A 57,671-nucleotide genomic window follows, 5' to 3' on the forward strand; every position below is an offset into this window, starting at 1 on the left:
TCGATTCATGTATCGAAAATATCGAGGAAGGAGACATCGAATAGCTTATTGTCAATTCTCAGGACTCCCCTGCAGTTGTGGGAAGTCGCAGCTCCTATTTCACATAAATATTTTACGTCTTTCCATTCCATTCCTGAACCGGCAGAATTATCGCTTTGGGGTTCGATATACCTTAGTTCACCATCCGCAAACCGTTGCAGGATTGTAGCATGCCCGCCCCCGCTTTTCCAGCCGATGCACAATTCATATACGCCTTCTTCCTTACATACCTCATTGAAATACTCCATGTACCTTTTAGGGGTCATTTTCAGGTATCCTTTGTGCGCAAGCCAGCTGTTTATACTTATATGTTGCGCCGGAGTACCGTCGGTGTTTTTCCAGACTTCAAAAGCACGTCCATTACTCAGATATTCAAGTTTAGACCCTGCGACATTGCCTTTGGCGGTAATATCCCATCCACGTAATCGTAAAGCGTATGCCGGTGCGCAAGTCTGGCAGTTGATACTGTATGGAGTATCCCGTTTTTTATCGTAATCGCTGTTCTTCCGGTATCTGTTTCCCCTTTTATCGCGGTATATTCCTTTGGAATCCAAAATATACTCTTCCACATGTTTGGGATTTGCATTCTGTTTGTCCGCCTTATCCACATCCATAGGTTTTCCTTTTTTGATTTTAAGAGCCTTTTCCATTTCGAGGTTGTTCCGGGCAATGGCCATTTTTTCCTCCCCGGTAAGGTAGTCCGGCATTTCCGCAATCATCTCGTCAATACGGGCCATAAGTTTATCCACCGCTTTTTGGGCACCCTTGTGGGCTTCTGCCTGATATGGATGATTGTCGGAAAACAGTTTGCCGTCCGTTCCCGGATTGTTATCCAGTCCGGGCTGGGGCTTGTTCTTGTCGTCTTCGTCCGGAAGTGGTGTCGGCTCCTCGTCGGTGGCAGTGAGGTCGCACTTGCAGTTCCACCGGTCGCCCGGTCGGTGGATGTTCCAGAACGTGTCATCAATCGGCCGGATGGTATTCCAGAACGGGCGGTGGTCAGCCCCCGGATGAATGGAGGTGGACGGTAGCCATTTGAGGTTGGGCAGAATATCGCGTTCGCGCAGGAACTGTTGCCAGTCAGCCGCCTGATGCGCCCGGATGACCGCCGTATCATACTCCGTCCGCAGCCAGTGACGAACCTGATGGGAAGCAATGGGCAAGACTTCCTGTACCCATTTGTCGAACGGTTTTAAAATGCCGTTTGAATCCAATAAAAGTCGTGCCATGTCATTCTGCATACGATGTACCTTGAATGCCGAGAATACGGCATTGTTCCGGAGTATGGCATTTCTGAAATCCTCGTCCGGAGTAATGGCCTTGGATTTGCTGAACCCTTCCTTTGCCGCCTTGTCCATCTTTGCCCATATTTCATTGAACAGGTTGATTTCGATTTCGGTTGCCGGATGAAAGTCCCTGCTGTATATGTTCAGCAAGGCACGCCGCAGCACCTCTTCGGAGAAGTCAAACTCCATGGAGATGCTGCCATTATCAGCCGCATACAGTCTGTCGACTACCAGTCTAAAGCTGCCCCGTCTGCCGGGGCTTTCACGAAAAAAACTTTGAGCCAGTTCCGGAAGTTTCTTTTCTGTTTCGGTGTCGGTTCATCATCCCGTCCCTTATTCGCTGGCTCCGGCTCCTTCTTCGGGCTTGGAATCTGGTCGGCTTGTTCAGCCGTCTTTTGTTCCGCCTTCAGCTGCTCGTAATTGGCCGGTTTGTCGATACCGAATTCCTCATAGAGATAGTCGTCGTCGATGGGGATGTTGAAGTTCTTCTTCAGCTGCGTGAGGATGGATATTTTGGTACCGGCATCCGTTTCCTTCGGTTCGGGGAAACAGAACGTACCCCCTTCGGTGTTGATGCCCATGCGCAGCAGAATGTCCGTCATGTCGTAATTCAGCACGTTGAGCACGTACTTCCGGTCGGCCTCCAGTACCTTGTCCTCTACTTTCTTATGAACCGTACCCAAAGCCTGCGTGCCTTTTTCGGACGATTCGGTGGTCAGCGTATTGCCCAGTATCAGTTTGGAAATTTCGTTGTTGCACCGCTCGCAGAGGCGTTCATAGACATCGGCAGACCCTGTTTTGTTTCCGGCTTCCGTGAGTTTGAGTTCCGTGTCCTTGGCATGGAAGAACTGCGCCAGACTTCCGGCATTGGCCGCATCCTCCATGGCCCGCTGGCGTGACTCGTCGTCGTCGGAATCATAGATATATTCCTGGATAGGCATGCCGAATACCTCGGAGAACTGTGCCCAGTCGCCCGTAGTGTTACGTTTGTAGATGACCCAAGGTGCAGCCTTGGCCAACAGCCCCAAATCGGACGGTGAACCCACAAACAGCAGGTCGGTATATTCATTCCAGGAATGGCCGGTAATGTCCGTCTGGTGGCGCAGGATGAGTTCCCTGACCGGATCCACATGCTTGCGTGGTACCAGGTCATAATCCACCCACTCCTGCAGCTTGTAGAACTGGCAGAGCGAGAAGCCCCAGAATTTCGCATCAAGGATGTCACCCACCAGCCGGTTGAACCAGGGCGACTGTATCTGTTCGTTGATTTTATCGTCGGGCTTCCCGTCCACCCGGAATTCCATGTTGGAGCACAGCACGGCATTCTTTCGCTTTTCGAGCACACAGGAAAGGTGGGTATCCATCAGAATGTCCTCGTAGAGGTCATAAAGTTTGTAACGTCGCGAGAAATCGACATTCTCGGCCACCCTTACGGCTGCCATGTAGTCGGAAATGTCCAGCCCGAAGCGTTTGGGCTGTGTGAGCACAATCACATTCGGTCTCTTTTGTCCCGGCAACGTGAAGTTTCCCCCTACGGTGATGATGCCGGCTTTGTTGTTTTTTCTGTTTTTCTTTTTCATGATGCTTGCTTTTTACCAGTGGTTCGTTCGTTTGCGGTTGCTTTGAATGCGGAAATCCGACCTGCCCGCCCTTTGTTCCTCGGGCAGCAGCGGAGCCCCTTCGATTGAAATGTCCTCGTCGGCCACCGCCTTCATCCATTCCACCGCCCGTTCGTAACGATCCTTGCGTACCTGGGAAAGTTTCTGCGGGTTGTGGATGCAGAAGATGTGATAGACCGCCATGTCGATGACCATCATCAGCACGAGCTGGTTACGGTTCTCGCCGGTGGCTGCAAAAATCTTGTTGCAGTCGTAGCGTTTGCCCAGATAACACCGCATTTCGGCAATGGCCCTGTCCTCGCAAACCTCAATGACCGTTTCGTCTTCGCGAACCAGTGCGTCGAGGATGTCTCGGTGGATGCTCGCATCGTAATCGGTAAGTTCAACAAATTTGCTCATAGTCCTATTGTTTTAGAGTTGTCATAATCTTTTCTTATTCCGTTTTCTTACATCCTTCCGTGATCGGAATACGGGCGGTTCAATGCGCCTGATCAGTTCGTCAATGATACGGTTCGCCCCTTCGACCGCATCCGGTCCGTCGGCCGGATAGCGCATGGTCAGGGTGAACAACTTGAACTGATCCTCCAGTTCCTTCATGTGCGGATTGTCCCGTTCAGCCTCGTTGAGGATGAGGTTCCCCTCGCGGTTGAGCGGTTCAAGGTTGGCCTCGATGCGCGTAGCCTTGTCCGTCTTCTTCTCCTCGTCGCCCCGGATGAACAGCGCAATCTTCTGTTCGCGGCGTACTTTTGCCACCAGCGGTTTGAACACCTGTTGGAAGAAAGGGTCCTGCAGCTTGTTGTTCTCCATGTAGCAATAGACATTGGTCTTGCCCCCGACAAATTCAAGCATCCGGACATACCAGTCAATGAACTCCGCATTGAGCGCCTGTGCCAGGAAAGTCTTGATGACGTAAAGCCTGCCACCCAATTTGCCACAGAGCGAAACCGTCTTGAAGGATTTGCCTTTCTTACCCTTGCTTTCGCCCGGTGCCGGGTCGCCATACACCACGAGGAACTTGAATTTGGAGAGTGCCGGAACCTTGCCGTATGCAATGTTTTCGAATACCTCTCCCACGGAAATCGGGTTGTTGAAATATTCTCCCTGTGCCGCCTTTTTGGATATTTTGGACAGTGTGCGGTCGATGTCCTCTTCCGAGTTCTTTTCCGGCCATGTGGAAAAACCGTTTTTGTCGCGGATGTTCACGATGTCCCAGGAGTCGGCCATTTCGCCCGCCCTCACCACGCAGCAGTCCTTGGCGATGATGTTTCCGCAGAAGATGACCAGTGTAGGTTCGGAAATGGACCTTGTGGGATACAGCGCATTTTCCCACCAGTCCCAGCGCTTCTGGATGATGTCCGGGTTCTTGGTATCCTCGTCCGTATCAAAGTCATCGACCAGCAGTACGTCGGGACGTATGGCCTCGTTTCGCGAACCACGCGGAGATTGTCCGGCACCCAGTGCGCGGAAAGAGACCTTCCCTTTGGTGGTGAATTCATCCTCGGTCCATGAGCCCGGCAGTTCCTGTTTGCCGTAGTATGCCATGATGCGTCCGTTGGCTTCGAGATTGGCCCGGTAGGGATCGAGCAGGCGCACCGCATTGTCCTTGCTGTTGGAGGTCAGAATCACATTCTTTTTGCGTCCGGTAAGCGTGAGATTCATGACGATGAACATGGTGACGGTGGATTTGGCCAGCTCACGGCTCCAAGAAAGCACCTCAAACCATTCATCGTGTGCAATGATCCGCCGGATAGCCTTTTTCTGGAAGTCGGCAAATTCATATTTGACATAATTCGGAAAAAAGAACTTGATCCATTCTATGGGATGTTTCTCAAGATATTCCCGGTGTTTTTCCCGTTCGGCTGCCGTCATGTTCCTATCGACCGGTGTAGCCCTTGCGATGTCTTCTTTGTACTTCTCCCAATCGAGGAGAGCGAGTCTGTCAGTCTGTTTCATTGTCTATCCCTTTATAATTTGTCTTTAATGTACGCATCGGCCAGGCGTGTAATTTCCTTTGCCTTTTCGAGGTCGGCCGCCCGTACCCAGTCGATGAGCCCGGTGAGGACACTGATGATGTCGGCAATGCCCACTTCCTGCTCCATGTTGCGTATGGCCGCCGACAGTTTCCCGAGGATGTCAGCCTCCTTGGATGAGGGGAACCGTTCCCCTTCGGGCCGTTCGGCGATGGCCTTGTTTATTTCGGCCACCTGCCGGTAGAGGTTAGCCACCTGTTCCTGCCTTGTGAGCGTAAGCCCCACCTTCTGTTCCTCCCACTTCCCGGCCCGTACCCAGTTGGACACGGACACCCGTGACACGCCCACCCGGTCGGCGATTTCCTGCTGTGTGAGGTTTTCCTTGAGGTACAAAGTTTTTGCCCATTCCTTTTTCTGGGCATTCGTCAAATCTGCCATAAATCGTCCTTTTTAGTTGTAAATCACGTTACAAAATTGCATGAAAAAGCGGGGTTTGTAAAAGCGCGTACGCATGATGACGGGTTACAGCGTTATGATAACGCCAGAAAACGTTATGATGCGGACGCGGTTTCTTGGTGCCATGGGAATGTTCTATTTTCGCACCATCGAAAGGCGGGGAAACCGCTGGTAAAGACATGACGATGAGCAGATTTTTCAATATTACAACGAGTGACGACGGCACCAGTACGATATTCCTGTACGGGGACATCGGAGACTATACGGAGGTGCAAAGCGGGCGCATAGCCCAGGAACTGATGGAAGCCGAACGCGTGAGCCGACGCATCCATGTGCGTATCAACAGCAACGGCGGGGAAGTGTACAGCGGCATTGCGATATTCAACGCCCTGCGCCATAGCCAGGCCGACATCCGCATTTATGTGGATGGCATAGCCGCCAGCATGGCCAGTGTGATAGCCCTTTGCGGCAAGCCCGTAGAAATGAGCAAATATGCCCGTCTGATGCTGCACAGTGTGAGCGGCGGGTGTTACGGCAACAAGCAGGACCTGCAGCGTTGCATGGAAGAGATAGAAAGCCTGGAAGGCAGCTTGAGTGAAATCTATGCCGAGCGGCTGGGCATGAGCAAGGAAGAAGTGAAACAGACCTATTTTGACGGCGAGGACCATTGGCTGACCGCCAAGGAAGCCCTGGACCTTGGTTTCATAGACGACATCTATGATGCAGACCCCGTGCCGGCAGACAGTACACCGGCGCAGATATATACTTTATTCAATAACCGGCTCGTTGAGCCACAAAAAAACAGAGAAGACATGAATCTGGAAGACGTAAAGAAACGCCCGCGCTTCAAGGACTGCGCGAGTGATGCGGATGTGTTCCGCCTGATGGACCAACTGGAGGAAGAGGCAGGCAAGGTACCTATCCTTACGAAAGAGAACACCGACCTGAAGGCCAAGGTGAAGACCTACGAAGACAAGGCTGAAGCCGAAGACCTTGCCGCCCGCAAGCAGCTGCTTGACGCAGCCGAGCAGGACGGTCGCATTGATGCGACTACCCGCCCCATCTACGAAAACCTTTTGGCCAATGACCGCGAGAACGGCGAAAAGGCCCTGGCCCAACTGCCGGTAAAGCGCCGTGTGATGGAAGACCTGCATCTGGAACCGAATGGTGAAGAAAGCCCCTGGAACAGGCGTATGCGAGAAATTAAGGACAAACGTAAAAAGTGATTGAACTATGGCAATAATTGTAAGAAACACGAATTACAGCGGCGAGGTACTGGAACAGTTGCTGACGCTTGCCGCTACGAGCAATGAGATTGTGGAAAAGGGGCTGATCATGGTGATTCCCGGTGTGGAGAAGAAAATCAGCCTGCCGCGCCTGAAGACCGGCAAGATGCTCCAGAAGCGCAAGGAGAACCCCGGCGTGGAGGATTCGAAGGGCAACTTCAACTACGACGAAAAGAGTCTTGACCCGGTGGACTTCATGGCCTTTACGGTGTTTAACCCCCGCACGTTCGAGAACATCTGGCGCAAATGGCAGCCGAAGGGCAACCTGGTATTCTCGGAACTTCCGCCCGAAGCGCAGAACGCCCTGCTTGCCGAGTTGGCCAAGCGGGTACAGTTTGAACTGGGTGACCACTATGTGAACGGTGAATATGGGGATGATGACGACCACTTGTTTAACGGCATCCTGACCCAGATGGCCAAGGATACTGAGGTGATTGTGGTGGACAGCGCAGAATCGACCATGCTGGGCAGACTGAAAGCCATGCGTGCGAAGATTCCCGTGGCCATCCGCAACAACCCGGACCTCCGCATTCTGATGAGCGTGAACGACTTTGACAAGTATGATGACGAGCTGACCCAGCGCGAGTCCAAGAACACGAGCGAAACCGATGTGAATGCCCGTCGCTACAAGGGCATTACCATTGAGACGCTTGCGGCCTGGCCCGATGATCTGATTGTGTGCACCCTCTGTTCGCCCGATGCCGGCGGCAACCTGTTTGCGGCTGTGAACCTGCAGGACGATGAAGACGTGATTCAGATTGACAAGATCTCGAACGCGAGCGAACTGTACTTCTTCAAGATGCTGATGAAGGCTGACACGAACATTGCCTTCGGTGAAGAAGTGGTGGTGCTGGACAAGCGAAGCAACCCCGTGTTCAAGGCGAGCGAGAAGAAGATTTCAGTTGACCCTGCCAGTGTGACCCTTGAGGCAACCGGTGGCAGTGAAGAAGTGACCGTGACCGCCAGCGGAGAATATGAGATAGGCAGTGCCCCTGCCGGCTTCAAGGTGGAAGCGACGGATAAAGGCGTGAAGATTTCGGCCGGTGCAAACAGTGGCAGTCAGAAAACCGGTACACTGACCCTTACGCTCAATGCCGACCGCAGCAAGACGGCCAAGATTACCATTACCCAAAACCAGAAAGGATAAGATGGTATGGCAAAATTGAAGTATCTGGTAATTCACTGTACGGCAACCCCGGAGGGGCGTGAGGTATCATCGGCGGACATCCGGAAGTGGCACACTTCGCCCGTAAGCCAGGGTGGCAGAGGTTGGAAACAGGTGGGCTACACCGACCTGTTCCACCTGCAGGGCGGTGTGGAACGCTTGGTGAACAACAACGAGGATGCGCAGGTGGATCCCTGGGAAGTGACCAACGGAGCCAAGGGGTACAACAGCGTGAGCCGCCACATTGTGTATGCCGGCGGTGTGGCCAAGGACGGCAAGACCCCGAAGGACACCCGCACCGGCTGCCAGAAAAAGGCACTGGAGAAGTATGTGAAGGACTTCCATCGCAGATTCCCGGATGTGCGCATTGTGGGACACAACGAGCTGGCGGCCAAAGCCTGCCCCAGTTTCGATGTACAGAAATGGCTGAAAGAAATAGGTATTAACCAATAATAAAAGAAGCAATCAATGAAACGAATTATGCTGTTTATGATGCTGATGCTGGGAACAGTATCGGCTGTGATGGCCCAAGGGGCCGATGTTCCGGCAACGGACTATGACGCAATGATTGGCACCTTTGCCGGTTTCGTCGGCGGTGTGGTGGTGCTTACTGAAGGGTTGAAAGGTTTGTTCCCCAACATGAAAGGCTGGGTGACGCAGCTGGTGAGCTGGTGTGTGGGCTTGGTGTGCGCGATGCTACTGTGGTGGCTTGATGCCGGATTTGTGAGTGATGTGAGCTGGGACATTGCCTTGCTCTATGGTTTTGGTGCCTCACTTGTAGCCAATGGGGTAGCCGACACGGGACTGGTGCAATGGGTTATCGGACTATTCCGAAAGAAACGCGAGGAAGCAGAATAAAAGGTTGACTGACTAAAAAACGGGTGGTATGGACTTTAGCGAGATCATGAACATTATTCTTAGCGGCGGCCTTGTGGGCACTGCAGCAGCCATCGGTTCCCTGCGTGCTACGGTGAGGAAAGCGAAAGCGGAAGCGATGAAAGCCGAAGCCGACGCAGAGGGTGTGCGTGTGGATAACGCAGAACATGCCACCCGCGTTTTGGTGAGCAATATTGTGGTACCCTTAAAAGAAGAACTGAATGCAACAAGAAAAGACCTGCAGGCCAACAAGCGCGAAATGGCGCGACTGCGCAAGGCCATTGACACTGCCAACAGTTGCCGCCATCATGATGACTGTCCTGTGCTTGGCGGGCTGCGCAAGCAGCAGGAAGAGCACGACGGTGGAGAAGATACAGACGGAATCGGCAAGCACCGACAGCGCGAGCGGAAGCCGACGGGCGGGACTGGTGATGGCGGGTATACCGGCGAGTTCGGTGAAGCTGTCTATACCTGCGGACAGCCTCCGTAAACTTCCTGAAGGTGCCGTGTACCGTGGCAAGAGCGGACAGGCGAATCTGACCGTAGGCAGCGACGACAGCGGGAACATCGTGGCCGAAGCCTCGTGTGACAGTCTGCAGCAGCTGGTGCTATGGTATGAAGAAGAGCTGGCGCGCATCCGTAGCGAAACCAAGAGCGAAATTTCAAATGACGTTCAAACAGTAGAAAAACGCCCTCCGAACCGGATGCGGACGTTTATCACAGGTGTATTGGCCGGCTTATTGGCCGGTGTGTTATTAACCATCAAACTTTATAAACGATGAACAAGAATTTCATGTACGGCATAGGAGCCGTAAAGTATAAGGATTTCACAATCGGGTATATTGAAAAGAACTCGTTTGACCTGGGCGGCAAGAAACCCGAGGCCGCGAAGATCGAGGCCGAACAGGTGCAGGGTGCCCCGGTGCTGGTCATCCCACAGAGTAACGGCGGCATCGCCCCGACGTTCAATGTGATCCAGATGAACTATTCGAACCTGCACAAACTGCTTGGCGGCAGCCTGCATTATAAGAAAGAAGACTCGGAAAAGAAAACTCCGATCGGCTGGACAGCCCCGTCGGAGGTGCTTGTCATGCAGGGACCATGGGAACTCTCCCTCGTGTCCGGACAGAGCGTACTGATTCCCAACGCCACGCTGCTTTCCAATCCTGCAGGCAAGCTGACCCTTACAGAAACCTCCAAGATAGAGGTTACGCTCGAAGTGGCGATGCCGGAGGACGGTTCGCAGCCTTACGGCGTGTTCGATACGGAAGCAATACCGGACGAGTGGGGGCAGTACAAGCTGCCGCCGGCGGAAGCCGCGGCTGCAGCATCGCTCCAAAGTGAGGAGGGCTAACGTATGGCTGACCGTTTGGAACAACTGATAGAGATGGAGTGTGCGGACGCGCTGCTTGACAGCGGCGTGTCCGTACCTCTTAAAAGGTGGAAGCTTCCGTGGCTGAAACGCCCGGTGGAGGTGCGTGTGACGATGAAGCGTCCGAGGCTGCGGGGTCAGATTCTGCTGGCGCGGGAATACCTGAAGACGGGTGTCAAACCCGATTGGCAACCGAAGGACAAGACCGAGGAACTGGCCTTTGTGGCGGAGCATGGTAAGGCTGTGAGCCGCCTGCTGGCCTATACGGTATGCCGGGGATACGTGTCGCGGCACGTGGGCATCGGGGTGACAGCGTGGGTACTGCGGAACTTTGTGGAGTGGCGTTATCTGACGGCCATGTTCCGAACATTCGAGCGTCTGATGGGCACGAAGGATTTTATGCGTATTATCAGCTCGACAGCGCGGGCGAACCCGATGACTCCGAGACTGAGCCAGGCAAGGAAGGGGAGTTAAGAACCCGGTATGAAGGTTCCCATAGCCCTTTCGGCTTCGTGTGGCAGATTGCATCGGCGACCGGCTGGAGCGTGGATTACATCCTTGATGGGGTGAATTACCAGACGCTGATCATGATGCTGAGCGACGCGCCGCGGTATGTGCGGAAAAAGCAAGGCGGCGGAAACGGTGCTCCCAGACCGGAACACAGCGCCGAGGATGAAGCGAACGATATAGTAGGATTTTTTCAAAGCAAACTGGAATGAGCAAACCTGTAGAAGTTGAATTTTTGATGAAGGACAAACTCACGCCCGGCATGAACAAGGCCGAACGTGAGGCGCTGGAACTGCGTAATACCGTCAGGCTGCTGGAGGCTGAACTGGAAAGGCTGCGCCTTGCCGGGGAGACGGCTGCCCCCAATCTGGACCAGAGTGCCAATATCGCGCAGATCCATGCACTGGAGAAGCAGCTTGAGGAATTGCGCGGCAAACTGAAACTGCTGCAGGAGGAATCGGAATCCGTGCAGGTCACCCCTGCAGACATGCCCAATGCACAGCGCCAGTTCAACGGGCTTCACAACAGCATCCAGCAGATGGCCCGTGAAATGCCTTCTTTGGCCATGGGACCGCAGATGTTCTTTCTGGCCATATCCAACAACCTGCCGATTTTTACGGACGAACTGGCCCGTGCCCGTAAGGAATATGATGAGCTGCAGAAGTCAGGCAAGAAAGGCACACCGGTATGGAAACAGGTCCTGTCCTCGCTCTTTTCCTGGCAGACGGCCATGACCACCGGCATCATGCTGCTGGTAATGTACGGTGATGAAATCTGGGATTGGACGAAAAACCTGTTCAGTGCCAAAAAAGGCGTGGATGAATTCAACGTATCAGTCAAGGAAATGACCGAGATAGAGAAGGACGGCCGTGCCCAGATGGTGCGTACCCGCTTCGAACTGAAATCGGTCATCGATGAAATAAAGAACTTCACCGGCAGCAAGGAACAGGAAAAGGCGAAGGTAGAGGAACTGAACCGCAAGTACGGGGAATCTTTCGGGTATTATAAAACACTTTCCGAATGGTATGATACCCTTATCCAAAAGAGCGAGGACTATGTACAGGTCCTGCTGCACCAGGCCAATGTCCAGAACCTTGTAAAAAAAGCTGCAGAAGCCGATGAAGAGGTGAATAAAATCAAGGCGCAGAAACCGGAAGAGGCGGAAAGCGCCATGGGTTTTTTCGGGAAATGGGGACAATATATCATGCAGTCAAGCATGGCAGAATCCGGGCAGTTCTATGATGCACAGGCTGCCATTAAGAAACATGATCAGGAAGCTTATGACATACTGTTGAAAAATGCCGAAAACAAACGCGACGGTTATCTGAAAAAAGCGGAAGAAGAGGTAAAAAAAGCCGCAGAAGCAGCCAAGAAAGGAAATATCGGCGGGCATATCGACCCCAAACAGCCCGGAAAGAATCCGGAAGCGGAAGCCAGGCAACGACTTGCCACAGAGCGCAGGCTGGCGCAGGATCTTGCCGCCCTGCAGGCCGAGAACCGGAAGGAAGAGATAGACCGTATGCAAGCCGGTACCGAAAAGAAACTGGCACAAATCGAATATGACTATAACGCCCGGAAAGAAGAGATAAACCGGCAGGAAACCGACTGGAAGCGTGAGAACAAGGAAGCCGGCCTTTCCACCGGAGATAACGGACTTACCCGGGAGCAACAGGATGAACTTGAAAAAGCCCGTGCCTCAAACACCGCGTCCCGGAAAAAAGCGGAGACGGACGTGTACAGGGAAGAGGCGGAAGCCATGCGTGACTATCTGAAGGAATACGGGACCTTCCAGCAGCAGAAACTGGCCATCGCTGAAGAATATGCCGAGAAAATCCGCAAGGCACAGTCCCAGGGCGAAAGGCTGACTTTGGAGAAGCAGCGTGATGCGGCTGTGCACAAAGTGGACATGGAAGCCCTTACCCAGAAGATAGACTGGGGAGCAGCGTTCGGGGATTTGACCGGTCTGCTTGCAGACCAGATGAAGAACCTGCTTGGCGAACTTAAACAGTATGTCAAGACGGATGAGTTCAAAAAAACGGGAGCCGCAGACCAGCAGGTCGTTTACGATGCCATTGAACGTATTCAAAGCATGCTCCCCGGTGGCAACGGGACATTGGATTTTGCCCGGCTGCAAACGCAGATGCACGCTTTGGGGGATGCCGTAACACGCGTGCAAAATGCGGAACTGCAGCAGGAAGCGGCATTCGCCCGGTTAAAAGCGGCGCAGACCGATTACAACAAGGCTCTTGAAAGCGGTAACCAGGCAGAAATAGAACGTACCAAAATCGCTCTTCAAACGGCCCAATCGTCCAGCGTTTCAGCTGACGAAGAATACCTGAACGCCACCTCTGAAATGAAGGCGCTTGCCGGGGAGGTGAAAAGTGCCTCCCGGGACACGGTTGACGGGTTGAACATGGTATCCGACGGGTTGCACGGCTTTGCGAGCGGAACCTTGCAGGGATCATTTGAAGGAATCCAGAGCATGCTTACCGGTCTTTCAAAACTGAATATCGGAGGCAAGGTCGGTGATGCCATCAGTCAGATGTCCGAGACCCTGTCAAGTGCCGGAGTCATCGGGCAGATTATATCGGCCATTCTCTCCATACTGGATTTGCTGAAAGACGGTATCGGCCCGATTATCTCATCATTGATAGACACCATTTTCAATGCGATAACCGGAATACTCGACAATATCCTCAGCGGAGACCTGTTCAAACAGATAGGCGGTTCCCTTGTGAAAGGTATCGGAGGACTGCTGAACACGGTGTCTTTCGGAGGTTTCAACAAACTGTTTGGCATCGGCGGAAACGCCAAGGAAGTGCAGGCTGCTATTGACCGTCTTACAGATCGGAACGAGAAACTGCAGACTTCCATCGAAGACCTGACCGATACCATCAAGGCAAGCAAGGGGACAAAATCGGTGGAAGCTTACCGGGATGCTTACAAATACCAGAAAGAGACGAATGCAAACTATCTGCAGATAGCGCAGGAACAGGCACGCTACAGCGGTAGCCACCACAGCTGGAACTACTACTGGGGCGGTTTCAACCAGGCACAGATAGACAAACTGAGCGGACAGATCGGCCGCCAGTGGGACGGGAACCTGTGGAGCCTGAGCCCGGAGGAAATGAAGGCACTGCGCAGCAACGTGGATATGTGGACGCAAATCCAGAATACCGGTAAGGGAGGCTATGGCGGGCGACTGACCGAGAAACTGGATGACTACATAGACCAGGCCGGCAAGCTGGAGGAACTGACCGACCAGCTGTATGAAGGGCTGACGGGCATTTCGTTCGACGGTATGTACAGCAGCTTCATCGACAACCTGATGAACATGAAGTACGGTGCCAAGGATGCGGCGGAGGATATATCCGAGTACTTCATGCGGGCGATGCTGAGCAACAAGATCGGTGAGATGTACAGCGACAAACTGAAAGGCTGGTGGGAGAAGTTCGGCAAGGCCATGGAGGACAACGAACTGACCGAGGCGGAACGGAACGCGCTGATGGAAGAGTACATGCAGTATATGGATGAAGCCCTTGCCCTGCGTGACAACCTGGCGGCAGCCACCGGTTATGACAAGACGCAGCAGGGCGGTACGAGCCAAAGTGCGAAAGCGGGCGGCTTTACGGCCATGACGCAGGACCAGGGCACGAAGCTGGAGGGCATGTTCACCGGCGGGCTGCAGCACTGGAGCAGCATGGACGACCGGCTGGAAAGCGTGGTGGAGAAGATGGACACGGCTGAAGGGCATCTGGCCCGGATAGCCGAGAACACCGGTGTGAGCGCCGGACACCTGGGCGAACTGAAGGAAGTGATAAAGAAAATGATACGTGACGGACTAAAAGTGAAGTGATATGGGCAATATACTGAGCGGACTGGTGCTGGTGAACGGCACGGACATCTGGACGGAATACGGCGTGTTCCTGGTGGAAGACCGGCGCGGGGGCATGGAGAACCTGACGGCCATCCTGACCCCGAGCAAGGCCAAGAAGGATACGGCTGTGGACATACGGGAAGAGCACGGGGAAAAATACAGCCCCGTGCTGACCCCACGGAATGAAGCGCGTGACGTGACGCTGCATTTTGCGCTTTACAACAAGACCCAGGCAGGCTGGATGAAGCAGTACTTTGCCTTTGTGAATTTCCTGAAGCAAGGGAAGGACGGCTGGCTGGAGATCCGTTTCCCCCAGCTGGATCTGCAGCTGCGGGTGAAGTATGCCGACTGTACGAAGTTCACCCCGCTGACCTATCTGTGGACGGAAGGTGTGCATGCCGGAAAGTTCCGGGTAAAGTTCCGGGAACCGAAACCGATTATATAACCATTCAAACGCTATTAGAATATGCTTCTAACGATATATGATAAAGCCGGAACCAAGCGTGCGGATGTGGCCGTGAACGACAGCTCGACGCAAAGCAAGGAGGTTCAGGGAGACAATGTGCTTTCCCTGTCGTTCAGCTATTATGCCTTCCTGCCCCTGGACGTGAACGACTACACGGACTATCTGGGCGAACGGTACTGGCTGACAGAACGCTACACGCCGAAGCAGGTGAGCGATGGTGAATGGGAGTATAACCTGAAGCTGTACGGTATCGAGAGCCTGATCAAGCGGTTCCTGGTGCTGGAGACGACGGACGGGGACACCAACCCCCTGTTTACCCTGACGGCCACGCCCCGCGAGCATGTGGCGATGGTGGTGAAGGCTATCAATAACGGCATGGGCCACATTACTGACTGGAAGACGGGTACGGTGGAAGGTACGGAGCTGATCACGATAGACTACGAGGGGATGTACTGCGACGAAGCGCTGAAAGCCATCGCGGAAAAGGCAGGCGGCAAGGTGGAATGGTGGGTTGAGGGGCAGACTGTGAACGTGTGCCGCTGCGAACACGGGGAAGAAATCACCCTTGGCTATGGCAAGGGGCTGACCTCCCTGGAAAGAGATACGAGCAACACGGCCAAATTCTATACGCGCCTGTTCCCGGTAGGCTCGACCCGCAACATCGATGCGGAGAAATACGGCAGCCCGCGTCTGATGCTTCCCGGCGGCAGGAAGTACATCGAGCAGGGCGTGGAGGAATATGGCATCTATGACCATTACGAGCAGGATGCTTTCAGCGGCATCTTCCCCCGTCGGGTCGGTACGGTGAGCTCGGTTCGCAGCGAGGAGGTGGCAGACGATGAAGGAAACAAATTCACCGTCTATTATTTCCGGGACGGGGAACTGGACTTTGACCCCAACCTGTACGAGCTGGCGGGTGAGACAAAACGTGTGTCGTTCCAGACAGGCGACCTGGCCGGACTCGGGGAGAGTGACGACCACTATTTTGAGGTGAACTACGACAGCGCGGCACGTGAATTCGAACTGATCACCATCTGGCCCTACGATGACGACACCCAGCTGCCGGGCGGCAAGCTGGTGCCCCGAGCAGGCGACACCTATATCCTGTGGAATATCCGGATGCCGGATGAGTATTACCGGCTGGCCGAAGAGGAGTTTGCGGTTGCGGTGGACGAGTACAACCGGGACCACTGGCTGGACATTGCCGCCTACAAAGCCCCGACAGACCCGGTATACATCGAGGAGCACGGCATAGACCTGTTTGTGGGCAGACGGGTGAAGCTGGAGAGCCGGAAGTATTTCCCGGAAAAAGGCTACCGTCAGAGCCGTATCACCAAGATCAGCCGCAAGGTGAACGAACCCGGGCAGATGGACATCGAGATAAGCGATGCGCTGCAGGTGGGCAAGTTCGACAAGGTGACGGACAGCATCGGTGCGCTGAAAAGCTATACGAAATCAAAGACGGAAGGCGCTGCCCTTCCGGACATCATACGAAGCTGGGACAAGACGCTGCCCACGGACAACAACCTGTTTTCCGCCCGGCGCAGCCAGAAAGAGTTCCTGAGCAAGAACCAGCCGGACACAGCCAAAGAGTCCATCCGCTTCCTGAAGGGTGTGAGCTTTGGCGAGGCTGCTGGCGGCAAGCCCTGCGGCATCGTGGATGGTGAGGGCAATGCCGAATACTTGACTGCCGTGATCCGCGAACTGCTGCGCAGCACGGAGTTTGTGGACGGGCTGACCGGTGAGGGCTGGCAGCTGTGGATTGACCAGCTGACCGGACTGACAAACCTGACGGTGGACAAAGTGACTGCCCGGCAAAGCCTGGTGGCGCTGGAACTGCTGATCGAGAAGGTGCGCAGCGTGTGCGGCCAGCTGGTGGTGTCCGCTGCCAACGGCAAGATCAAGGACGTGGTGAAGCAGGGCGACAACTACCGCATCGTGTTTGAGCAGGAATCGGGCTTTGTGGCCCATGACCTGATGCGCTGTGCGGTTACGGGTGGTAAGAAACTAAAAGCATACTGGGTGGAGGTGGCTTCGGTGATAGCCGGCGGTGTGCTGGTCCCGGTAAGCGAGTTTGGCGGGGTGAAGCCGGAGGCAGGCGATGAGTGCGTGCTGATGGGCAACACCGAAAACCCGCTCCGGCAGAACCTTATATCCATTGCGGCCACGGAGGACGGGCAGCCCCGTATCGACATTCTGGACGGTGTGAAGGCCAAGAACTTCAACGGCTGCCTTCGTTGCCGGCTGGGTAAGCTGGACGGCATCAGGAGCAGCGCTTTCCCGGCAGACAAACAGCCGAAAGGAAACGGCCTGTATGCCGACAACGTGTGGCTGAAGGGTACGTTCGTGTTGATGACGGGCGAGGACATCCTGACGCGGTTTGAGATAACCGAGGGGAAAATCCATTCAGCCGTGGAAAGCTTGCGCAAGGAAATACGCGAAGAACAGAGTTATCTGGACAACAGCAGTTTTGCCGACGGCATGGACAAATGGAAGACGGGCAGCAAGGCTACGCTGTTCACCCTGGGCGGACGCTGGATCTGGGCGAACGGCGGTCCTTACGGTACGAAGCCGGACGGCCATGCCGAGATACGGACCGAAGGCAAGGTGCCTTATGCCTATATCCGGAACAGCTATATCATGCAGAAACTGGAGGACTTCCGGCTGGTACCGGAGTACCGGCAGACGAACAGCCAGGGCGAACGGGTGCCCGGCGTGGTGTATCTGTCGTTCAGCTACCGGGTTATCAAGGCCGGAAGGTTGAAAATAGAATTTGTGAACGCTGATAAGACCGGGTTTGAGAACTTCAACATGTTCGGCCATGAAGAGGACCTGCCCGTTGGCGGTGAGAAGATGTTCACGTTGGACGGACTTTGGAACGGCACTGGCGACTTCAAGCTGTCGTTTACGGGCGTGATTTACATTTCGCTGCTGGTGTTCAGCACCAACAAGGCGGACGCACTGGCCTATAAGTACCGTACACTGTTCGAACAGAGCGACCGGCTGGTAAAGATTTCAGCGGCGGTCTTCGACAAGGACGGTAATGCGCTGAAAGAGACCGGGCTTGTCATAAAGCCTGAAGGTTCCGGTCTGTATGCGCAGGACAATACAGGAAAGATTGCCCTTATCGGGGTGAGCGTGGAGGAAGAGGACGAGTACGGAAATACCGTGAGCAAAATCAAGCTGACAGCCGACCATATACAGCTGGAGGGACTGGTAACGGCCAACGGCAACTTCAAGATACTGGAAGACGGCAGCATTGAAACGACCAACGGTAAGTTTACCGGAGAGATAGACAGCAGCAAAGGGAAAATCGGCGGCTTTGAGATAGGGAACGGCCGTATCGGTTCTGTGGCCGACTCTCACGGGAGCGGTGGCGGTCTTGCCATTTATGATGATTTTTTCCGTGTCGGCGGCAGCAAAGGATATGTGATGTTCGGTGATGATGTGATACCGTCTTCTGCAGGAGGAGCTTTTACCGCTGTCGGTCGTATCGTGAACTCAGCCCCCAATATATACGGGAATTACGGCTTCGACCAAGCGAACTATGGATTGTTTATAGATGTTACCGGCGGTACGAAGAACTACGGTATCAGCAGCAATGCGGCATTACTTGCCCCGGCGTTTATCAATACGAAAGCCAAGCTGCTTACCTTCGGAAGTGGAAACTACACGGTGGATTTCTCACAACACAATATCATTTTGATGTATTACAATGAACCCAACTACAGTAAGGTAGAGGTTACGCTGCCGTCGGAAAGTTCTGTGGCATACAAGTTCGGCATGAGTTACTTGCCTACCGATTTTGCAGCCATTGTCACGTTCAGGGTCAGACCCGGTTCAAAGAATATCATACTAAAAGGTATCTATAACCACAATGAAGATTTGCAAAACTACGAGATGGCATCCGGGGACTCCGTAACGGTACTTATTACAAAAGCGGACGGATTCCGTTACCAGATATTGAATCATTCATCCTAAAAAACAGATATATATGAAAAAGTTAGATTTCAGGAATTTCAGCGTTCCCACCGGAATAACCCGTCAGACGAGGGAGGTTTTCGATGCACGTGAGCAGATAGCCGATTTGCTGTATACGCGTGTCAGTGGCATCAAGGCCCATCGGCTTGCGTTCAAGATTTTCGAGAGTACCGGCGAGACCGAGTTCAGCGAAGAGGAAACCGGGATGATACACATGGCGGTGGAACGCTATTGTCTTCCCAATGTGATAGATGCCCTGAACGAAATCCTGGGCGGGTCAGAAACCGATAAAAACGAATGAGTATGGCAGAAATGACACAAGAAGAACTGGTTCAGGAAGTGCTGGACCGTGTACTCCAGAGTTCTACCGGCGTGGAGGACTTGGAGACCGTCACCTCGCTGAGCGGTGTGAAATCACTGCCCGGGGAGAAGGACGGCAAGATGGTGAACGTCCCCCTGGAACTGATAGGGAAGCCTGCGAGCGATGCCGCCGCCCGTGCCGAGGCTGCCGCCAAGAAAGCGGAAGGAGCCGTAGCCGGACTGGAGGAAAAGACCCAGGCCGCCACGGAAGCGGCCACCAAGGCCAACGAAGCGGCAGCCAAGGCAGAAAACGCCGCTGCCAAGGTGGAACAGACTACGGCAGCAGCCATCGGCGGGGCTACCGCACGCTTTTCCTCATGGATGGAAACAGGCAACGTTTTACCTGACAAGAGTACCAAACCGGGCGGCAGCGTAGTGTATGTAGCGGATGCCGGGAAGTTCGCCTACCACATGGACTCCACCCTGTACGGGGACTGGGATGTGGCGGGTGTGCCTCCTGCCGGCATATTCATGAATGCGGACCGGACAGCCATCCTGCCGGACAAGCTCTACCTGCTGGGTGATGCCGTATATACCGGAACAGGCGGCAGCCTGAGACTGCTGGCCTACCGGCATGAGGTGATGAGCGGGGAAGCTTACGAGGCGCTGCAGGACAAGGATGCGAATACGCTGTATCTGATTTATGAGGAGGATTGACGATGATAACCATAGGCGGTAAGGAAATAACGGCTGCGTATGTGGGGAAACGTGCCCTGTCGGCAGTCTATGCCGGGGCAAGACTGGTGTGGTCTGCGATAAGCAGCTGTTTCGGACTTGGATACTGGAAAGGCGACGAGCCGTGGAACGGATCGGACGCATGGAACGGTAGCAGTAAAACTGATAAATGAATGATTATTATAAAAGGACAGTATTATGGCAAAAAGGAAAATAAGCGGAATCATCAACGCGACCGAGCATCCGATGAATCTTGAAACACCATGGAATCAGAAACAGCCGGACGGCACCTATCATGCCTATGCAGGCGATGACATCGAAGCGTTCCTGAAGAAGGAACTGTCAAACCGTACCCCTACCGAGGAACTGGTGAGCGGCGAGACGAAACCTCCTACATCCGGAACGGTGTTCGATGCGATGGTGGGTACGGTGACGGACGTGGATGTGCAGGACAGCGAGGACGGCACCCAGTACGTGATGACCGTCAAGCAGAAGGACGACCAGGGCGGCGAGAGCTCGAAGGAAGTGCGCTTTTCCAAGTACACGGACGATGACAAGGTGGTGGTGAACATCGACCTGACGGACAGCGGCGGTGCGGGACTTCCCGCCTCGCAGTATCTGGCACTGGGCAGCGGCTTTGTGGTGAAATACTCCGTAGGTGTGGGCACTGCCGGTGGCGGTACGGTGGACGGCTACAGCGACCTGAAAGCCCGTGTAATCGTGAAACGCGGTTCGACCGTCATCAGTGAGTTCCGGGATGCGGAGTTTGTGGGCGTTACAGCCGGACAGAGCTATACCTTTGACGCTTCGCCCTATCTGAAGGATGCCACTGCCTATACCGTACAGGTGGAAGCGCAGGCAACTTACCAGGACGGCACGCTGATGAAGACGGCCACGGCCAAGGTGACCATGGTGGCCATGGAGCTGGAGACCACCTACTCGGCGGGCAACGGGCTGGCCGACGGGGGATATAAAAATGACGTGAACATCCCCTTTACTGCCAAGGGCACGAGCGGTGAGAAGAACATCTACTACCGCGTGAACGGCGGACAGGCCTTTACCCTCGGTCTTTCGGCCGGCAGCGGTGTGCAGCAGAAGAACGTGACCATCCCCCTGACACAGATGCAGGAGGGTACGAACGTGGTGGAAGCCTACGCGCAGCATGAGAACTCCGGTGTGGTGAGCCGGGTGCATTACATTACGCTGCTGAAGGCAGGCGGAGGTGTGACAGCGTATGCCGGCCTGATGTTCAGCCACCGGGCAGCGGGGTTCCAGCGTGACTGGAAACACCCGGTGCTGGAGGCAGAGCAGTTCACGGCATGGAACTTCACGTATGCCGGCTATGACCGCGATGCGTACACGGCCCGTGTGAAAGTGACCGACCGGGGCAGCGTGGTGAAGGAAGACCTGCTGCAACGCGGTGAGACCGGCAGCTACGGACGGACGAACGTGAACGTGGAACCGTTGGACTACCGTGTGTCATGCGGCGATGCCGTGCTTGAGGTGCAGGTGAACACCACATCGCACCCGGACATTGAAGCCACGCTGGCACCGGATGCCGTGTGTACGTTTGACGCCTTCGGGCGAAGCAACACGGAAAACAACCCGGCAAGCTGGGTGAGCGGTGACAAGCGTATGGAGTTCCGGGACGTGCTGTGGAGCGTGAACGAATATGGTGCCGGTAGCGGCTGGCACAAGGACCGCCTGCTGCTGGCCGGTGGTGCAGGTATGACCCTGACCGCTGACGGCGGTTACCGCCCCTTCAACGAGGCGGACAAGCCCGAGGGATTTGCCATCCGTGACGTGGGCATGACGCTGGAGATAGAATACAGCACGGCCAACGTGACGGATACGGATGCCGAGCTGATCACCTGCCTGGGGCAGCTGGACAACGGCAACCGGTACGGGCTGATTGTGACTCCGGAAGAGGCCAAGTTCCTGACCGGTGTGGTGACCGAGGCGATGGATGCCGGACAGGTGCTGCGCTATGAAGACTCGGTGGGTACCAAGTTCCAGCCGGGTACGAATATCCGCATTACCTACGTGTTCTATCCGAACGTGCAGACCAACGAACAGCGCACGCTGATCGGTTTCTATGTGAACGGTGAAGAGTCGGCTGCTTCCAAGTGGCTCGACAAGGTGAATTTTGACATTCAGAGCCAGTTGGAATTTAAGTCGGCGGGTGCCGACCTGAACGTGAAGAGCGTGCGTATCTATAACAAGGCGCTGACCTCGGACGAGGTGCTGAACAACTACATCGTGGACCGCAACCACCTGGAGGATGCCGACGGGGAACCGGGCGTGCGCTCACTGGATGAGGACAACCGCGTGCTGAATGAAGGAGATACGGTGAGCATGGAGAAGCTGATGGGGCTGATGAAGAAGCGCCGGAACTCGATCCTGGTACTGATAGGCACGGGCAGCGTGGGCAGTGAGGTTCCGAGCGACAGCGACACGCTGAACGTGGTGGATGCACTGGCCCAGCTGAACGACAAGAAGGCCAACAAACTGGTAAGGGAGGTCCGTTTCTATAACGGAGAGGACAGGACGCTTGACTTTATCCTTACCAACGTATATGTCCGTATTCAGGGTACTTCTTCCGTGAACTATGCCAGAAAGAACTTCCGTTTCTACTTCCAGAAGACGGCAAGCGGCTGGACGGTTACATTGAGCTACGGGGAGATTGACGGAAACGGCAGGCAGAAGAATCCGGTGGTAACTACCGGCAAAAAAAATCTCTTCAAGTTACGCAGGAACTCGGTAGGCGCGAAGCTGGCATGTTCCAAATGCGACTTCTCGGACTCGTCCATGACCACCAATACCGGAGGTGCGAAGCTTATCAATGACGGACTGAAAGAGATGGGGCTGCTTACGCCTGCCCAGCGTTACGCCAAAGACCATGGGCTGAAGGACGATTACCGTTCGGCCATCGACGGCCTGCCGTGCGACCTGTTCGTAGCGAAGAGTGCCGACGAAGACCTGACCTATTACGGCCAGTACAACATGAACAACGAGAAGAGCGACAGCTACCCCATCTTCGGGCAGGATGAGACCATCGGCGGCGAGAAATGGGGCGAGGGCGACACGCTGAACTACCTGGAAGCCGACGAGGAAGGACACAAGCAGTACCTGCCCGTCTGCTTCGAGACGCTGAACAACTCCAATCCGCTGTGCCTGTTCCACTGGTTGCCGAGTACCGAACCGGAGCATAAGGATTTCATGGACTACAACTTTGACGGAGGACTGGAATTTAATCATCCGAAAGATACCTTCTGGTCGGACGGAGGCGGTGACGCGGAGGAAGAACCGAACCTGAAAGACCACCTCGGTACCGGTGACAAGTACGACAAGATGTACAAGGCCACCGACCGCATGATGAGTTTCGTCTACCGGTGCGTAAAGGAAACGCCTGCGGGCAGGAACATGGTTTACAGCACGGAATCCCATTCGTTCGAGGGGGTGGACTATGAGGACGACGGCGACAAGTTCCCTACCGCCAAGTGGCAGAGCGATACGTTCAGGAAAGAGGCATCGAAGTATTTCGACCTTCCCCACCTGATTGCCTACTATCTGTACGTGCAGTTCAACCTCGGCGTGGACCAGCTTGCGAAGAACATGCTTATCCGCACATGGGACGGTGTGAAATGGTTGATTGACTATTATGACGGCGACTGCCAGCTCGGTTCTGACAACAAGTCGTTCCTGACCGGGAAGTATGACGACAACCGCCAGACGAAGCGCGACGGGGCTTATGTGATGCAGGGTCATAACTCGTGGCTGTGGAACCTCATCGTGGCCAATTGCTGGGACATGATTGTGGAGATTATGGTGAGCGGATGGAACGGGGGCGCAAGCTTCATGAGTGCTTTCAGTATCCAGAAAGCCATTGACCATTTCGATACCGAACAGATGAAGAAGTGGTGCTCGCGCCTCTATAACAAGTCCGGCATCTTCAAATACATCTATCCGTTCCTGAACGAAATGCCGGTGGGTGCGGACGGAGCCAAACAGACCTATCCGCAAATCTACGGTCTGAAGGGTTCGTTGAAAGCACACCGAAACTACTTCATCCAACGCCGGTATGACCTGAAGCAGGTGGAGTACGGCTATGTATCCACGCTGGGTGCCCAGTTCTACCAGAGTACGGCATCGCTGGACAAGGCCTACACGCTGAAACCGATGCAGTACCGTCTGACCATTCCGTACCGTGTGCAGCTTTCCACCAGCAACGGCGTGCAGGCCGACAGCGGCGTGGTGGATGCGGACGTGCTCCACTCGTTGCAGCTGACCCGTGCCTTCGGTGAAAATGACCCGTTGAAGATCATCGGTGCGGCGAAAGTCAAGGAACTGGTTTGGCATGAGGATGCGTTCGCAATCGGCTTCAACTTCGGTCTGCTGACCTCACTGGTAAAACTCGACATGAGCGTGGAGAAAGCCAGCGGTTACCGGAATGGCTCGTTCATGGCTTCGACGAACGGCATGCTGCTTCTGGAAGAAGTGAACATGCGGAACAACCGGCTGGCCCGGAACGGGGACAACGGCAATGTGGCTACTTTGGACTTGAGCTGGCAGGGCCGCCTGAAGAAACTGGACGTGAGGGGTACGGGGCTGACCCGTGTGAAACTGGCCACCGGTGCGCCCGTTGTGCAGTTATGCCTGCCGGACACGATTGAGGAACTGTTCCTGGAATATCTGACCAAGCTGTCCGACAGTGGCCTGATACTGGAAGGCATCAATAATGTGCGGGGCTACCGCTACACCAACTGCCCCGGCATCGACGGGTTCGCTATGCTGGAACGCCTTCACCAGGCCAGACTGAACGGCAGCGGCAAGCTGGAACGCTTCGTGCTGGAGATAGACCGGGAAGACGACGGAACCCTGCTGAAGAAGTATTACGACTACGGAACGTATACGCAGACGGGTGCCGTGGATGACCGGCATTCGGGACTGAGGGGCAAGCTGACCCTGACGAAGTATCTGGCTGATGAGGAACTGGAGAAGTATGCCGCCCGTTATCCGGAACTGACCATCAAGCAGCCGCCCTATACGATGATTGAGTTTGACGACAGTGTGGCCGACGATGCCAATGTTTCGAACCTGGACAACAAGACGGGGTACAAATTCGGCAATACGTACAAAATGAGCGGGCATGTGAATGCCATCCTGTCCAAGCGCCACCGCGTATTGGCCAAGGTGACCAGGATGCCCACGAGCCGGAAGGTGGAGATAGCCGGGCAGCAGGTGGAAGTGAACAACCCGGACGGGGAGATGACCTATTTCCCCCTGCATGACGAAAGCTCGAACTTCTATGCCGATGCGGAGGATATGAACGATTGCACGGTGGCGAAGCTGGACGGCAGCGAGGGAGACTGGATGATGTATGAGCCGTTTTACTGGAGCAAAGGCATCAACGATTATTTGAACAACAAGAAGTACGCCTGCTACAGCAGTTATCCGGAGGACGAAATGCCCCCGATTCCAGATGCGACAGTACTGACACTGGATGCCATCAAGGAGACACAGGGCGGCTGGTTGGGTGAGCGGAAGATCATGAGCGGCAAGCCCACGCTGATGGAATCCTATACGACGGACAAGGCTTATTCCGTGTGCAAAGTGGACGTGTCGGGTTACAGACGTGTCCGCTTCCCGAGCGTTCCAGGAACAGGGCTTATCGGCAGTGTGTTTGCTGATGCGGAGGGAAACATCCTGAAGAGTATTGTGGTGCCGACCATCGGCTTGAAATTTGAAGCCGGCATGTATCTGATAGCAGACGTTCCGGAACGTGCTACAGCCCTGCATTTCTCCATTCTGAACACGGCAGAGTTTGACTGCGTGGTGCTGAGCAACAGCGACAAGATAGAGGACATGGAACCGGATTGGGTGGCCAATGAGGAACATCTGTGTGCCGTTGTGGGCAGTTCTGTAGTGGGCAGCAAGTTGCGTGCCTGCATAACCGGAGCTTCGACCACGGCAAGCATGACCTGGACGGACTTCCACTATTACAGCCAGCAGCGTGGCATGCAGCAGATAGATGCCCTGATGCACAGCCGCATCGCGAACCTGAGCTATGCAAAGTACGGGCGTAGGGACATGCAGGAACAATGCGGTGCCGGTCAGCATAACAATAACCGGACAACGGGTGGAACGGCCGACCATGGAATGACAGACACCATCGGCTATGACGAAGCGTATGTCATCAACAACAAAATCACGAATTCGCTGATTGACGGCTTGGTGCATCAGTATGCCTGGTATAAGAGCCGGGACGAATACGGACAGGCGACCGTGGTGCAGGTGAACAATATCTGCTGCCTGGGCTACGAGGACATCTACGGCAACAAGTATGACATGATGGACGGCGTGGATCTGCCGAATGACAGCGGCAACCAGGGCAAATGGCGCATCTGGATGCCTGACGGCAGTATCCGTATGGTACAGGGCAAGAAGGACAGCGGTCAGTGGATTACAGGCGTGGCGCACGGCAAGTATATGGACATGGTTCCGGTAGGTAATTTGAACGGATCATCTTCCACCTACTATACCGACATGTACTGGATAAGCACCGCTACAGTCCGTGTGGTCTATCGCGGGTGCAGCCATGCGAGTGCGAATGGCGGTGTGTCGGATGCGTTTGCGAGTTACGATGCTTCGAGTACGAGTGCGAATGTCGGCTCGCGTCTGGCCTTCCGCGGCAAAATCGTCCGGGCGCAAAGCGTGGCAGCGTACAAGGCGATACGCGAGGTGGCGTAAGCGCAAAGCGCCAAAGCGTGGAGCGAAGCGACTAAAACGAAAGAACGGGATTCGGATGGTTTCCGAATTCCATTTAAAAGGTATTCAAATACCGGCGAAGCCGGTCGAAAAAATAGAATTTTGAGGTATATGAAAAAGATTATCGCATTTTTAAAAATGAGTAACCGTTACAAGCATCTTATCGGTGGTTTGATGGTAGGTCTATTGGGATTTACTCCTTGGACGGCCTTTTATGCTGCGGCCATTGCAGCTTCCTGTCTGGAACTGAAAGATACTCTTCGGGGAAGTCCTTGGAACTGGATTGATTGGGGGCTCACCGTCGCGGGTGGCAGTATATCCGTTTTATTTTGGATGATAGTGTAATTCGTTTATCTGTTTTGCCTGTTAAATCAGTAACTTTGCAAGCGGTAGAGTTCCCCAATAGTCCGTGTGGTCTATCGCGGGTACAACAATGCGAATGCGAATGGCGGTGTGTCGAATGCGAATGCGAATAACGATGCTTCGAATACGAATGCGAATGTCGGCTCGCGTCTGGAAATCTAACAAATCGGCGTACAGCAGCGGGGACGTGTCCCCGAAGCGGTGCCGAGGGGAGCAAGCCACAGCAACAGCACCAGAAAAGGTGGAAAGCTGAAAAATCACGCGTCGGGTGGAGTTTGGTAGGCTGTTATCAGTTCGAAGAAGTCAGACCCGGGGAAAGGAAGGCCCTCATCTTCCATGTTTATTAACCAATAGCTTATGCGCAGGGAAGGATATATTATCGAGGAAATCATCGAATACTCCAATATGTCGGAGGCATTCGATTCGGTACTTCGCGGAACCGATCGTAAGAGGTCAAGGCAGGGACGATTCCTGCTTGCCCATAGGGAGAAGATTATCACCGAACTGACGGCTTCCATTGCGGACGGCTCATTCCGGCTGGGCGGCTACCATGAGAGGGAAATTGAAGAATACGGTAAAAAACGTATTTTGCAGATCCTGTCCATGAAAGACCGCATCGCTGTGTTTGCCATCATGAATGTGGTGGACCGCCACCTGCAAAAACGTTATATCCGGACAACCGGTGCAAGCATCAAAAGGCGCGGTACTCATGACCTGATGAACTGCATACGTACCGATTTGCAAAAAAATCCGGAAGGCACGCTTTACGCATACAAATTTGACATCCGGAGGTTTTATGACAATGCGCGGCAGGACTTTGTTATGTGGTGCTTCCGGAGGGTGTTCAAGGACAAAAGGCTGTTGGTCTTGTTGGAGCGGTTTGTTAAGCTGCTGCCGGAAGGTATCAGTTTCGGACTGCGCAGTTCACAAGGGGCAGGAAATCTGCTTCTGTCTGTATTTTTAGACCACTATCTGAAGGATAAGTACGGGGTTCGTTATTACTATCGCTATTGCGATGACGGACTGGTACTCGGTAAAACGAAAGCGGAATTGTGGAAGATTCGTGATGCTGTTCACGGGCAAATGGGAAAAATAGACTTGGAAATAAAGCCGAATGAACGGGTGTTCCCTGTGGAAGAAGGCATTGATTTCCTTGGCTATGTTATCCGTCCCGACTATGTAAGATTGCGGAAACGCATCAAACAGAAGTTTGCCCGGAAAATGCACGAGGTAAAATCGAGAAAAAGACGGCGGGAACTGATTGCCAGTTTCTACGGCATGACGAAGCACGCCGACTGTAATAAGTTGTTTAAAAAATTAACAGGCAAAGAAATGAGAAGTTTTAAAGACTTGAATGTCGCTTACAAGCCGGAAGACGGTAAAAAGCGATTCCCCGGAGTGGTGGTAAGCATCCGGGAACTGGTAAACTTACCCATTGTAGTGAAGGACTTTGAGACCGGTATCAAAACCGAGCAGGGAGAAGACCGCTGTATTGTGGCCATCGAAGTGAACGGCGAGGCAAAGAAGTTCTTCACCAACAGCGAGGAAATGAAGAATATTCTCGCACAAGTAAAGGAAATGCCGGATGGTTTCCCGTTTGAAACGACCATCAAGACAGAGACATTCGGCAAAGGTAGAACCAAATACGTGTTTACATGAGAAGAGTTGAAGGAAGTTCCGGGGTTTCGCTGATGGAATGCACGAACCCGGTTAAAGACAAATGGCGCATCCGATGGGATGTGCAGGAAAAAGAGAACGGCTCTGCCTCCTACATGGAAGAGGAGTTCGGGCATAAGCCTACTGATGAGGAAATCCACACATTGGTTATGTCCTGGTATAACAGCCAGACTGATGCGGCTATCCTATCCGGATTCGCCTATAATGGTGCCCATGTATGGCTTTCTGTGGAGAACCAGTACAACTATAAGGCAGCATACGATTTGGCCGTTCAGACGGGCGGAGAAACCCTGCCAGTGACGTTTAAGTTCGGTTCGGATGAACAACCGGAATACCATACTTTTACTCAGTTAGAAGAACTGAAAGATTTCTATACAAAAGCAGTAGGATTCATTCAGACAGTTCTGGCTGAAGGCTGGGAAAAAAAGGACAAGTTCAATTTGGAATTATATCGGATTGAGTGATTGACAATCCCTTCGGGGGAGGGATAAAAAAAGCCCCCGGCCTGTTAATATAGACGCCAATCATTTATTAACACAAAACGCCACGAGAGTGCGCGACCGGGGGCAATGCCCTCTGCCGCACTCTCGTGGCGTTTTTACGCATTAAATAAATGATTGGCATTGCAAAAGTACAAAAATGATTGGATATGACATTGTTTGAAGCACTTAAATTTAACAGAGAACCGCTTGAAATGCTTATAAGTTTGGGCGGCAAGCAGGATGACCTTCGATTCATAGACTTATATACGGAGTATGAGGTCATGAAAAAACAAGGTGAAAAGACCACTTATGCAGTGGCGTTTTTGGCAAATAAATATTCGGTAAGCGAACGTAAGGTGTATGATGTTATCAAACGGTTTGGAAAGCACTGCACGCTCGGTGCAGTGTGATTGATGTGCCGGGGATGCCTTGTGTTGTCCGGTAGAGCTACCTTTGTACAACCAAAAATAAAGCTCATGAATAAGTATTACCAGACATTAGACAAGATACTCCAAACGGGCAAAATCCAGACCAATAGGAAAGGGCGTATCAAGTATCTATTAAACGAAAGGCTCATGCTAACCCCCGCTGATTTACTTGACATATTTGAAAGCCACGGGATAGCCAGGAAAAAGCTGAAAGAGGAATTGAAACTGTTTATGCAAGGAGTCCGGGATGTGGAAAAATACAAAGAGGCAGGGATTACCTGGTGGGATTATTGCGGCCATACCCTTGTAAACAGCTATCCAACTTACTTTGAAAAGCTTCCACCCCTCATAACCAGGATTAACCGGGAAAAGCGCAACAGCAAGAATTATGTCCTGTTTCTTGGAGAAACCGGGGTGGAAAGCAACCAGGCACCCTGCCTGAGTCTTGTGCAGTTCCAAATTGATGAGGGAGAATTGGTGCTATCTGCATATCAGCGTAGTTCTGATGCGAACCTTGGGCTTCCGGCTGATATTTATCATCTTTATCTGATGGCAAGGCAGGTGGAGCTTCCCCTGAAGTCCATAACCCTTGACCTTGGAAATGTGCATATATATGAAAATAACATTGACCGGACTCTGGAACTGTTATCCGGAGTTGAAAACATTAAATTTGACTTGAACGTATGAAGAATATGAATTTATCTGCACCACTGCCATTTGTAGGCCAAAAAAGAATGTTTGCTAAAGAGTTTATTAAAGTTTTGGAACAGTTCCCTGAAGATACCGTGTTTGTGGACTTGTTTGGCGGTTCCGGACTTCTTTCGCATATAGCCAAAAGAAGCAAGCCCGATGCTACTGTTGTCTACAATGACTTCGACAACTACCGGTTCAGACTGAAAAATATCCCACAGACAAATAAACTGCTTGCCGATATTAGGGAGCTGGTGGGTAATTCGATACCCAAACATAAACCAATTAAAGGGGAACTTAGAGAACGCATTTTTAAACGTATCGAGGAAGAAGAACTAAATGTTGGGTACGTGGATTTTATAACCTTATCATCCTCACTTATGTTCTCCATGAAGTATAAATTGTCTGTAGCCGAAATGCGCAAGGAAGTCCTTTATAACAACATTCGCAAGACCGGTTATCCGGAGTCTTCTGACTACTTAAAAGGGCTTGAAATTGTATCATGCGACTACAAAGCAGTATTCAACCAATATAAGGATGTTCCCGGAGTCGTCTTTTTAATTGATCCGCCTTATCTTTCCACTGATGTTGGTACGTACAATATGTATTGGCGCTTGTCTGATTATTTGGATGTTTTAAAGATACTCGAAAAGCATTCCTTCGTTTATTTCACATCCAATAAATCCTCCATACTTGAACTGTGTGAATGGATTGGAGCAAACAAAACCATTGGCAATCCTTTTGAGGGTTGTACAAAAAAGGAATTCAATGCCCACATGAATTATTCTGCCGAATATACAGACATGATGCTGTATAAGAAACAGGAAAAATTAGTTCATAAAACAGCTGCTTAGCACTGAACAAAGATACAATTTTTCAAGTAGAAGGCCAAACTTTTGAGCCTTATTTTAATGCCGTTATAAAGCCATTTTTTATGAAATTATAAAGCCGAAACAGAGGTCATTACAAAACTTTTGTTTCGGCTTTTTGAGTGTTGCGCGCTTTCCTTTTTTGAACGCTTCGTTTTGTCCTTTTCCCTGAAAATCGAACGCTTCGTTTCGGATTCTGCGGAAATTTGGATTTGCGGATTATAGTTGATTTCGGGCATCTTCGCTGCGGCAATGTCCACTTTGAGCGGCAGTATGAATTCGGCAGCCACAGCTTATATAGTAGACATTTATTCACGTTTCTTTCATAAGGGAGAGGGTGGCAATGAATTGCATGCGGCACGTATGGCAACTTGTGTGATAGGAATCATTAGTCTATCTTTTGCTTTTCTTATGGCAACATGGAATATCGCTTCATTGTGGGACGAATTTAACAAGATACTCGGGCTCATATTGGGCAGTATGGGAGGACTGTTCATGTTGGGCATGCTTACCAAACGCGCCAATTCCGGAGGAGCAATCATTGGTATAGTCGCAAGTATCATCGTACAATTGTTTGTTGCCAGATTCCAGACGTTCCATTTGCTTTTGTACACGGCATCCGGCTTTATCTCATGTTTTGTCATAGGCTATCTGACAAGCTTGTTCTTTAAGAAAAAATAGGTTTGAACCTATCATTAATTATAATATAATTTTATTTATGAACAAACGACTTTTAACAGGATTAATCGCTGCACCATTTACGCCAATGCACGAAGATGGTTCCTTAAATTTGCAGGTGATCGGGCCGTATGCAGAGTTTCTGATGCAAAAGAAATGTGTGACGGGAGTGTTTATTTGTGGCACGACGGGAGAATCCGTTTCTCTGACAACAGAAGAACGAAAGGCTGTTGCGGAAAAATGGATGGAGGCAGCCAAGGGAAAACTGAAAGTGATAGTGCATGTAGGTGGCATGTCGCAGGTTCAGTGTGCCGAGCTGGCAGCCCATGCGCAAGCTATTGGAGCTGATATGATAGCAGCCATGGCGCCCTGCTTTTTCAAGCCCGGTTCTGTAGATGAGCTGATAGGTTTTTTCAAGCCGATAGCTGCATCGGCTTCCCGCTTGCCGTTTTATTACTATAACATGCCGTCCATAACCGGGGTTTCCTTGCCGGTACACAAGTTCCTTATAGAGGGCAAGAAGCAAATTCCCAATCTGGTGGGAGTCAAGTTTACTCATAACAACCTGATGGAGATGCAGCAGTGCATTCATGCGGACGGTGGGGCGTTCGAAGTCTTGCACGGTTTTGATGAGATACTGATTACCGGATTGTCGGTTGGAGCTAAGGCTGCCGTAGGCAGTACCTACAACTATGTTCCGGGTATATACAAAGCTGTGATGGAAGCCATGGAAAAGGGAGACCTTGAAACAGCCCGTGAAATGCAATGGAAATCTGTTGAAATCATTGATGTGCTGATAAAGCATGGGGGAGGAGTCAGAGCTGGTAAGATATTCATGAAACTGGCAGGAATAGACTGTGGACCATGTCGATTGCCGATAGCTCCTTGTTCTGAAGAAGAGCTGGAGGAGACAAGAAACGAATTGAAAAATACGGAATTCTTCAAATACATTAATTAACTAAAAACGATTGCCTATGGAGATATTGCAACAATACATCCAATGAAAAAACTCATTGGCCAACTTAAGTTTGACCCCCGAAAAGGGAGGGGAAACGAGTATTGGCACTTCCCGTTTCCCCTTAAATAAATTACTGAAACAATTTATTATTAAAATCGTAACAAAGATGAGAAAAATATTTCATTTTCACCTCATAACTTTTCTACTATTTTGCCCATTTTTGCTTTGGGCACAAGAATTTAACCTATCAGGTGTAGTAGTGGACAATACTGGTGAAACTCTTCCAGGAGTTTCCATCGCTGTGAAGGGCACGACTCGAGGAGTTATTACGGATATGAATGGCGCTTTCCAGCTGAAAGTAAGCAAGGGGGAAACTCTTGTATTTTCCTATGTGGGCTATGATGAACAGCAAATCCTGATTACTAATCAAAAGATTCTTAACATCCGGATGGAACCGACCACCATGGGGCTGGATGAAGTGGTGGTCGTAGGTTATGGTACCCAATCCAAGCGTACCGTAACATCCGCCATCAGCAAGGTGGATGGAGAAACATTGAAGGCAACTCCTATCAATACTGTGGGAGAAGGGCTGAAGGGTAAAATTGCGGGTGTACGCGTGTACAATGAGAACAATACTCCGGGTGCAGAGGCTACGTTCTTGATTCGTGGTGGTTCATCTATCAGTCAGAGTAATTCTCCTCTTATATTAGTTGATGGCGTAGAGCGCAGTACAGCGGGTATCAATCCCAATGACATCGAATCTATCGAAGTCTTGAAGGATGCCGCTTCTTCTGCTATTTATGGTTCGCGTGCATCGAATGGAGTTGTCCTGATTACGACAAGAAAAGGAAAAAGCGGTGCTCCTCGAGTGACGTTTGAGGCTTCCTTTGCAAACGAGAATGTGGAGCGGATGATTGAGTATCTGGATGCTACCCAAGCTGTTACTATCATGCGCGATCGTTGGGCTTCCGGACCCAGTCCGGAAAAGTTATACCTTGACGGATATGCTTATAGTTCCGGCAATACGGATGCTTCCAAGTTTTCTACCCGTTACCTGAGGGATGGAGAGAGCATTCCGGCAGGATGGAAGTCTGTGGCTGATCCGTTGGATCCCAGTAAGACTTTGATTTTTGAAGATAATGATTGGGCCAGTACTTGTTTCAAGAATGCTCTTTGGCAAAATTATTATGTGGGGATAGAAGGAGGTACGGAGAAATTGAGCTATGTGGGCAGTATTGGCTATATGAAAGATTCCGGTGTAGGTGTAGGCACGGCATTCGACCGTTTTAACGCCCGTACTAATGTAACTGCCAAAATCAGAGAGAACCTGACTTTCAGTAGCAACATAGATTACAGCCAGACGAATAGCGAAGAGTATGCCAGTCAGTATCAGGTGATTTCCCGTGGACTGATGACCCCGGCCGTTCAACGTAAATATTGGGTGTCTGACAATGAATGGTACGGAACCCCGACGCCAGGTCCAAACTCTTCGTCTCCGAATCCGAGCTTCTACTCGTATTTTAATGATAACAATCAGCGTACCAACCGTTTGGGGTTAGTCGGCTCTCTTGATTGGGAAGTTTTGAAAGGATGGCATGCTGTGGGCACCGCTTCTTTGTTTACGCAAAACAGCCATGGAGATACATTCATGCGTGCCAACCCGATGAATGGAACGCGGAAGGCGACTACCAACATGACGGATGAGCAACGGAAGAAACTGGAATTCTACACCAGCTATACAAGAACGTTTGCCGATAAACACAGCATCAGTGCGATGGTAGGATATTCCTATCAGCAATATTTGTACAAGTATGTGTATGCTGCCACTACCGGACACAGCTCCGACAAGATACCGACATTGAACGGAGGTTCTGTTTATTCCGATGCAACGTCGACCAAGCAGGAAGATGTGAATATCGGTTATTTCGGCCGATTGAACTATGATTATCTGAAAAGATATATGTTGACTGCTACTTTCCGTGAGGACGGCTCTTCCCGTTTTGCCAAAGGCAACCAATGGGGATTCTTCCCCGGATTGTCTGTCGGATGGGTTATGAGTGATGAGCCTTTTATGCAGAATATCGGTTTTATAAGTAATTTGAAGTGGCGTGGCAGTTATGGGCAGACCGGTAACAACTCCATCGGCTATTACGATGCATTAGGATTGTATGCCATTACCACCAGTTACGATCAAAGTGCTGCGACCGTTTCTTCGGCCATGCCTAACAAGGCTCTTGAATGGGAGACTTCCACACAATTGGATTTAGGTTTTGATTTAGGCTTGTTCAAGAACCGCATCATATTGGGTATAGACTATTTCAATAAGATTACGGATAACCTGATTACTTCCAAAGTATTGCCCAATACGTCGGGATACGGTTCCATCCTTACCAATCTTGGAAAAGTACGTTTCCGTGGTTTCGATGCTGAAATAACAACACGTAACATTGTCAAGAAGGATTTCACGTGGGAATCTAAATTCACCATTACTTACGTAAAGAACAAGGTGCTTAAACTGCCCGAAAACGGACGGGACAAGAACCGCCAGGGAGGATACTCTGTAAAAATGCAGGATGGCACGACCAAAGAATTCGGAGGTGTTGCCGAGGGTGAACCGTTGGGGCGTTTCTATGGATATAAGAAAGACTTTATCATTACAACTCCCGAGCAGGCTGCCAATGCCCGTTATGACACCTCATCCAAAGGTTGGGACTGGACCACGAAACAGAAACTGGGTGTCGGAAAAAAGACTATCGGAGACTATGAGTGGAAAGACCTGAACGGAGACGATATCATCAACAGCAATGATATGTTCCTGCTGGGAAATACGATTCCCCATACCACCGGAGGTTTGAACAATACTTTCACTTACAAGGGCTTCACATTGAATGTCTATCTTGATTTTGCTTTGGGGCACTCCATTTCCAATGGTTATCTGCAACGCCAGATGTGTAATTTCATGAATGGAAACACCAGCCTGCCTGCTGAAATCCTAAAATGCTGGAATGTGGGGGATGACCCGAGTAAGGCCAAGTATGCCCGTTTCTCAGGCAATGACTCCGATGAGTTGAATAAGAATTTCCGGGACAACTCCGATGTTTTCACCCAGAAAGCCGATTATCTCTGTATCCGTGAAATCTCTCTGCAATATGCTCTGCCTCAGGCATTGCTGGCAAAGATTGGTCTGAAAGGGCTGGTATTGACCCTGGCCGGAAACAATCTGCATTATTTTACGGAAGTAATAGGCCTTTCTCCCGAAGTAGGTGCATCAAGTACCTATTCCGGTAGTTTCAACACCTATCCGCCTATCCGTAAGTTCTCTATCGGATGTAAAGTTACTTTGTGATAAAAAAAGTTTAATACGAAAAATAAGAATTATGAAAATAAAAATATTATCCGGCATTCTTCTTATAAGTGGGGTCTCGTTTTTTACATCATGTCATGGAGACCTGAATGTGATACAGCCCAGCCAGTTCACCAGCCTATCCATGTGGACAGAGGAGAGCGATGCTACGAGTGCGGTAAATGGAGCATATACTCAATTCCGTTCCGCCTTTTCCGATTTGCTCAACATCTATGGAGAGATGCGCTCAAACTGGTATGAGAGTGGGGCGGTAAATGATGCGTTTTTTAATAGAGTGGGTACAAACGTATTGCTGAGCGGTGATGCAGGTACAAATTGGAGTAGCATATATACTACCATTAATAGTGCAAATTTGATTCTGAAGCATACTCCGGAAATCTCTTTCACCAATGAAGCTACACGTAATGAGGTGATGGCCAATGCCTATTTCCTACGGGCATATTGTTACTTTACTCTGGTGCGGGTATTCGGTGACTGTCCGTTACTGACTTCCGGCTTTGAGTCAGAAAAGCAGGAGGACATGTATCCCAGCCGTACGGCGGCCTCTGAAGTATATGCTCAGGTCGAAACCGATATAGAAGAAGCTTTAAGGTTGATGCCCGCTTCTTCCAAGCTTCTCCATAAGGCATCTCCGGCTGCCATCAACATGTTGCGTACTGAATATTACTTATGGAAGGCAAAGCGTCTGGGAGGAGGGAATGCGGCTCTGAGTACGGCGCAGTCTTCTGTTGATGCGGTATTGAAAGCCGGATATGCACTTCTTCCCACGTTTGCCGATATTTTCAATTTAAGCAACGAAGCCAATTCTGAGCTTATCTGGACATTGCCCTATATCGTCAATGAAAATGTGACTCCGGGAACATCCCCCAACTTTTTCGCCTATTATCTGGCACCTAACGGTGACAGAACCCGGCTGAGGGAAGCCGGATATACCGAGGATGAGGTTCCTGCCGGTTCCCATGCCCAGTATGTTGTGCCCACGCAAGCCTATTGCGATTTCCTGGCTGAGGATGCACGTGACACGCGTACGGATGTTTCAGTACGGGTATTCGAGGATAAGTTCCTGACGGAAGAAGTACAGATTAAAAGGATGGTTGTGAAGTTCAAAGGCTCCTTTGCCAATGATACGCGTAGTTTTGACAGTGATGTCCCCGTCTATCGTTTGGCCGAAGCCTATCTTTTGAAAGCTGAAGTGGAAAATGCCTTGGGAAATACGGATGCCGCTTTGCAGAATCTGAATGTAGTGGCCAAGCGTGCTTATGGGGTAGACAACTACTACACGGCAAGGACTCAGGATGCCATAGACAATGCCATTATCAGCGAAATACTGAAAGAGTTTGTCGCAGAATCAAAAGCATGGTGGGCATACCTTCGCTTTAATAAGGAATTCGAGCTTATTGAGACCTTGAAGGGGCGTGAAGGGGAGAAGAATGTTACCTTGTGGCCTATTGCTCCTGCTTGTCTCAATACTAATCCGAATATAACACAAACGGAAGGTTACAAATAAATATTGGGATGATATGAGATATAAGACTATACTTTTACTGGTCTTGTCTGCTTGGGGCATCATGGCATGCCAAAATTATACGGATAAGATAGCGGTGGAGATTCGGCAACCGGTATATCCGGTGTTGACATTGAAGGAGCATAATCCGGTATTGTGTCTGCGTCTGATTAGGAACAGCGGCGTGGCATATCAGTTGGAAAAGATAAATTTCACTTTGGATGGAACTGTCCGTTCCGGTGATGTCGTTTCCGCTTCGCTGTTCTTGGATGAGAATTGTGGGCAGGTTTGTGCAAGTGCCAAACCGGTGAACAAACAATTGAGTTTTAAGGTAGGCCGGCAGATAGAGGAAGATACACTGACATGCTGGGTGACACTCCGACTGAGGGATGATGCGGCGCAGGCTACAAGCAAGATTGAAATCTCATGCAGCAGTGTCCAGACAGACTTGGGGCTGGTGGGCATCCGCCAGTTGCCCGCAGTAAAGCCGCTCCGTATAGGAGTGGCCCTGCGGCAGCCGGGTCAGGACGGGGTACACACTTCCCGCATTCCCGGATTGGTGACTTCGACGAAAGGTACCTTGCTGGCCTTGTATGATGCACGCAATGAAAGAGATGACGATTTGCAGGGCGACATTGATATTGCCATCAATCGCAGTGAAGATGGAGGGCGGACTTGGCAACCCATGCAGACTGTTCTGGATATGAAAGAATGGGGCGGGCTACCTCAGAAATATAATGGAGTGAGTGATGGTTGCATCTTGTCGGATGATTTCACCGGAGACCTCTATGTCATAGGGTTATGGATGCACGGAGTCTTGGACCCCAAGACGGGCAAATGGATAGAGAATCTTACCGATACCTCGACCGTATGGAACCACCAGTGGCGTGCGCACGGTTCTCAGCCGGGATATGGTGTCAAACAAAGTTCTCAATTCCTGATTAGTAAGAGTACCGACGACGGACTTACCTGGAGTGAGCCGCGTAACATTACCCGCCAAGTAAAAAAGGAAAAATGGTGGCTGCTTGCTCCCGGACCGGGTCGTGGCATCACAATGGAAGACGGTACATTGGTATTTCCGGTAGAGGGGCGGAACGAAGACGGGCTTCAGTTCTCTACAATCATGTGGAGTAAAGACAAGGGCGAAAACTGGACCGTAGGCGAACCGGCCTACTACAATACCAACGAATGTCAGGTGGTAGAACTTTCAGACCATTCCTTGATGTTGAACATGCGTGAGCGCAGCAACCGGGGACGTCAGGAAGGTAATGGGCGGGCCATTGCCGTCACTGCCGATTTGGGAAAAACGTGGACGGAACATCCCACGTCGCGCAGAGCTCTCATTGAACCGGCTTGCCAGGCATCCTTGCTGCGCCATGATTATATTGAAGACGGAGAAGAACGTCATGTATTACTCTTTGCCAATCCTAATTCAAAAGAGCGCCGTAACAACATTACCATTAAGGTGAGTTTCGATGACGGGCAAACTTGGCCCGAGGAGTATTGGACGTTGCTGGATGAAGGTAGGGGGGCGGGGTACTCTTGCATGACCTCCATTGACGAGCATACCATAGGTATCTTTTATGAGGGGAGCCAAGCCGACATCCAGTTCCAGGCTATCCCGTTGAAGGAATTATTGAAGAAATAAAGTGTAAAACCTTAAAAAACAGATAAACATGAAACGCAGTGAAATCAATCGATATATCCGCGAAGCCAAAGCATTTATGACAAAGTACCACTTCATGCTGCCTCCATGGGCGGACTGGACTCCGGACGACTGGAAGACCAAAGGACCGGAATGTGATGATATCCGGGAAAGAGCCATGGGTTGGGACCTGACCGACTTCGGCTGGGGCGATTTCCTGAAAATCGGCCTGACGCTGGTAACCCTCCGTAATGGAAGTCTGCAGAAGAAAGACAAACCCTATTGTGAAAAGATTATGTTTGTCCGCTGCGGACAAGTTACTCCTACCCATTTCCATTGGCTGAAAACGGAAGACATCATCAACCGGGGTGGAGGAATCCTCTGCATGCGTCTGTGGAAGGCCGACAAGGAAACTGAAATGCTGACTGAAGAACCGCTTGTCGTTTCCATCGACGGAGTCAGTACACGGGTAGCTCCCGGAGAAACGGTGCGTCTTGCTCCCGGACAAAGCATTTGTTACGAGCCTTATCTCTACCATACTTTCTGGGCCGAGGACGACCATTGCCTGGTAGGCGAAGTCTCCACGGTGAACGATGACATGAGGGACAACCGTTTCCTCACCCCCAAGGGGCGTTTCCCGCAGATAGAAGAGGATGTTCCGGCCGAACATCTGTTGTGCAACGAATATCCCGAAGTTTAGAAAGTATGAAAGATAAGACCAACCTGACGGGATTGAATCCTGATAATTTCCGGTCCGTAATCAACGGAAAGGATACCGGCCTTTATATACTGCGCAATGGCAGCGGTATGGAGATGTGCGTCACGAACTACGGGGCCATCGTCTTATCCATCATGGCTCCTGATAGTCATGGTAAGTTTGAAAATGTCGTCATAGGCTTCGATACGCTGGAAGAGGCCCGCAGGCAAAGCAAGGACTATTATATAGGAGCTACTATAGGCCCCGTAGCCGGACGCATATTGCACGGCGCTTTCCGTGTAGGAGAAAAAGATTATCACTTACAGCTTAACTCTGTTTCTAATACTCTGCACAGTGGTGATAACGGTTTTCACACGGTGGTGTGGGAAGCACAGCAACCGTGTGAAAACCAACTTCTCCTCCGTCTTTTCCATGCCGATGGAGAAGCCGGTTTTCCGGGCAATGTTACGGTAAGGATGATGTATACCTTGACGGACGACAATGGGTTCCGTATAGATTATGAGGCGGAGACAGACCGCGACACCTTGTTCTGTCCCACCAATCATGCCTATTTTAACCTGGCGGGCATGGGAACTCCCACTACTTCCATTGAAGACCATCTGGTGAGGATAAACGCGGATTTCTACCTGCCTATCGACATGAATACGAACAATACCGGTGAAGTCAGGGCAGTGGGCGATACGCCTTTTGATTTCCGCGACTACCATTCCATAGGCGAACGCATCAACCGGAAAGACTTGCAGTTGCTCAACGGCCACGGTTATGACCACTGTTTTGTCTTGAAGAAACCCGCGCTGCATGAGCTCTCTTTCGCCGCCACCTGCATCAGTCCGTCCAGTGGGCGCAGAATGGATATCTATACCACAGAGCCGGGGCTTATCATGTACACCGGCAATTATTTGCCGGGCTTCACGGGCATGCATGGCACTGTGTATCCGCGTCGTAGCGCCGTCTGCTTTGAAACCCAGTGCTTTCCCGATACACCGAACAATCCGCATTTCCCCTCCATCGTATTACGTGAAGGAGACCTTTATAAACAGACATGTATTTATCAATTCAGTACGCAACCATGAAAAACAGAATCATTCTTTGTTTGGGATGCCTGCTGGCATTCCTCCAGCTCCGGGCACAAGTCAATACCAACCAGCAGCATTTGTGCAATCCTAATTCTTTTTCCATCGTCCTGCTGGGCGACCCGCAAAACTACGTGAAGTATGACTATAACCAGCCGGTTTTTGAGCTGATGACGGCGTGGACCGCTCATCATATAGACTCCCTCCGTGTAAAGGCGGTGCTTTGTACGGGCGACTTGGTAGACCAGAATGAATGTATTCTACCTCCCTTCCCGCGTTTCGGGAATCTTACGAGCCGGGAGCAGTGGACATTTGTGTCGCGGGCTTTCGGGCGGTTGGATAACAAGGTCCCTTATCTCATTTCTACCGGAAACCATGATTACGGCTACACCCGTTCGGAGAACTCGATGACCCGTTTCCCGGAATATTTCCCGATAGAGCGCAACAGCCAATGGAAAAAGACCATCGTGGCCGCCACCAATAACAGAAACGGCCTGCCTACGCTGGAGAATGCCGCCATGGAGATAACGGACGAGCATTGGGGGAGGATTTTGATTATTGCCGTTGAATTTGCCCCGCGCGACGAGGTCTTGTCATGGGCCAGGGAGCTGGTGGCTGCCCCGCGCTTCAAGGACCATACGGTGATTCTCATCACCCATTCCTACCTTACCGGCTTCGACAGCAAGCGCATCACCAAAGAAGGCTATAAGATAACCCCGTCCAATACGGGCGAAGGCATCTGGCAGAAGCTGGTGCAACCTTCTGCCAACATCCGTCTTGTGCTGTGCGGACACTATGCCACTCCGAATGAACGGTTGGACTATACCACGGGATTCCGTACCGACAAGAATGCAGCCGGACACGATGTGCACCAGATGATGTTCAACTGCCAGGCGTTGGGTGGCGGCATGAGTGGAAACGGGGGAGACGGCTGGCTGCGTCTGCTCGAATTCCTGCCCGACGGACATACGGTGCAGGTCAGGACCTATTCTCCGCTTTTCGGCTTTTCTCCTCAAACCAAGGACAAGGCATGGCGTACGGAATCTTATGACCAGTTTCAATTCACGATAAAATAAAAAATATGAAGCGTATATCAATTATTTATTCATTAATACTCTTTTGTATGTATTTATCAGCACAGACAAGTCCGGAGTGGACTTCCGGAAATGCGAAGAAATGGATGAAAAGTGCCGTTTGGTCCAATGGCTGGACTGTCTCTCCCCATAAATCAGTCAATGCTGTTGAATTTGCCTGCCAATATCATAAGAACAAGGATGTCTGGGATGCTGCATTCCGCTTTCTTGCCGAACATGATTTGGAAGCGCTGTCCATTGGCAACCATGTCATTCTGGAGGGGAAATGCTGGGCTACGGTCAGTGAATACATTCCCAAAGAGGTGGAGAAAGGGAATATTGAAAGTCACCTCCGTTTTGTCGACCTTCAGTATGTACTCTGGGGAAATGAAAAGATGGGGCTGGCAAGTGACGTCGAAGTACGTCAGGCGTATAATTCAAAAAAGGATGTTGCTTTTTATACCTCTTCCCGGATAAAACACTACTCTGCCGATGCCGGCAGTTTCTTCTTGTTTTTCCCTTCGGACATTCACCAGCCTTCTGTTCGGGGAAAGGGGGAACTTGTTAAAAGCAGGAAGATTGTGATTAAAATAGAATATGTAGATTAGTGTGTTTTCGGTTCTATTAAAAATACTATTTGTTTTTCAAATAAATTTCCTTTAAAATTTGTACTTTTGCCGACTGTTTAGAGAAATCAACGAAAACTTTAAAAAACGAAATAGAATGGCAGTAGAATTGAAAGACCTTACCAAACGTAGTGAGAACTATTCTCAGTGGTACAACGAGTTGGTGGTAAAAGCCGATTTGGCAGAACAATCGGCTGTACGCGGCTGTATGGTGATCAAGCCCTACGGATACGCTATCTGGGAGAAGATGCAACGTCAGTTGGACGATATGTTCAAGGAAACGGGACACGTCAACGCTTATTTCCCCTTGCTTATTCCGAAATCATTCCTCAGCCGTGAAGCGGAACATGTGGAAGGCTTTGCCAAAGAGTGTGCCGTCGTGACGCACTATCGTTTGAAGAACGATCCGAATGGCGGCGGTGTGGTGGTGGACCCTGCTGCAAAACTGGAAGAAGAGCTGATTATCCGCCCCACTTCCGAAACCATCATCTGGAACACCTACAAGAACTGGATCAATTCATACCGCGACCTGCCTATCTTGTGCAACCAGTGGGCAAACGTGTTCCGTTGGGAAATGCGTACCCGTCTGTTCCTCCGTACCGCCGAATTCCTCTGGCAGGAAGGACACACGGCACATGCCACTCGCGAGGAAGCCGAAGAAGAAGCGGTAAAGATGCTGAATGTATATGCCGAGTTTGCCGAAAAATACATGGCGGTGCCCGTGGTAAAGGGCGTGAAGTCTGCCAACGAGCGTTTTGCAGGTGCCCTCAACACCTACACCATCGAAGCGATGATGCAGGACGGAAAGGCTTTGCAGAGCGGTACTTCCCACTTCTTGGGACAGAACTTCGCCAAGGCGTTCGATGTACAGTTCGTCAATAAGGAGAACAAGCTGGAGTATGTTTGGGCTACCTCCTGGGGTGTTTCCACCCGTCTGATGGGAGCGCTTATCATGACGCATTCCGATGACAACGGTCTGGTACTTCCTCCGCACCTGGCTCCGATACAAGTAGTCATCGTACCTATCTACAAGAATGCAGAGATGCTGGCTAAGATTGACGAGAAAGTGGCAGGCATTGTTGCCAAGCTGAAGTCAATGGGTATTTCCGTGAAGTACGACAATGCCGACAACAAACGTCCGGGCTTCAAGTTTGCCGACTATGAGGTGAAGGGTGTTCCCGTTCGTCTGGTGATGGGTGGCCGCGACCTGGAGAACAATACAATGGAAATCATGCGTCGCGATACACTGGAGAAGGAGACGCGTTCCTGCGAGGGTATCGAAGAGTACGTGAAGGATTTGCTCGAGGACATTCAGGCTAATGTCTACAAGAAAGCGCTCGATTACCGTAACAGCCGCATCACCAGCGTGGACAGCTACGAGGAATTCAAGGAAAAGATTGAAGAAGGCGGCTTCATTCTGGCTCATTGGGACGGGACTACCGAAACCGAAGAGAAAATCAAGGAAGAGACCAAAGCAACCATCCGTTGTATTCCTTTCGATTCATTTGTTCCGGGTGACAAGGAACCGGGCAAGTGTATGGTTACCGGCAAGCCTTCTGCCTGCCGCGTGATTTTTGCACGTTCCTATTAATAATACCCACCCCGGATTACGCGGATTAACACAGATGATTTTAGGAGTTCTGATAATCAGAAACTTTTATCTGTGTTAATCCGCGTAATCCGGGGTGATTGTATATCTTGATACGTCCTCTCGGTTTTAAATTTATAGAGTTATCTCTCATCATGAATTGATGAACAGCTATTTATATTGCTTCAGAAATTCTGAGATTGTTTTGCGTACAGTTTCCGGAGATTGTTTTGAATGAAGCATTGCTGCAATGACAATCCTATTCTCATCAATCAAATAATATATCACGTTAGGGGAAAGTTTTAAATGACGGACAGTAATGTTGTTAAATAGAGTAGAAAAATCACTGTCTATAATTCCTATATACGGATGTTTTGCTAAAAGATTTACTTTGTCTTGTATCTTTTGACGTGTTTTCTGTGCCGTCAACATGCCAAAATTATTCTCTACATAAATAAGTATCTCTAAAAAGTGCTCATAAGCCAACTTAGACCAGACTATTTCCATCCCATGCGTTCATTTATCATACTCTCTATTTGGGAGTTTGATATACAGTGTCCTGCTTTATTCTCTTCTAAGGCAAATAGAAGGGCTTCAGCCAAAGCATCTCGGGGAATACTGTTGATAAAGTCGTCCATCGGTATGGCTGATTGATGATAAGTTGCCATCATCGGTTCTTGTGCCGTTTGTTTGGGAGAGTCCTGCTCTTTATATGGTTTAATTTTACCCATTGCTTTTATTTTTAATCAAAGGTAAACTGAATAAATGAAAACTCCTAATATTCAATCCATTTATTTTCCACTGCATCAAAGCCAACCAATCTACATACTATTGTAACCTCCTTCACATCTTCTCGTAACAACTTTCCCTCATTTTTGCAGCGTAAAAAAAGAAAGGAGGCCCGAATATGAAACTGAACAGAAATGACTATACCGTAGAGGCGGCAGCCGGCGGTGGTTTTTACGCTTATTTTATGAATAATGTGTTGTGCAGCGCCTACGGTGAAACGCCTGACGAAGCCTGCGAAAACCTGGAACAGATTGTTGACGATTTTGTCAGTGATATGTATATGGTCGAGGAATTTGTCTGATATTCCGGCATCATATGCCGACCGAATTATCCTTTTTACGTATTTATTCCATAAATTCTCTTGAAGTCATGTCTGCGCGATGCCGGTGTGACTTTTGTCATTTATAACCGAATTGTCACATTCTTCACATTCTGCCGTAACACGGAGGTGCGATATTTGCATCAACTAAATGCAACGTCATGTGCTGCATGTGTTTCAACATTAATTTGTAAATCATCAAGTCGTCCCAATGAAAGTCCTTTTTATCGTTCAAGGAGAAGGCCGCGGGCATCTGACCCAAGCCATAACAATGGAAGAGCTGCTGCGCCGCAACGGTCACGAGGTAGTGGAAGTGTTGGTGGGCAAAAGCAATTCGCGCTGTCTGCCCGGTTTCTTCAACCGCAGCATCCAAGCTCCGGTGAAACGTTTTCTCAGTCCCAATTTCCTGCCTACGCCTGCCAACAAGCGGGCAAGTCTTGCGCGTAGTGTGGCCTATAATCTCACCCGTCTGCCCGTCTATCTGAAAAGCATGCACTATATACACCGCCGCATCGAGGAGAGTGGTGCCGAACTGGTCATCAACTTCTACGAACTGCTCACGGGGATGACCTATCTCTTCTTCCGTCCTTCCGTTCCTCAAATAAGCGTCGGGCACCAGTACCTGTTCCTGCACCGCGATTTCGAGTTTCCCGGTAAGAACGGCTTCCATCTGTGGCTGCTCCGCCTTTTCACCCGCCTCACGTGCATAGGTGCCCGCGAAAAGCTCGCCCTTTCCTTCCGCGAGATGGAGGATGACGAAGAAGCGTATGTCCGCGTGGTTCCGCCATTGCTGCGGAGGGAGGTGCTGTCGTGCGAAGGTACGGAAGGGGATTATCTCCACGGATACATGGTAAACTCCGGTTTTGGCGAGAATATCCTCCACTGGCACAGTGCCCATCCGGAAATACCCCTCCACTTCTTCTGGGACAAGCAGGACGAAGCCGAGGTGTGCCGTGTGGACGACACCTTGAGTTTCCATCAGCTCGATGACGTCAAGTTCCTGCGCTACATGGCAGGCTGCAAGGCCTATGCCACCACTGCCGGCTTCGAGTCGGTCTGCGAGGCGATGTATCTGGGCAAGCCTTTGCTGATGGTTCCGGCGCATATCGAGCAGGACTGTAACGCCTACGATGCATTCCGTAGCGGTGCCGGTGTCATCTCCGAGGAGTTTGATTTGGAACGTCTGCTGGACTTCTCGGAGCATTTCCGCCCGAACATGGCTTTCCGCTATTGGGTGCGTAGCTGCGACTGGCGTATCCTGCGCTGTATAGAGAGGGAAGAGAAAGAGGAAACCTTTTTCGGGGTTTCCTCTTCCTGCCGTCCTTTCTTTCCGGCGACTTAAATGCTCACGTTCATCGCATTGGCTCCCAATGCCCCTAAGATGGCGGAGGCTACTGCAATTACGACTTTCAGAATTTTATCCCAGATACTTTTTTTCATGCTATATACGTTTTAAAAGTTGAACATACGAATCGGTAGTAAAATCAGTCATACTTATCCCAACGGATTTTCGCCCTGGTCTCCGTCCGAACCGCCTCCGTCTCCCGAGCCGGAACCGCCGCCGGAGCTTCCTCCTTCACCGTCTCCCTTGTTCAGCAAAGCTTCTAGGTCGTAGAAGTCAATCTTCTGCCCGGCACGCGTGGCGGCGATGTCCGGTCTTACGGTGCTGGAAGGCCGGAAATTGATTTTCACCGCCTTGATGTTCTTGGCGGTGCACTCCTTTACATCCAATACGCCTGCCGTACGCGCCGACAGGCTGAATACGCCGAAGTTCTTGATATTCACCGACTGGCCGCTGTAGAGGGTTGTTATCATGGCCTCCACAAAATTGGTCAATACACTCTGGATGTCTCCCAGTGTCAGCGAACTCTTCTCTTTCATCACATACGCAATGTCGTCCAGCGTCGCATTGTCGCCCAGTGTCACCAGCTGCGGGTAGAACTTTGCCACCGCATCTGCCTTTCGAGGATCTTTCCTCGCAATTTTCTTGAATGGTACTCCCATAAACAGTTAAATAATTAAAAATTAACAATTAGAAATTAAAGTCCCGTATTGCAATACTTTGCTCTTTCTCCTTTAGGGGGGAAGAGGGGTGCTGCAAAAGTACTCCTCCGGCTTTTTCTGCTCATGGCTTTCTTCGGGTTACGCCGTCTCTTTCCCGTTTCCTTTCTGTTCAAAAAAAATTCTTCGTCCGATGCCCGTTTATGTCTGTATATGCTTGGTCATACCGCTGATATTCAGTATCTTTATGGTGTAATAATCAACCAATAACATAAGGAATGAAAACAGAAAAAGAAAAGAGGGAAGAGGAGGAGGAAGACCTTCGTCCGTTCCGCATCCACGCCTATTCGAAGGAGGAGCTTGCCATGCTCTACAACCCGACTTACTGCATCAGCAATGCCATCTATACCCTGGCGGCATGGATACGCCACAACAAGGCGCTGAAGGGTGAGCTGGAGAAGGTGGGCTACAACAAATACCGGCGCACCTTCACTCCGCTGGAAGTGAAAGTGCTGGTGAAGTATCTGGGAGAACCCTAACAGGATGCCGGCCGGAAATAGGGAAACCTTGTAAAGAAAACGCCAATATATGTAAAGCCCCGTAACAATATATGTTGTCATGCACAACAATATATGTTACGGGGCTTCTCTCTTCTCCTCGAATGCCGGTTACTGATATGTCTGGATGTCCACTACCTCATATTCGGTCGTCTCCTGCTCGTTGGTCCGTGTGCCGAATCCGTACTTTTCCAGTGCCTGCACCAGTACCAGCTGGGTGTGCGGGTTCACCTGCACCTTTCCGAATATGCTGAGCTTGGTCAGTATGACGCTGGCAGGGAGCCACTTTGTCTGCAGGTCTTCGGGCAGCGGTTTGCGGAAGAAGACGAAGAGGTTCTCCTCCACGGGGTCTTTCATGCGGTGCCGTTCGTTGTGCTTGTTCAACTGTTCTATCTCCTCGCCCTCGTACCAGTATCTGAATCCGCCTTTCAGCAAGGCGAGGGCCTGGGCGTAGATGCCGGGATGGTTCACCGGGGTGTGGTAGTCTATACCGGTGATGGTGATGGGGAGGAAACGCCGGTTTCCGCCGATGTCCTGCAGGCACTGCCGGTTGTTGGTGCTCGCGATGAAGGAACAGTGGCGGGGCAGGGTGAAGGCTTCGATGTCGTAGGCCTTGCGCTGCGTCACGTTGTCCTGCGCGATGATTCGCTTCAATGCTGCCAGCTCGCCGGGCTTCACGCCTTCGAACTCTTCCATGTTGATGATGATTCGCGTGGCGAGCAGGCGGGCATCGTCCTTGTTGCTCGGGTCTATTATGCCGTTGTAGAAGTACTCTTTCCACTCGGGCGGCAGCAGGCGCCGAATCCAGCTGCTCTTTCCCTTTCCCTGCTCGCTGTAGAGGATGATGACGAGCTGGTTCATGTCCTCGTCGCTCAGTGCGCAGGCCACCAGGCCCACTATCCACCGTTTGAAGCCCTTCTGCCATAGCTCCCGGTTCTCGGTCGTCAGGGTGTCGGCCAGCCGGGCGATGTAGTCCGTCCCGTCCCAGGGGGGAAGCGCGTACAGATAGTCGGTGTAGGGGTTGAACTCCTTGGCGTAGTTGGAGTCTATCACGGCTCTGAGGAAATTCTGGTAGCAGGAGATGCCGGCCATCTGCAGGTCTACGAATATGGTGTTGTAGTCCTTTCCGCGCATGGGACGGTAACCTTTTCCGGCATCTGCCGACAGGGCATAGGGCATGAATTCGAGGCGGTCCAGGATGAGGTTCCTGCGGATGCCGTAGTGCTCTTCCAGAAAGCTCATCACTTGGTTGATGACGGGCTTTTTCTCTTCCTTCTTTGTGGCGGCTTCGCTGGTCTTGTCGGTATAGATGTAGGCATTGTGCAGGGGAGATTCCACGTCGGGATACTCTTGTCCGAACTCGTTTTTCGCCAGTCTGATGGCTGTCTGCTCGTCCAGGCCCTTGCTGTAGCATTTGTTGCCCAGGGCGAAGAGGAAGTTGTCGCGGTTGCCTGCCCGGAACCTGGTGGTGCGCTTCACGGCGGTCACGGCTTGGGAGAATATCAGCTTCTCCCAAGGCTTTGCGTCCTGCGGCGTGGCGGCAACGGAGGCGGGGAGGGGGTGTACCGTTTCGGCAGCCGTCTTCTTCTTGCCGCTTTCCTTTTTCGCAGGCGGGATGATGCGTGCCGGCAACGGGGAAATCTGTTCCAGCAGTGCGGCATTGATATAGGCATGCGGGTCGAAGGACATGAAGTATCCCCGCGAGATGTCCTTTCCACTTCCGTCCACCTCTACTCCGAGAAGGGCCTCGTAGTGCTCTTTGGCGGCGCTGTACAGCTTCAGGTGTATCTCCTCGAGCGTGGCGTAGGTCACCTCGCCCTGCCGGAGACGGTCATACAGACGCCGGGTGTATTCCGTCTGCATGAAGACGAACAGCTTGTAGCCGTGCCTTTTGGGGGAGAGGAAACTGCCCAGGGTGTGCGGGTCTTCGTTGATGAGGGTCCGGGTCTGCTCCAACTGTCCTTCTTCCAGGTCGTCGATGTCGAGCGTGATGACGGGGTTGTAGCGGGTGATGCTCGGTGCGAGCCTTCTTTCCCGGTAGTTGGCCGTGAGGGTCCTGAAGGGAAGCTGCTTCTTGACGTGGTTGGCTTCCTCCACCTTTCCCTGTGCCACGAGGCTGGCGATTTTGATGATTAACTTGGCATGCTTGCCGTTTCTTATGTCAGCCATGTCCTGCGTGAAGGTTGTCTCCCCGCTGACGGCGCTGAAACCACGGTAGGTGGTAACTGGAATGTTTTCCATTCTACTTGTATTAAGTTTGCCTTATTGGCGGCGCAAAGATGCCGCTTATTTCCTTAGGAAGCAAAAACGGCCATCCGCAGTGGGACAGCCGTTTTTTTACAATTTGAATTCCTTGGTCCGTTTTACTCCTTGGGATATAGCTCATTGAAGAGCTTATATATCTCATCCTCAATGCAATCGGGGTTCAGCGTATTGCCGCTTCCGTCCGCGTCCATAAAGTTTACAAGTAGATGCAGCAGCTTGGCGAAGGGGCTTACGCCCTTCAGTCCGTGTTCCTTTTGGGGATTTATCAGCAGTGGTATGAAGGGTGTCAGGAAAGCCTTCCGCTCCTTGTATTCCACGGTTAACGACTTGTGTTCTACCATAGAAAGCAGGTCGAGGGCCACTTGCACCTCTTTGCTCTCTTTGGTGTACAGCACTTGGTAATCTCTCCCTTTGATTTGCATCACGCTAATTGGCGTTTTTTTGTTCTCATAATTACAATTTGAAAATCTAATTTTATATTAAGTTAACGAATCGGGTGCAAAATTAATAAAAAAGAGAAGTCTGTGCACTATGTATTACACGGATTGGCACGGATTTTTGTAGTTTCTGTGCGTATCACTTTTGTGTATGTCCGTGCGTATCATCCTTTTGTTTCCGTGAGTATCCGTCACTCAGAACGTAGCGAAGAATTTTTCTCTGTGCTCCTCTGTGCCAATCTGTGTAATCTGTGGTGCCCCTCTCCGTGAACTAGTGAAGCGTGTGTGTAATCTGTATGTATAGGGTGAGGTACCGGAACCTATGGTTATATATGTAACACACCCTTTCTTTAAAAAGATAAGAAATGACGCGCGTGCGCGTGTATCTTACCTAATAGGCGTAATTCTTTGATATATAGTGTGATGATGTCTGCATTAAAAAAGATTATCATTTTATCAATCAGAATATTTTGTACTTTCATTTCTTGACGTTACCTTTGCGTTCATTAAACGGAACGTGTTATAAAACATTTCTTTCATCATAAACGTTTCGTTGATAACGGCTTATCGCAAGATAGCTTGAATATAACTATTTCGTCGCCTTCCTTCCGAGATGGTGGAGGGTTTTGAAATAAAATGAATGCATATAGCCTATTTAAAGTAACCGCATTACATTACTTGACCGGGAGGTACTTCGCTACTCCGGTGTCCCCCAATCATATTTTTTCGTGAACGAGAATGCAGAAATGCACTGGTATGCAGTGCGTGTCACCTATAGCCGAGAGCTTTTTTTCAAGGATTACCTGGATGCAGCGGGCATTGAAAACTATATTCCCATGCGCTATGAGTATGTCGTGAGGAAAGAGCGCCGCCTGCGCAAGCTTGTTCCTGCGGTCCATAACCTGGTCTTCGTCCGCTCCACCCGCGAGCGTATGGATGAAATAAAGAACGAACCGGGCATGAACATCCCCATCCGCTATATCATGGACCGCGAAACCCGCCAGCCCATCGTCATCCCGGACTCACAAATGCGCAGCTTCATCGCCGTGTCTGGCACCTACGACCAGGCCGTGCTCTATCTTGAACCCACCGAGCTGAACCTCTCCCAAGGAACCCGGGTACGTATCACCGGCGGCATCTTCGAAGGAGTGGAAGGGGTGTTTGTGCGTGTGCGCCATGACAGGAGGGTGGTGGTGAACATCGAGGGGGTGATGGCGGTGGCGACGACGTTTGTGCATGCGTCGCTGGTGGAGGAGATAGGAGAAGGAAGTTAGAATATTCTGTGCTTATCGTCATAATGCTGAATAAATATTTAACCCCAATTTCTCAGCCTTCATACATGGAATGGGTTGATTGGACTAAAATCATTGGCATATTTTTAGTTACACTGGGACATGGGAATTTGGTGAGTGTAGAGTTGAATACTTTCATTTATTCTTTCCATATGCCTTTATTTTTTATCCTTTCTGGAATATTGTTCAAATATCGTAATTTCATTGAATCTCTTAAAAAAGGATGGCATACTTTGTTGGTTCCTTATTTCATAATCAACTTAATAATTTTGGCATATACTTCAATATTACTTATATTGAAAGGTACATTTGATGTCCAGATGTTTTTGGGAAAGGTGGTAGCTGTGATTGTTGGGCTGGGATATAACGTAGGATACTTGTCTCCAGTTAGTGCACCTACTTGGTTTTTAATCAGTTTGTTTTTTTTACATATATTAACTTCCTTAAGGGAAGATAGAGCATATAGATTGTTACTGGTTCTTTTTTGTATTGGTGTTTTTTTGATTTTGCAATATTATGAAATTGATACCTTAGTTCCCATTGATAGCACTTTACTTGCGATGCCTTTTTTTATTGCTGGTTATGAGATGAAGGAATTTTTTAAGCGTGATTTGTCTTTTTATGTTGTTTTGATAATTTTTGTGGCACTTATTGTTTTTAACTATTACAATGGCAGAGTAGATATAAATACTTGTCAGATAGGAAATTCTTTGTTGCTTTTTTATCTAAATGGAACGTTTGGAACAATATGTGTATTTCAAATTGCCAGATACTTACAACTTGGAAATAAGATTAGTTTAATTGCATCTGGTACAATAATTATATTAGGTTTCAATTTGTTGATGATAAAATATGCTAAAGTTGTATGGAATTTTATCTTTTCTAGTATTCCGATTACTTCGTTGGTAGGTATATTACTGGCATCGGTGATATTGGCAGTTTTTATACCCATTATCCTTTTTTGTAAAAAACATTTTAAGTGTATATTGGGATATAGATAAGATGTCTAATTTTAGTGATAATAAGCGAATAGCCAAGAATACCATTTTTCTTTATATTAGGCTGATATTTGTAATGGGAGTCAGCTTATATACTGTACGGGCAATTTTGAGTCTTCTTGGAGCGACTGACTACGGCTTATATAATGTGATTGGAGGTTTCGTTTCAATGTTCTCTTTTATTAGTGGAACGTTATCTTCATCGTCACAAAGATACTTCTCAATATCTTTGGCCGAGAATGATTTTAGGAAACTAAATGATTGGTTTTGTTTGAATCTTAACTTATTTGTTATAATCATTGTCTTTTTGATTTTCATAGCTGAAACATTTGGATTATGGTTTATAAATAATAAAATGACAATACCAATCGAAAGGTTGACGGCAGCAAATATAATTTTTCAATTATCATTGTTAGGATTCTGTTGTAGCCTTGTCAATACTCCATATTTGGCTTTGATTATTGCATATGAAAAAATGAAAACATTTGCCTATATTGGGATGTTAGAGGCGTTGTTTAAATTGGCAATCGTGGGGATTTTATACTTTGTTTCAACAGACAAGTTGATTGTGTATGGAATTTTGATTTTTGTAATAAATGTATCAATTACACTTTCTTATGTAGGGTATGTTTCAAGAAAAATACCACAAATTCATTATTATGTATATTGGAATAAAATTGAGATAGCTGAATTGGCTTCATTTTCAGGGTGGCATCTGCTCGGAACCATTTCTGTAGTTTTAAGAGGGCAAGGTATTAATGTACTTTTGAATGTTTTTTTCAATCCGATAGTGAATACAGCTCGTGCAATAGCATTTCAGATAGAAAGTGCAGTAATGCAATTGCAAAATAATTTTTTTTTGGCATTAAAGCCACAAATCTATAAATTGTATGCAGTACATGATTATTCTCAATTGCATACATTAATCGTCAGAAGTACTCAGATATGTTTTTTTCTGACTTCAATATTATCAATTCCTTTGTTTTTTGAACTTGACACGGTGCTTGATTTATGGCTTGTAGAAGTACCGGAATATACGCGAGCGTTCACAACACTTGTACTTCTCAATGGTTTGATTGATTCGGTATCTGGGCCCATGATTGCTCCAATTTTAGCTACGGGTAAGATTCGTAATTTCTATTTGATTACTGGAAATCTTATAATATTTACTCTTCCCATATCCTATGTGGTACTGCATTATGGGTGCTCCCCCGAGTCAGTATTTATTGTTACGATTTCTTTTTCTTTTTTGGCTATGATGTGCCGAATCTATTTTTTGCATAAACTTATTAAAATTCCTTTTCTCGAATATATTATTGAACTTATCAAGCTTTTTATTGCTACTGTTGTAATTTGTATTGTTGTAACATTGTATATATATATGACACCTGATAGTGCGATGAGATTTTTTATTGTCATTATTCTTTCTTCTGTGTTGCATTTGATAATGTATTACTATTTTGTAATATCAAGCAATGATAGGAAGGCACTTAATGGATATGTTAGTAAATTCCATGGTAAGATTTGGAAATGATGAGAGGAATTTTTTCGCAATTTAAAATAATTTTAGATAAATGAAAATAGGCATTTTGAATTTTCATAGGGCTCTAAATTATGGAGCAGTTTTACAATGCTATGGATTACAAGAAACCTTGACGGCGTTAGGACATGAAGTTTCTGTTATAGATTATAGACCTAGGATTATTGAAAAACATAGATCCTATTTTTTATTTGATATTTTAAAAGAAAAAGGAATTATCCCTTTTATTAGAAGTACAATATATTCATTACTTACTTTACCCAATAAATATAAGTGTAAAAAAGCTTTTGATGATTTTTTATCCAAATATCTAAAATTGACTGATTTTGTAGTTTCACTATTAGATTTGGCCAAATTAGATTCTTTTGATATCATTTTTGTTGGAAGTGATCAAGTTTGGAGTGAAAGGATAACAGGGCTAGACAATGTTTATTTAGGTAATTTTGTTAAGTATCATGTGAGGTATATTGCATACGCAGCTTCATTAGGCGCTTCGGTTTGTCTTGAAGAACCGAAACAACAGCGTTTATTGGCTTTTTTACCTAATTACCAAAAGTTGTCTGTACGCGAAATATATTTGCAAAAATGGCTAATGAGACATAATTTTAAATCACAAGTTGTTTTAGATCCCAGTTTGCTTGCAGATACCTCAATCTTTGATAAAATTGCGTTTAAACCCAAAGTTTCAAATTATGTATTATTGATAAATCTTGATAATAGTGCAGAAAGTTGTTTGTTTGCAGAGAATATAGCAAATCAACTTCAAGCTAAGGTTGTGTCTATAAAAGCGATAGGATTATCCAAAAACAAATTTGATTTAATTGGAATATCACCTATGGAATTTTGTGGATTAATAAAATATTCAAGATGTGTCATTACAGTGTCATTCCATGCTACAGCATTCTCTATTGTTTTTCAAAAAGATTTTTATGTTATGAAATTTGAAACAGATGAACGTTCATATAATCTCTTAACGATTTTAGGTTTAACTGATCGACATAAAAATCCTCAAGAAGAAGTTATATTTACGCATATTAACTATAAATTACCATTGAGTAAACTAAATCAAATAAAAAAATATTCTTTAGAATACATAAATAGTTGTTTGGATAATTGAATATTCAATACTATGAGTAAAAAAAAAGTAATAGTAATTGGGGGAAATCATCACAATACATTAGGTGTATTGCGGAGTTTAGGAGAAAAAGGTGTTTTTTCTGAACTTATTCTTGTAACTTCTAGTAAATACCCTTATGTTAAGTATAGTAAATATATCTGCGACTATTGTCAATTATCTAGATGGGTTGATGTACCTATAGAATTAAAAAATAGGAAATGCAGATATAATGGTCTGAAACCTATTATTATATCTTGTGCAGATTTAGCTACCTTTCATCTTGATTTGAGTTATAACGAATTGTTTTCTTATTATTGCCTGCCTTTAGGTAGAGCACAAGGTGATATTTCTAATGCCATGGATAAAATGGTTATGAGAAAATTTGCTGAAAAAGTCAAGTTGAATGTTCCATATACCTATTCTTTAGATGAGTTGAGATTAAGAAATATTGAGTTTCCAATCATCATTAAACCCTTGTCAAGTGTAGAAGGAAATAAATCAGATATAAAGATTATAAAGAACGAATATGAATTATCTAGGTATATGGATCTCCATAAGAACAAACCTTTAATTGCTCAAGATTATATCGACAAACAAATCGAATTCCAGTTTATAGGGTGTGCTTTAGACCAGCAGCATGTTTTTATTCCTGGTGTGTCAATAATATTGCGACAACCTAAAGAAACAAATACGGGCTATTTGAAATATGTTTCGTTCTCAGAATTTTCAGAAAATGGTTTATTGCAGAAATGCATTTCATTTATAAGAGAAGTAGGTTATACTGGTTTGTTTTCAATGGAATTTCTTCGTGACAAATATGGAAACGACTATTTTATGGAAATCAATTTTAGAAATGATGGGAATGCTATTTCTGTTACAGAGGCTGGAGTTAATCTCCCTTATATTTGGTATGCATACAATTCTAGTATTGATTATAACGAAGAAATGCAAAAAAATATTCGTACAGTTTATGTAATGCCAGAGTTTTCGGATTTTAAGGTAGCTCTACGATTATATAATAAGAATATTTTTAGTTGGTTTAATGATGTTTGTAGAACAAATAGATTTATGGAATACGATTCAAGGGATAAAAAACCGTTTTGGGTTGGTTTATATCATGAATTATATGACATGCTATATTATAAATTATTAAAAAATAAAAGATAGTTATTGATGTTACTATTTGACCGTATAAGGAAATACTGCTTATCTTCTGCATGGAATATAGGTTTTGTGGAAGATAAAGTTCAATGTGTTATTCTAAATGATTTGCAGAATATACATTGGATGAAGCATCAATATAGCGACAGATGGTTCGCTGATCCTTTTATTCTGAATGTAGATGAGGAGAATATAATCCTTTTGGTGGAGGAATTTTGTTATTCATTTAGTAAAGGACGTATCGCAAAATTGGTAGTTAGCCGTAAAGATTATATCTTGAAGGAGATGAAAATTGTATTGGAAGAACCATGGCATTTGTCTTTTCCTTTTATATTAAGGAAAAACGACAAGATCTATATTATTCCAGAGAGTTGTAAAGCAGTGGCTACAGCTGTTTACGAATATGATTTGTTGACGGATTCTATGATAAAAAATAACGACCTTTCACATTTACCGTTAACAGATGCAACCGTACTACATTGGAATGACACAAATTATATACTTTCGACAAAACTTCCATTTCCTAATGATAAAGATTTATATTTGTTTAATTTCGATTATGAAAAGATGGTTATTGATGATAAACCGGTTCAAAAAGTAAAATTTGGAGGAAAAGTTGCACGCAATGCCGGTGAAGTGTTTGTCGTTGATGGTCAATATTATAGACCTGCACAGGATTGTAATAAAAATTATGGAAATGGAATTGTAATTCAACGAATAGAATCTGTCGGTGAACGTTTTTTGTTTTCAGAAGTTAAA

The 57,671-nt window shown here is 49.2% G+C and carries 53 protein-coding genes and 1 pseudogene (2 of these 54 cut by a window edge); 42 read left to right on the top strand and 12 right to left on the bottom strand.

Translation table 11 applies throughout. The annotated features are described in order from the left end of the window. Positions 1-44: the 3' portion of a hypothetical protein gene (locus DXD65_RS03595; protein ID WP_007562519.1), read on the top strand. The gene continues 205 nt to the left of window position 1, outside the view; only the last 44 of its 249 coding nucleotides appear in the window; its start codon lies off the left edge, out of view; its stop codon occupies positions 42-44. Here DXD65_RS03595 and DXD65_RS03600 read toward each other — a convergent pair. The 5 genes from DXD65_RS03600 to DXD65_RS03620 are packed head-to-tail and all read right to left on the bottom strand — an operon-like array spanning position 6 to position 5,349. Then, entirely contained in the window at positions 6-1,511 is a 1,506-nt protein-coding gene (locus DXD65_RS03600; RefSeq protein WP_007562518.1) for a toxin glutamine deamidase domain-containing protein, read from the bottom strand. The two genes, DXD65_RS03595 and DXD65_RS03600, sit on opposite strands and share 39 nt — an antisense overlap. A gap of 38 nt (positions 1,512-1,549) precedes the next feature. Then, positions 1,550-2,902, bottom strand: coding sequence for a DUF935 family protein (locus tag DXD65_RS03605; RefSeq protein WP_117887352.1), 1,353 nt, complete (start codon positions 2,900-2,902; stop codon positions 1,550-1,552). A 12-nt stretch (positions 2,903-2,914) separates the two neighbouring features. Continuing rightward, entirely contained in the window at positions 2,915-3,340 is a 426-nt protein-coding gene (locus DXD65_RS03610; RefSeq protein ID WP_007562516.1) for a phage protein Gp36 family protein, read from the bottom strand. A gap of 21 nt (positions 3,341-3,361) precedes the next feature. Then, positions 3,362-4,894 (bottom strand): hypothetical protein, encoded by a 1,533-nt coding sequence (locus DXD65_RS03615; protein WP_007562515.1) that lies wholly within the window; start codon positions 4,892-4,894, stop codon positions 3,362-3,364. Positions 4,895-4,905: 11 nt separating this feature from the next. Further along, positions 4,906-5,349: a helix-turn-helix domain-containing protein gene (locus DXD65_RS03620; RefSeq protein WP_007562513.1), complete on the bottom strand. Its 444-nt coding sequence runs from the start codon at positions 5,347-5,349 to the stop codon at positions 4,906-4,908. A 203-nt stretch (positions 5,350-5,552) separates the two neighbouring features. On the opposite strand from DXD65_RS03620, the gene DXD65_RS03625 reads away from it, so the two are divergent. From DXD65_RS03625 to DXD65_RS03730, 22 genes are all read left to right on the top strand, one after another. Next, positions 5,553-6,593, top strand: a complete 1,041-nt coding sequence (locus tag DXD65_RS03625; RefSeq protein WP_022199168.1) for a head maturation protease, ClpP-related — start codon at positions 5,553-5,555, stop codon at positions 6,591-6,593. Positions 6,594-6,600: 7 nt separating this feature from the next. Further along, positions 6,601-7,800 carry a BACON domain-containing protein gene (locus DXD65_RS03630; RefSeq protein ID WP_007562509.1) on the top strand — a complete coding sequence of 400 codons (1,200 nt, stop codon included), beginning with the start codon at positions 6,601-6,603 and terminating at the stop codon, positions 7,798-7,800. Between the two features lie 6 nt (positions 7,801-7,806). Further along, positions 7,807-8,271: an N-acetylmuramoyl-L-alanine amidase gene (locus DXD65_RS03635; RefSeq protein ID WP_007562507.1), complete on the top strand. Its 465-nt coding sequence runs from the start codon at positions 7,807-7,809 to the stop codon at positions 8,269-8,271. A gap of 15 nt (positions 8,272-8,286) precedes the next feature. Then, the gene (locus tag DXD65_RS03640; RefSeq protein ID WP_007562505.1) at positions 8,287-8,676 is read left to right on the top strand and encodes a hypothetical protein; all 390 of its coding nucleotides are present in this window, start codon (positions 8,287-8,289) and stop codon (positions 8,674-8,676) included. Between the two features lie 28 nt (positions 8,677-8,704). Beyond that, positions 8,705-9,184 (top strand): hypothetical protein, encoded by a 480-nt coding sequence (locus DXD65_RS03645; protein ID WP_007562503.1) that lies wholly within the window; start codon positions 8,705-8,707, stop codon positions 9,182-9,184. Then, a complete protein-coding gene (locus DXD65_RS03650; protein WP_224205180.1) occupies positions 9,150-9,476 on the top strand; it encodes a hypothetical protein in 327 nt (108 codons plus the stop codon). Before DXD65_RS03645 ends, DXD65_RS03650 begins: the two co-directional genes overlap by 35 nt. Next, on the top strand, positions 9,473-10,048 hold the full coding sequence (locus tag DXD65_RS03655) for a hypothetical protein (RefSeq protein ID WP_005798256.1): 576 nt from the start codon (positions 9,473-9,475) through the stop codon (positions 10,046-10,048). The genes DXD65_RS03650 and DXD65_RS03655 overlap by 4 nt, the downstream gene beginning before the upstream one ends. A 3-nt stretch (positions 10,049-10,051) precedes the next feature. Next, positions 10,052-10,540, top strand: a complete 489-nt coding sequence (locus DXD65_RS03660) for a hypothetical protein (protein ID WP_005798252.1) — start codon at positions 10,052-10,054, stop codon at positions 10,538-10,540. A gap of 38 nt (positions 10,541-10,578) precedes the next feature. Next, a complete protein-coding gene (locus tag DXD65_RS03665) occupies positions 10,579-10,785 on the top strand; it encodes a hypothetical protein (protein WP_007562496.1) in 207 nt (68 codons plus the stop codon). Continuing rightward, complete coding sequence (locus DXD65_RS03670; RefSeq protein ID WP_117887353.1) at positions 10,782-14,429, top strand: viral A-type inclusion protein; 3,648 nt, start codon at positions 10,782-10,784, stop codon at positions 14,427-14,429. Before DXD65_RS03665 ends, DXD65_RS03670 begins: the two co-directional genes overlap by 4 nt. A gap of 1 nt (position 14,430) precedes the next feature. Next, positions 14,431-14,895, top strand: coding sequence for a hypothetical protein (locus tag DXD65_RS03675; RefSeq protein WP_005798248.1), 465 nt, complete (start codon positions 14,431-14,433; stop codon positions 14,893-14,895). Between the two features lie 21 nt (positions 14,896-14,916). Further along, positions 14,917-18,897 (top strand): hypothetical protein, encoded by a 3,981-nt coding sequence (locus tag DXD65_RS03680; RefSeq protein WP_008673807.1) that lies wholly within the window; start codon positions 14,917-14,919, stop codon positions 18,895-18,897. 13 nt (positions 18,898-18,910) lie between these two features. Continuing rightward, positions 18,911-19,198 (top strand): hypothetical protein, encoded by a 288-nt coding sequence (locus DXD65_RS03685; protein WP_117887354.1) that lies wholly within the window; start codon positions 18,911-18,913, stop codon positions 19,196-19,198. Continuing rightward, a complete protein-coding gene (locus DXD65_RS03690) occupies positions 19,195-19,914 on the top strand; it encodes a hypothetical protein (protein ID WP_007571287.1) in 720 nt (239 codons plus the stop codon). The genes DXD65_RS03685 and DXD65_RS03690 overlap by 4 nt, the downstream gene beginning before the upstream one ends. A 2-nt stretch (positions 19,915-19,916) precedes the next feature. Continuing rightward, entirely contained in the window at positions 19,917-20,105 is a 189-nt protein-coding gene (locus tag DXD65_RS03695) for a hypothetical protein (RefSeq protein ID WP_007562482.1), read from the top strand. Between the two features lie 25 nt (positions 20,106-20,130). Next, the gene (locus tag DXD65_RS03700) at positions 20,131-26,682 is read left to right on the top strand and encodes a hypothetical protein (protein ID WP_117887355.1); all 6,552 of its coding nucleotides are present in this window, start codon (positions 20,131-20,133) and stop codon (positions 26,680-26,682) included. 129 nt (positions 26,683-26,811) lie between these two features. Next, positions 26,812-27,045 carry a hypothetical protein gene (locus DXD65_RS03705; RefSeq protein ID WP_117887356.1) on the top strand — a complete coding sequence of 78 codons (234 nt, stop codon included), beginning with the start codon at positions 26,812-26,814 and terminating at the stop codon, positions 27,043-27,045. A 375-nt stretch (positions 27,046-27,420) separates the two neighbouring features. Further along, positions 27,421-28,722 (top strand): reverse transcriptase domain-containing protein, encoded by a 1,302-nt coding sequence (locus tag DXD65_RS03710; RefSeq protein WP_007562471.1) that lies wholly within the window; start codon positions 27,421-27,423, stop codon positions 28,720-28,722. Then, a complete protein-coding gene (locus tag DXD65_RS03715) occupies positions 28,719-29,204 on the top strand; it encodes a hypothetical protein (RefSeq protein ID WP_007562469.1) in 486 nt (161 codons plus the stop codon). The genes DXD65_RS03710 and DXD65_RS03715 overlap by 4 nt, the downstream gene beginning before the upstream one ends. A gap of 185 nt (positions 29,205-29,389) precedes the next feature. After that, a complete protein-coding gene (locus DXD65_RS03720) occupies positions 29,390-29,632 on the top strand; it encodes a hypothetical protein (protein ID WP_007562467.1) in 243 nt (80 codons plus the stop codon). Between the two features lie 66 nt (positions 29,633-29,698). After that, positions 29,699-30,337 (top strand): thymidylate synthase, encoded by a 639-nt coding sequence (locus DXD65_RS03725; protein WP_007562465.1) that lies wholly within the window; start codon positions 29,699-29,701, stop codon positions 30,335-30,337. Continuing rightward, complete coding sequence (locus DXD65_RS03730) at positions 30,334-31,194, top strand: DNA adenine methylase (RefSeq protein WP_007562461.1); 861 nt, start codon at positions 30,334-30,336, stop codon at positions 31,192-31,194. The genes DXD65_RS03725 and DXD65_RS03730 overlap by 4 nt, the downstream gene beginning before the upstream one ends. An 86-nt stretch (positions 31,195-31,280) precedes the next feature. Here the strand turns inward: DXD65_RS03730 and DXD65_RS21100 are convergent, their stop codons facing one another. After that, positions 31,281-31,499, bottom strand: coding sequence for a hypothetical protein (locus DXD65_RS21100; protein WP_199670706.1), 219 nt, complete (start codon positions 31,497-31,499; stop codon positions 31,281-31,283). Here DXD65_RS21100 and DXD65_RS03735 point away from each other — a divergent pair. The 10 genes and pseudogenes from DXD65_RS03735 to proS form a co-directional block, all read left to right on the top strand. After that, positions 31,435-31,890: pseudogene (locus tag DXD65_RS03735) on the top strand (sodium:solute symporter family transporter); the annotation flags it as partial. The gene DXD65_RS21100 and the pseudogene DXD65_RS03735 sit on opposite strands and share 65 nt — an antisense overlap. Before the next feature lie 37 nt (positions 31,891-31,927). Further along, positions 31,928-32,845, top strand: coding sequence for a dihydrodipicolinate synthase family protein (locus tag DXD65_RS03740; protein ID WP_005829247.1), 918 nt, complete (start codon positions 31,928-31,930; stop codon positions 32,843-32,845). A 166-nt stretch (positions 32,846-33,011) separates the two neighbouring features. Further along, entirely contained in the window at positions 33,012-36,191 is a 3,180-nt protein-coding gene (locus DXD65_RS03745; protein WP_005836952.1) for a SusC/RagA family TonB-linked outer membrane protein, read from the top strand. Positions 36,192-36,222: 31 nt separating this feature from the next. Further along, a complete protein-coding gene (locus DXD65_RS03750) occupies positions 36,223-37,716 on the top strand; it encodes a RagB/SusD family nutrient uptake outer membrane protein (RefSeq protein ID WP_005829240.1) in 1,494 nt (497 codons plus the stop codon). A gap of 13 nt (positions 37,717-37,729) precedes the next feature. Further along, positions 37,730-39,361, top strand: coding sequence for a sialidase family protein (locus tag DXD65_RS03755; RefSeq protein ID WP_117887357.1), 1,632 nt, complete (start codon positions 37,730-37,732; stop codon positions 39,359-39,361). Between the two features lie 28 nt (positions 39,362-39,389). After that, complete coding sequence (locus tag DXD65_RS03760; protein WP_035448447.1) at positions 39,390-40,058, top strand: D-lyxose/D-mannose family sugar isomerase; 669 nt, start codon at positions 39,390-39,392, stop codon at positions 40,056-40,058. A 5-nt stretch (positions 40,059-40,063) separates the two neighbouring features. Further along, positions 40,064-41,149 (top strand): aldose epimerase family protein, encoded by a 1,086-nt coding sequence (locus DXD65_RS03765; protein WP_035448449.1) that lies wholly within the window; start codon positions 40,064-40,066, stop codon positions 41,147-41,149. Then, on the top strand, positions 41,146-42,225 hold the full coding sequence (locus DXD65_RS03770) for a metallophosphoesterase (RefSeq protein ID WP_016273674.1): 1,080 nt from the start codon (positions 41,146-41,148) through the stop codon (positions 42,223-42,225). The genes DXD65_RS03765 and DXD65_RS03770 overlap by 4 nt, the downstream gene beginning before the upstream one ends. 47 nt (positions 42,226-42,272) lie before the next feature. Beyond that, the gene (locus tag DXD65_RS03775; RefSeq protein ID WP_005829228.1) at positions 42,273-42,830 is read left to right on the top strand and encodes a YhcH/YjgK/YiaL family protein; all 558 of its coding nucleotides are present in this window, start codon (positions 42,273-42,275) and stop codon (positions 42,828-42,830) included. Between the two features lie 115 nt (positions 42,831-42,945). After that, positions 42,946-44,439 carry a proline--tRNA ligase gene (proS, locus tag DXD65_RS03780; protein ID WP_005829226.1) on the top strand — a complete coding sequence of 498 codons (1,494 nt, stop codon included), beginning with the start codon at positions 42,946-42,948 and terminating at the stop codon, positions 44,437-44,439. A gap of 168 nt (positions 44,440-44,607) precedes the next feature. On the opposite strand, the gene DXD65_RS03785 is transcribed toward proS, so the two are convergent. Beyond that, a complete protein-coding gene (locus tag DXD65_RS03785) occupies positions 44,608-44,943 on the bottom strand; it encodes a type II toxin-antitoxin system RelE/ParE family toxin (RefSeq protein WP_005836958.1) in 336 nt (111 codons plus the stop codon). After that, positions 44,934-45,167 (bottom strand): hypothetical protein, encoded by a 234-nt coding sequence (locus DXD65_RS03790; RefSeq protein WP_008663499.1) that lies wholly within the window; start codon positions 45,165-45,167, stop codon positions 44,934-44,936. Before DXD65_RS03790 ends, DXD65_RS03785 begins: the two co-directional genes overlap by 10 nt. A gap of 176 nt (positions 45,168-45,343) precedes the next feature. Between DXD65_RS03790 and DXD65_RS03795 the strand changes: the two genes are divergently transcribed. Together DXD65_RS03795 and DXD65_RS03800 are read left to right on the top strand one after the other, a co-directional pair. Beyond that, on the top strand, positions 45,344-45,526 hold the full coding sequence (locus DXD65_RS03795; RefSeq protein WP_005829223.1) for a hypothetical protein: 183 nt from the start codon (positions 45,344-45,346) through the stop codon (positions 45,524-45,526). Positions 45,527-45,755: 229 nt separating this feature from the next. Further along, the gene (locus DXD65_RS03800; protein WP_008663500.1) at positions 45,756-46,886 is read left to right on the top strand and encodes a glycosyltransferase family protein; all 1,131 of its coding nucleotides are present in this window, start codon (positions 45,756-45,758) and stop codon (positions 46,884-46,886) included. Here DXD65_RS03800 and DXD65_RS20990 read toward each other — a convergent pair. Then, positions 46,883-46,984 (bottom strand): smalltalk protein, encoded by a 102-nt coding sequence (locus DXD65_RS20990; RefSeq protein ID WP_005829220.1) that lies wholly within the window; start codon positions 46,982-46,984, stop codon positions 46,883-46,885. The genes DXD65_RS03800 and DXD65_RS20990 overlap by 4 nt on opposite strands. Positions 46,985-47,038: 54 nt before the next feature. Continuing rightward, positions 47,039-47,548, bottom strand: coding sequence for an HU family DNA-binding protein (locus DXD65_RS03805; protein ID WP_008663501.1), 510 nt, complete (start codon positions 47,546-47,548; stop codon positions 47,039-47,041). Between the two features lie 275 nt (positions 47,549-47,823). On the opposite strand from DXD65_RS03805, the gene DXD65_RS03815 reads away from it, so the two are divergent. Beyond that, positions 47,824-48,084 (top strand): DUF4248 domain-containing protein, encoded by a 261-nt coding sequence (locus DXD65_RS03815; RefSeq protein WP_005829216.1) that lies wholly within the window; start codon positions 47,824-47,826, stop codon positions 48,082-48,084. A 129-nt stretch (positions 48,085-48,213) separates the two neighbouring features. Here the strand turns inward: DXD65_RS03815 and DXD65_RS03820 are convergent, their stop codons facing one another. Both DXD65_RS03820 and DXD65_RS03825 read right to left on the bottom strand, forming a co-directional pair. Further along, positions 48,214-50,343 carry a VapE domain-containing protein gene (locus tag DXD65_RS03820; protein WP_117887358.1) on the bottom strand — a complete coding sequence of 710 codons (2,130 nt, stop codon included), beginning with the start codon at positions 50,341-50,343 and terminating at the stop codon, positions 48,214-48,216. Between the two features lie 122 nt (positions 50,344-50,465). Next, positions 50,466-50,789 (bottom strand): hypothetical protein, encoded by a 324-nt coding sequence (locus DXD65_RS03825; RefSeq protein ID WP_005836962.1) that lies wholly within the window; start codon positions 50,787-50,789, stop codon positions 50,466-50,468. Positions 50,790-51,550: 761 nt separating this feature from the next. On the opposite strand from DXD65_RS03825, the gene DXD65_RS03835 reads away from it, so the two are divergent. The 6 genes from DXD65_RS03835 to DXD65_RS03860 all read left to right on the top strand — a co-directional run. Further along, complete coding sequence (locus DXD65_RS03835) at positions 51,551-52,078, top strand: UpxY family transcription antiterminator (protein WP_044469020.1); 528 nt, start codon at positions 51,551-51,553, stop codon at positions 52,076-52,078. Positions 52,079-52,101: 23 nt separating this feature from the next. Beyond that, the gene (locus DXD65_RS03840; protein WP_117887359.1) at positions 52,102-53,097 is read left to right on the top strand and encodes an acyltransferase family protein; all 996 of its coding nucleotides are present in this window, start codon (positions 52,102-52,104) and stop codon (positions 53,095-53,097) included. A gap of 73 nt (positions 53,098-53,170) precedes the next feature. Further along, complete coding sequence (locus DXD65_RS03845) at positions 53,171-54,628, top strand: lipopolysaccharide biosynthesis protein (RefSeq protein WP_133304090.1); 1,458 nt, start codon at positions 53,171-53,173, stop codon at positions 54,626-54,628. Between the two features lie 40 nt (positions 54,629-54,668). Beyond that, positions 54,669-55,751, top strand: coding sequence for a polysaccharide pyruvyl transferase family protein (locus DXD65_RS03850; RefSeq protein ID WP_117887361.1), 1,083 nt, complete (start codon positions 54,669-54,671; stop codon positions 55,749-55,751). 12 nt (positions 55,752-55,763) lie between these two features. Beyond that, positions 55,764-56,918: an ATP-grasp domain-containing protein gene (locus DXD65_RS03855; protein ID WP_117887362.1), complete on the top strand. Its 1,155-nt coding sequence runs from the start codon at positions 55,764-55,766 to the stop codon at positions 56,916-56,918. A 6-nt stretch (positions 56,919-56,924) separates the two neighbouring features. Then, on the top strand, positions 56,925-57,671 hold the 5' portion of the coding sequence (locus DXD65_RS03860) for a hypothetical protein (RefSeq protein WP_117887363.1). It continues 162 nt past the right edge of the window; 747 of the gene's 909 nt are visible here — the first part of the coding sequence; its start codon is at positions 56,925-56,927; the stop codon falls past the right edge of the window.

Origin of the sequence: Bacteroides sp. 4_1_36 (genome assembly GCF_003466325.1) — a bacterium.
GTDB classification, from domain to species: Bacteria; Bacteroidota; Bacteroidia; order Bacteroidales; family Bacteroidaceae; genus Bacteroides; species Bacteroides uniformis.

What these genes read in the sequence shown, in the direction of transcription:
- DXD65_RS03600 (WP_007562518.1), bottom strand. Translation starts at nt 1,511, where the DNA reads ATGGAGTTTGACTTCTCCGAAGAGGTGCTGCGGCGTGCCTTGCTGAAC.
- DXD65_RS03605 (WP_117887352.1), bottom strand. Translation starts at nt 2,902, where the DNA reads ATGAAAAAGAAAAACAGAAAAAACAACAAAGCCGGCATCATCACCGTA.
- DXD65_RS03610 (WP_007562516.1), bottom strand. Translation starts at nt 3,340, where the DNA reads ATGAGCAAATTTGTTGAACTTACCGATTACGATGCGAGCATCCACCGA.
- DXD65_RS03615 (WP_007562515.1), bottom strand. Translation starts at nt 4,894, where the DNA reads ATGAAACAGACTGACAGACTCGCTCTCCTCGATTGGGAGAAGTACAAA.
- DXD65_RS03620 (WP_007562513.1), bottom strand. Translation starts at nt 5,349, where the DNA reads ATGGCAGATTTGACGAATGCCCAGAAAAAGGAATGGGCAAAAACTTTG.
- DXD65_RS03625 (WP_022199168.1), top strand. Translation starts at nt 5,553, where the DNA reads ATGAGCAGATTTTTCAATATTACAACGAGTGACGACGGCACCAGTACG.
- DXD65_RS03630 (WP_007562509.1), top strand. Translation starts at nt 6,601, where the DNA reads ATGGCAATAATTGTAAGAAACACGAATTACAGCGGCGAGGTACTGGAA.
- DXD65_RS03635 (WP_007562507.1), top strand. Translation starts at nt 7,807, where the DNA reads ATGGCAAAATTGAAGTATCTGGTAATTCACTGTACGGCAACCCCGGAG.
- DXD65_RS03640 (WP_007562505.1), top strand. Translation starts at nt 8,287, where the DNA reads ATGAAACGAATTATGCTGTTTATGATGCTGATGCTGGGAACAGTATCG.
- DXD65_RS03645 (WP_007562503.1), top strand. Translation starts at nt 8,705, where the DNA reads ATGGACTTTAGCGAGATCATGAACATTATTCTTAGCGGCGGCCTTGTG.
- DXD65_RS03655 (WP_005798256.1), top strand. Translation starts at nt 9,473, where the DNA reads ATGAACAAGAATTTCATGTACGGCATAGGAGCCGTAAAGTATAAGGAT.
- DXD65_RS03660 (WP_005798252.1), top strand. Translation starts at nt 10,052, where the DNA reads ATGGCTGACCGTTTGGAACAACTGATAGAGATGGAGTGTGCGGACGCG.
- DXD65_RS03670 (WP_117887353.1), top strand. Translation starts at nt 10,782, where the DNA reads ATGAGCAAACCTGTAGAAGTTGAATTTTTGATGAAGGACAAACTCACG.
- DXD65_RS03675 (WP_005798248.1), top strand. Translation starts at nt 14,431, where the DNA reads ATGGGCAATATACTGAGCGGACTGGTGCTGGTGAACGGCACGGACATC.
- DXD65_RS03680 (WP_008673807.1), top strand. Translation starts at nt 14,917, where the DNA reads ATGCTTCTAACGATATATGATAAAGCCGGAACCAAGCGTGCGGATGTG.
- DXD65_RS03685 (WP_117887354.1), top strand. Translation starts at nt 18,911, where the DNA reads ATGAAAAAGTTAGATTTCAGGAATTTCAGCGTTCCCACCGGAATAACC.
- DXD65_RS03690 (WP_007571287.1), top strand. Translation starts at nt 19,195, where the DNA reads ATGAGTATGGCAGAAATGACACAAGAAGAACTGGTTCAGGAAGTGCTG.
- DXD65_RS03695 (WP_007562482.1), top strand. Translation starts at nt 19,917, where the DNA reads ATGATAACCATAGGCGGTAAGGAAATAACGGCTGCGTATGTGGGGAAA.
- DXD65_RS03700 (WP_117887355.1), top strand. Translation starts at nt 20,131, where the DNA reads ATGGCAAAAAGGAAAATAAGCGGAATCATCAACGCGACCGAGCATCCG.
- DXD65_RS03705 (WP_117887356.1), top strand. Translation starts at nt 26,812, where the DNA reads ATGAAAAAGATTATCGCATTTTTAAAAATGAGTAACCGTTACAAGCAT.
- DXD65_RS03710 (WP_007562471.1), top strand. Translation starts at nt 27,421, where the DNA reads ATGCGCAGGGAAGGATATATTATCGAGGAAATCATCGAATACTCCAAT.
- DXD65_RS03715 (WP_007562469.1), top strand. Translation starts at nt 28,719, where the DNA reads ATGAGAAGAGTTGAAGGAAGTTCCGGGGTTTCGCTGATGGAATGCACG.
- DXD65_RS03720 (WP_007562467.1), top strand. Translation starts at nt 29,390, where the DNA reads ATGACATTGTTTGAAGCACTTAAATTTAACAGAGAACCGCTTGAAATG.
- DXD65_RS03725 (WP_007562465.1), top strand. Translation starts at nt 29,699, where the DNA reads ATGAATAAGTATTACCAGACATTAGACAAGATACTCCAAACGGGCAAA.
- DXD65_RS03730 (WP_007562461.1), top strand. Translation starts at nt 30,334, where the DNA reads ATGAAGAATATGAATTTATCTGCACCACTGCCATTTGTAGGCCAAAAA.
- DXD65_RS03740 (WP_005829247.1), top strand. Translation starts at nt 31,928, where the DNA reads ATGAACAAACGACTTTTAACAGGATTAATCGCTGCACCATTTACGCCA.
- DXD65_RS03745 (WP_005836952.1), top strand. Translation starts at nt 33,012, where the DNA reads ATGAGAAAAATATTTCATTTTCACCTCATAACTTTTCTACTATTTTGC.
- DXD65_RS03750 (WP_005829240.1), top strand. Translation starts at nt 36,223, where the DNA reads ATGAAAATAAAAATATTATCCGGCATTCTTCTTATAAGTGGGGTCTCG.
- DXD65_RS03755 (WP_117887357.1), top strand. Translation starts at nt 37,730, where the DNA reads ATGAGATATAAGACTATACTTTTACTGGTCTTGTCTGCTTGGGGCATC.
- DXD65_RS03760 (WP_035448447.1), top strand. Translation starts at nt 39,390, where the DNA reads ATGAAACGCAGTGAAATCAATCGATATATCCGCGAAGCCAAAGCATTT.
- DXD65_RS03765 (WP_035448449.1), top strand. Translation starts at nt 40,064, where the DNA reads ATGAAAGATAAGACCAACCTGACGGGATTGAATCCTGATAATTTCCGG.
- DXD65_RS03770 (WP_016273674.1), top strand. Translation starts at nt 41,146, where the DNA reads ATGAAAAACAGAATCATTCTTTGTTTGGGATGCCTGCTGGCATTCCTC.
- DXD65_RS03775 (WP_005829228.1), top strand. Translation starts at nt 42,273, where the DNA reads ATGTATTTATCAGCACAGACAAGTCCGGAGTGGACTTCCGGAAATGCG.
- proS (WP_005829226.1), top strand. Translation starts at nt 42,946, where the DNA reads ATGGCAGTAGAATTGAAAGACCTTACCAAACGTAGTGAGAACTATTCT.
- DXD65_RS03785 (WP_005836958.1), bottom strand. Translation starts at nt 44,943, where the DNA reads ATGGAAATAGTCTGGTCTAAGTTGGCTTATGAGCACTTTTTAGAGATA.
- DXD65_RS03790 (WP_008663499.1), bottom strand. Translation starts at nt 45,167, where the DNA reads ATGGGTAAAATTAAACCATATAAAGAGCAGGACTCTCCCAAACAAACG.
- DXD65_RS03795 (WP_005829223.1), top strand. Translation starts at nt 45,344, where the DNA reads ATGAAACTGAACAGAAATGACTATACCGTAGAGGCGGCAGCCGGCGGT.
- DXD65_RS03800 (WP_008663500.1), top strand. Translation starts at nt 45,756, where the DNA reads ATGAAAGTCCTTTTTATCGTTCAAGGAGAAGGCCGCGGGCATCTGACC.
- DXD65_RS20990 (WP_005829220.1), bottom strand. Translation starts at nt 46,984, where the DNA reads ATGAAAAAAAGTATCTGGGATAAAATTCTGAAAGTCGTAATTGCAGTA.
- DXD65_RS03805 (WP_008663501.1), bottom strand. Translation starts at nt 47,548, where the DNA reads ATGGGAGTACCATTCAAGAAAATTGCGAGGAAAGATCCTCGAAAGGCA.
- DXD65_RS03815 (WP_005829216.1), top strand. Translation starts at nt 47,824, where the DNA reads ATGAAAACAGAAAAAGAAAAGAGGGAAGAGGAGGAGGAAGACCTTCGT.
- DXD65_RS03820 (WP_117887358.1), bottom strand. Translation starts at nt 50,343, where the DNA reads ATGGAAAACATTCCAGTTACCACCTACCGTGGTTTCAGCGCCGTCAGC.
- DXD65_RS03825 (WP_005836962.1), bottom strand. Translation starts at nt 50,789, where the DNA reads ATGCAAATCAAAGGGAGAGATTACCAAGTGCTGTACACCAAAGAGAGC.
- DXD65_RS03835 (WP_044469020.1), top strand. Translation starts at nt 51,551, where the DNA reads ATGCACTGGTATGCAGTGCGTGTCACCTATAGCCGAGAGCTTTTTTTC.
- DXD65_RS03840 (WP_117887359.1), top strand. Translation starts at nt 52,102, where the DNA reads ATGCTGAATAAATATTTAACCCCAATTTCTCAGCCTTCATACATGGAA.
- DXD65_RS03845 (WP_133304090.1), top strand. Translation starts at nt 53,171, where the DNA reads ATGGGAGTCAGCTTATATACTGTACGGGCAATTTTGAGTCTTCTTGGA.
- DXD65_RS03850 (WP_117887361.1), top strand. Translation starts at nt 54,669, where the DNA reads ATGAAAATAGGCATTTTGAATTTTCATAGGGCTCTAAATTATGGAGCA.
- DXD65_RS03855 (WP_117887362.1), top strand. Translation starts at nt 55,764, where the DNA reads ATGAGTAAAAAAAAAGTAATAGTAATTGGGGGAAATCATCACAATACA.